The sequence below is a fragment of the Polaromonas sp. genome, from assembly GCF_039932935.1.
Taxonomy (GTDB): Bacteria; Pseudomonadota; Gammaproteobacteria; order Burkholderiales; family Burkholderiaceae_C; genus Polaromonas.
This window is the reverse complement of record NZ_JBDTPB010000049.1, coordinates 56,949-112,854: the sequence shown is the minus strand read 5'-3', so window position 1 is coordinate 112,854 and position 55,906 is coordinate 56,949. Positions and strand designations below refer to the sequence as shown.

Below are 55,906 nucleotides of genomic sequence, written 5' to 3'. Positions count from 1 at the left end.
GTTTTGGCCGCATGCTCGGAGAGCCTGCCGCGCGCGAGGCCTTCGCGGCGTTCATGGAGAAGCGCAAGCCGGACTTCAGCAAAGTCTGAAGCCTGAAGTCTGAGTCCGGAGGACGACCGTGTAATGGGGCGGCGGTTTCGTTAAAGCGCAAGCCCGATTTTTCAGCCATCGGAGCCGCGCGAGACTTGCGATAGAGCGATGTAGCGGTTCCGCAAGGCCATATTTTAAGGAAAACAGGCCTCTGGCCTATATGTAATGTGCGCGAGTCGCTATTAAAAATATGGCGTTCGTGTTTTGGCCTGGATATCGAACTTGATGCCTTGCGCCAACGGCAGGCTGCTGCCGTAGTTGACGGTGTTGGTGGCGCGGCGCATATAGGCCTTCCACGAATCCGAACCCGACTCGCGCCCGCCACCGGTTTCTTTCTCTCCGCCAAAGGCGCCGCCGATTTCCGCACCGCTGGTGCCGATGTTGACGTTGGCAATGCCGCAGTCGGAGCCGCGCGCAGAGGTGAATTGCTCAGCTTCGCGCAGGTCTTGCGTGAAAACGGCCGACGACAAGCCGTGCACCACGGCATTGTTCAGCGCGATGGCTCCGTCAAAGTTGTCGTAAGGCACTACGTACAAAATCGGCGCAAAGGTCTCGTGCAGCATGGGGCCGGCCTGTTCCTTCAATTCCACGATGGCGGGGCGCACATAGTGGGCCGAGTCATCGCCGGCTTGCCGTTCGCCGAAATGCACGGTGGCACCCAGCTTCTTCGCTTCGCTCAGTGCAGATTGCATGACGTCAAACGCGCGACCGTCGATCAACGGGCCGACCAGTGTGCCGTCTTTCAGCGGGTTGCCGATGGGCAGGCGTTCAAAGACAGCCACCAGGCGTTTGACCAGCTCCGGGTAAATCGAGCGGTGCACGATCAGGCGGCGCAGGCTGGTGCAGCGCTGGCCGGCGGTGCCCGCCGCCGCGAAAGCCGCGCCGCGCACCACGAGTTCCAGGTTGGCCGAGGGGCAGACGATGGCCGCGTTGTTGCCGCCTAGTTCCAGCAGCGAGCGTTTGAACAGGCCCGCACAAGCGATCGCCACGTTCTTGCCCATGGCGGTGGAGCCGGTGGCGCTGACCAGCTTCACGTGCGGGTGCTTGACCAGCGCCTCACCGGTGGCACGCTCACCGATCAGCAATTCGCTCAGGCCTTCAGTGACCAGGCCCAGCTCCTTCGCCGTTTGCAGCAGCAAGCCGTTGAGCGCAATGGCCGACAGCGGCGTTTTCTCCGAAGGCTTCCAGGCCAGTGTGTTGCCGCACACAAGCGCCAGTGCCGCGTTCCAGGCGAACACCGCCATCGGAAAGTTGAAAGCCGAGATGATGCCGACCACGCCCACGGGGTGCCAGGTTTCCAGCAGCTTGTGGTCGGGGCGTTCGCTGGCAATCGTCAGGCCGTACAGCTGGCGCGACAGGCCGACGGCGAACTCGCAGATGTCGATGACCTCTTGCACTTCGCCCAGTCCTTCCTGCAGGATCTTGCCGGTCTCCAGCGAAATCAGCTGACCCAGTTCGGCCTTGTGGCGGCGCACGGTTTCGCCGAAGGCACGCACCAGTTCGCCGCGTTTGGGGGCTGGCACATTGCGCCAGTCGAGAAAGCGTTTGTGGGCAGCGTTGAGTGCATTGTCGATGTCGGCGGCGTTTAGCATCGCCACGCGAGCCAGGAGGCTGCCATCGATTGGGGTAATGACTTCAATGGCCGCAGGCGCTTTGCTACCAAGATCGGCGCTGACGCCCAAGACCTTGAAGAGGGATGAAACGTCGTTGGAGTGACTCATGCTGAAGTCCTTTCGGGGGTTGTCTTGGTGTTTGAAGATGTTCTTGAGGCAAGGCCCTGCAGCCCGCGGCCCAATCGTTCGGCGCCTTGCTGCAGCGAGGCCGGTGAGGGGTTGGCAAAGCTCAGGCGCAGCCAGGGCTGCGCGGCATTGCTGATGCTGAAGGCGGCGCCCGGCACTACCAGCACTTTATGTTGAAGGCCGAAATCCACCCAATCTTGTGTGGGTAGCAGGGGCAAGTCGCTGCGCAGCCTGGCCCAGACAAACATGCCGCCTTGCGGCGTATCGAATTTGAGCAATCCATCGGCATGCCTGCGCAAGGCGTCGGCCAGTGTGGCGCTTTTTGCTGCATAGGCCTTGCGCAGCACATCCAGATGCGGCGTGAGGCAGTTGGAGCCCAGCATGGCCGAGAGCTTCAATTGCTCCAATGAACCGCTGTGCACGTCGGCTGCTTGCTTGGCCAGCACCACCGCGCGCTGTATGTCGGCGGGCGCGAGCAACACACCCAGGCGAAGGGCAGGGGCCACAACTTTGGAATAGCTGGTCATGTAGGTGACCTGCGCTGGCGAGTCGGCCCGCTGGTTGAGTTGAACCAGTGGAGGCGGCGGCGCTTCGCCAAACCAAAGCTCGCCGTACGGGTCGTCCTCAATCAACGTCACGTCGTATTGCGCGGCCAGCTCCAGCAAACGCAGGCGCCGCGCCAGCGGCATCACGGCGCCGGTCGGGTTGGCGAAGTTGGGCACCACATACAAAACGCGCGGGCGCTCGGTCAGCAGGATGGGTTCGAGCCTGTCGACATCCATGCCTTGTGCATCGGTCGGAACTTCAATCAGTCGCGCACCTGCGAAACGGAAAGCCTGCAGCGCGGCGGGGTAGTTAAAGGACTCCACCGCGATACCCTCGCCGGGCTCGATCAGCACACGCGCCAGCAAATCGATGGCCTGTTGCGAGCCGGTGGTAATGATCAACTCCGCTGCCGTGGCTGTGAGGCCGCGCTGTGTCAGCAGGGCCGCGCTGGCTTCGCGCAGTTCGGGCTGGCCTTCGGTGGCGCCATATTGCAGGCTGCGGCCCTGGAGTTTGCCGGTTACTTCGAGCAGCGACTCGCGCAGCCATTCGATCGGCAACAAGGCCGGGTCGGGGTGCCCACCAGCGAGCGAAATCATGTCTTCCCGGCCGGCCAGCGCCAGCATGGCGCGTATGGGCGAGCCGCTGGCCTGCGCGTAAAGCGGCCGCACCGCCCCGCGCGCTGTGTTCATGCCCTGGCGGCTGTCATGCCGAAAATGCCGGTGGCATTGCCGGCGTCAAAAGCCAGGTCGAGCTGCGGCGCCTGCACCGGGTCGTTCGCCGCGATGGGTGCCAGTTCGGCGCGTGTGATGAATTCGTAGAACGAGCCTGGCACTGCGCGCGTGACGCGGCCTTGTGCGGTGATGAACTCGCGCTGCACCGTGGCGGCACGAAAGGCAGTTTGACGCACGCGGCCGCTGGCCGACACCTCGACCTTGTCCTTGATGGGGCGGCCCAGCGCGCGCTGGCGCTCGGCCACGGCGTCTACGTCGTCCACGCGGTCGGTCGCATGGTTGAAGGCATTGCCTTCCGTGGCAATCCAGGCCATCTCGGACGATTCGGCCAGCAGAAGCTCGTAGTCGTCCAGAGTGAACACGCCGTGCTGGCGGTCAAAGCATTGCAGGAGCTGCGGCAGCAGGCGCAGCGCCTGCGCCAGGGGCAAGGTGCCGTCGCGCGTGAGTTGCTCCAGATCAGCTACATCCTGCGGGCCCAGCGGGTCACGCGAGGTCGACAGCACGCGCGTGACGGCGGACTGGAAGGGCGCGGAGAACTGCTCGGGATGCAGCTCGGACACGAAGAACTGTGCGATCTCCTGCGGAAAATCGCGATGGCAATAGGCGCGGCCCGTCATCTTCAGGCGCGGCAGCGGGTAGGTGCCCTGCAACTCAAAACCCAAGGGGCGCAGCACGCGGGTAAAGGCCGCCTCGCCGGCTGGCAATGCGCCGCTGGGCCAGCGCACGGTGCGCAATGCGCCATGGTCAAACACCACCTGACGCTTTTGCGCCACCACGTCGCTGGCGATGTAGTCCCGCCCAGCCGGCACGCGCTGAACCAGGCCGTGAAACAACGCCATGTTCAAAGCCTGTGCCAGTTCCGCGCGCGTGACGATGCCTGAGGCGGCTAGCTGCAGCGACGGATGAACGTACATCTGTTCATGGATACTATTCACGGCCTCCGACGGCAGGCAGCAGGCGAGGAGCTTCTGGAGATGAGTCATTTCAAGCGTGTTCTTGGCAGGTGAAAGCCGGATTTTCGGTAGTTTCAACGCCACGCACAAAGGATGTATTTCGATGAATGCATGAGATATATTCATGCGATGCGCCGAAAAATCCCTTCCACCCAGGCCTTGCTCGCCTTTGAGGCGGCTGCTCACCGCGGCAGCTTCACCCTTGCGGCGCAAGACCTGTCGGTAAGCCAGAGCGCAGTCAGCCACCAGATCCTCGGGTTGGAACAAGACCTGGACGTGAGCCTGTTTCGCCGTCTACCGCGCCAGCTGGAATTGACTGACGCCGGCCGCTCACTGCTGGCGCGCGTCAGCCCCGCGCTGGATTCGCTGGAAGCCGCCATGCTGGACCTGGTGTCGTCAAAAGGCGAGGGCGGCACGCTTGAGCTGGGCGTGGTGCCCACCTTTGCCACCAAGTGGCTGATCCCGCGCATGCCGTCTTTCCTGAAAGCACACCCGCATGTGACGTTGAACCTGGCGACGCGCCTGCAGCCGTTTGACTTTTCATTGACGGGGCTGGACGCCGCCATCCACTACGGCCGGCCCGACTGGCCGGGCACCGAATCCGAATACCTGATGGGCGAGGACAGCGTGGTGGTGTGCAGCCCGGCGCTGATGAAAAAGCGCCAGCTGCGCCGCCCGGCCGACGTGCTGAAGTTCACGCTGATTCACCAAAGTACGCGGCCCCACGCCTGGCGCGACTGGTTTCAGCTGGCCGGCATCACCGACGTGCAAAGCGCCGGCACTGGCCCCAAGTACGAGCTTTTTTCCATGATCGCGCAGGCGGTGAAAGCCGGGCTGGGGCTGGCGGTACTGCCGCGCTTTTTAGTGGCCGACGACATTGCCGACGGCACGCTGGCCGTGCCGTTTGACCTCTCGCTGAGCTCGGACTTCGCCTACTACCTGGTCTGGCCTTCGCAGAAAACCAGCTGGCGGCCGCTGGTGCAACTGCGCGAGTGGTTGCGCGAGCAGGCGGTTTCTTTAAAGTGAACAGGCGGTGATCAGGTCGCTGTGTGACCTATCCTGCCCTTAATCGACGCTCTTTCCCGAGGTCCACAGCTGCACAATGCCGAGCGCCAGCAGCAGCGTTCCCAAGGCCATCCATATGCCGACAATTCCGTGGGGACCCATCGCTTCGAAGGCCCAAATCTTTGTCCAGGCCCACTTGCCTGTAAACGGAGGAACTGATGGGGTCATCCATTCCATCCAGGCTACGCAGAAAGACACGCCTGCGATCCCCAGTTTCACAATGGCTCTCTCTTTGGCTGAGAGGCCCGCACGTTGTTTCTTCGCGAGTTCGTTTTCCATGGAAGTCTCTGTTGTTTGAAACGCTGAGGCATTGTCACATTGACGCAGCGTCAATGCCGGCTGGCTATCAGTCATCGGGCTTCGTCAGCAGGCGCCAGGCTTTGCGCGGGCCGGCGCAGCGTGCTGTCAAACGGGTTGATTTGCGCGCTGATGGCCGTGGCTTCGCGTTTGAGCAACTCGACCACCGTGGGCAGGCGGTCCGGGCTCAGGCGAGAGGAAATCGTGCCCACGCTGAGTGCTGCGACCGCGCGGCCTTCGCGGTCCAGCACCGGCACGCCGACGCCGGCCATGCCGTCCAGCAGGTTGGTGTTGCGCCCGGCGTAGCCGAGCTCGCGCACGCGCTCGATCTCGGTGCGCAGGTAGACCTCGTCATACACGCCAAACTCGCGCACGCGCGGCAGGTTGTAGCGGATCACTTCTTCACGCTCTGTCTCAGGCAAAAATGCGAGGATCGCCAGGCCGCCCTGGCCCATGCCGAGCGCCACCCGCCCGCCGATGTCACCAGTAAAGGAGCGGATGGGGAACGGGCCTTCGCTGCGGTCCAGGCAAACCGCATCAAAGCCGCTGCGCACCAGCAAAAAGATGGTGTCACCCAGGCTGGCACACAGCCGCAACATTGAAGGCCGGCAAAGGCTGCGCAAGTCCATGGTGTTGCCGGCCTGCGCGGCCAGCGAAAAAAAATCAATGCTCAGACGGTAGAGCTTGGAGCCGGTTTCCTGTTCCACCACGCGCTCGGCCACCAGGCTTTGCAGGATGCGGTGGGTGGTCGCCTGCGTGAGGCCCGTGGCCTTGGCGATGTGCGTGATGCGCCCGCCTTTGGCCTGCGTGGCGGCCAAAGCGCGAATGATGGAAAAGGCTCGCTGCACGCTGCTGGAGCTGTTCTCGTCGTCTTTCATGGCGTCTCCTTGGGCGGAATCGATGTTTTGATAAGTTTATATAAATTCCATTCAACGGAATAAATCAAATAAATATATCTCTATACGGAATAACCTATTGACGATTTTTTATGGGATGCCATAGCATGAAGTCATCAAGGTGTCATCGTTTTGCATGTTGCGGCGCTGGCCATCCCCCTTGTTGCAGAGGTGCTCCCCATGTCTTTTTTGACCTTGGCGAATGTGAACAAGTCTTACGGCGCCACCCGCGCTGTGGCCGACATGAACCTGTCGGTGGAGAAGGGCGAGTTCGTCTCGTTGCTGGGCCCTTCGGGCTGCGGCAAGACCACCACCCTGCAGATGATTGCGGGCTTTTGCGAGGTGACGTCGGGCCAGGTCACGCTGGACGGCCGTGACATCACCCACGCCAAACCCAATTCGCGCGGCCTCGGCATCGTGTTCCAGAGCTACGCTTTGTTCCCGCACATGAGCGTGTACGACAACGTGAGCTTTGGCCTGGAGATGCGCCGCGTGCCCAAAGAACAGCGGGCCGAGCGCGTGAAGGCTGCGCTGGCCCTGGTGCATCTTGAGGCGCATGCAGGCCGCTATCCGCGAGAACTCTCGGGCGGCCAGCGCCAGCGTGTCGCCCTGGCCCGCGCCTTGGTGATCTCGCCGCCGGTGCTGCTGCTGGACGAGCCGCTTTCCAACCTGGATGCCAAGCTTCGCGAGGAAATGCAGTTTGAGTTGCGGCAGATCCAGCGCAAGGTAGGCACCACCACGGTGATGGTCACGCACGACCAGACCGAAGCCATGTCCATCAGCGACCGCGTGGTGGTGATGGAGGCCGGCCGCGTGACGCAGATCGACGAGCCGCACCGGTTGTATGAGCATCCGCAAACCCGCTTTATCTCGAGTTTTGTCGGAAAGGCCAATTTGCTGGAAGGCCGCGTGACGGCCACAGGTCCGTGGGCTACGGTGAATGTCGGCGGCAATGTGCCGCTGGAGGTGCAGGCGCCCGGCGTGGCGGAAGGCGAGGCCGTGGTACTGAGCTTGCGGCCGGAAAAAATCCGCCTCGTACCCGAAGCCAGCGGCCGGATAGGCGGCACCGTGCACGAACGGTTTTTCCTCGGCAGCCAGTGGCTCTACCAGGTGTCGACCGCCGCAGGCCGACTCGCGGTGGTCTGCCCCAACGATGGCACGGCGCCCGCTGAAGAGGGCTCTAACGTGGGCCTGGACTGGACCGCCCAGCAGGTGCGCCTGCTGCCCGGCGCGCAAGGGGCGCCGGCATGAACAGCGCCGCCGTGGCCACACCGGCCATGCCGCCGGCCCGGGCGAGTGCATCACACACGCCGTGGCTGCTGTCGGCACCGGCCTTCACGCTGTTTGCCTGCCTGCTGCTGGTGCCGCTGGCGCTCACTGCCGTGCTGTCTTTTCAGGTGTTTGACCACGCCACCGGAGTCAAGAACAGCTTCACCCTGGCGCATTACGCCGCCGTGCTGACGGACGACTACTACCACGGCATTTTCTGGCGCACCCTGTGGATCTCGGCGCTCACCACGCTGATCTGCATCGTCGTCGGAGCACCGGAGGCTTATGTGCTCAGCCGCATGCGTAGCCCGTGGCGCTCTATCCTGCTGCTGGTGGTGCTGGCGCCGCTTTTGGTGTCTGTGGTGGTGCGCGCCTTCGGCTGGAGCATGCTGCTGGGCCCCGAGGGTGTGGTCAATCACGCCATGCGGGCTGTGGGCCTGCCGTCCATGCGCATCCTCTACACAGAAGCAGCCGTGGTCATTGCGCTCGTACATGTGATGCTGCCCTTCATGGTGATCCCGGTGTGGACTTCGCTGCAAAAGCTTGACCCTGGCGTGGAAGACGCGGCGCTCTCGCTGCAGGCTTCGCACTTCACCACCTTGCGCCGCATCATCTTTCCACAGGTGCTGCCGGGCATTCTTTCGGGCAGCCTCATCGTGTTCGGCCTCAGCGCCAGCGCATTTGCGATTCCAGGCCTCTTGGGCGGGCGGCGCCTGAAGATGGTGGCGACCGTGGTGTATGACGAATACCTGCATGAGCTTAACTGGCCGCTGGGCGCGGCGATTGCGCTCACGCTGTTGCTGGCCAACCTGGCCATCATGCTGAGCTACAACCGCATCCTTGAGCGTTCTTATAAAAAGTCTTTGGGATAAGGAGCGCGCACCATGTCCAAAAACGGTCCCCTCGCGCTGCTCTTCAACGCGCTCGTCATCACCTTCATGCTGGCGCCGCTGGTCATCGTGTGCGTGGTGGCCTTCACGCCCGGCAACACACTGGCCATTCCGACCACGGAGTTTTCATTGCGATGGTTCCGCGCGGTGTTTGCGCATTCCGACTTTGTGCAGTCCTTCAAGAACAGCCTTTGGCTGGCGTCCATCTCCGCCACGCTCGCGACACTGCTCGCCGTGCCGGCCGGGCTGGCGATTGCGCGCCACAGCTTTCCGGGCCGCAATTTCCTCAACGGCCTGTTTCTCTCGCCGCTCATCATTCCGCACCTGGTGCTGGGCGTGGCGCTGCTGCGCACCTTCTCTTTGATAGGCGCAACCGGCAGTTTTTTCTGGCTGGCGCTGGCGCATGTGGTGATCATCACGCCTTATGTATTGCGGCTGGTGCTGGCTTCGGTAGAAGGCAGCGACCGCAGCGCCGAGCAAGCCGCGCTGTCGCTGGGTGCAAGCCAGGCGACGGTGTTTATTCGCGTCACGCTGCCGATGATTTTGCCCGGTGTCACCGGCGGCTGGCTGCTCGCTTTCATCAACAGCTTTGACGAAGTCACCATGTCGATCTTTGTCACCGCGCCTTCCACGGTGACCTTGCCGGTGCGCATGTACATGTACGCGACTGAATCGATAGACCCGCTGATGGCGGCGGTATCGGCGCTCATGGTGGCGCTCACGGCGGTGGCCATGCTGGTGCTGGACCGCATCTACGGCCTCGACAAGATCCTGGTGGGACATAAATGAAATCAACGGCTGACACCGCTGGCGCAACTGGAAAACCCGGTGCATTGCTGCACCGCGTGGCTGAACGCGGCCGCAAACCTGTGAGCTTTGTGCTCAATGGGCAGGCGCTGACGGCGCTGGCCGGCGACACGGTGCTGACGGCAGTGCTGACGCACAGCGCACAGCTTCGCTTCAGTGAATTCAGCGGAGAGCCCCGTGCCGGGTTCTGCATGATGGGTGCCTGCCAGGATTGCTGGGTCGCCACAGAATCAGGCCAGCGCATGCGCGCCTGCGGCACTTTTGTGGAAGAAGGCATGCGGCTGGTGACCGGCGCGGAGGCGCCTGTATGAGCGTGCAGGCGGTCATTGTGGGTGCGGGGCCGGCTGGCGTGCGCGCCGCGCAAACGCTGGCGGCACACGGTGTGAGCCCGGTGGTGGTCGATGAGGCATCGCGCTGGGGCGGGCAGATTTACCGCCAGCCGCCGCCGGGCTTTAGCCGGTCAAAAAAGGCGCTTTACGGTTTTGAAGCTGGTCGCGCCGACGCGGTACACAGCGCCATGAGCAGCATCCTGGACAAGATCGACTACCGTCCCGACACCCTGGTCTGGAGCGCCGAGGGCGGCCAGCTGGATCTGCTTGGCCAGGGACGCATGAGCACGCTGCCCTACAGCCACCTCATCGTTGCCACCGGCGCGACGGACCGCGTGTTGCCTTTTCCCGGCTGGACCTTACCGGGCGTCTATACCTTGGGTGCTGCACAGGTAGCGCTCAAGTTTCAGGGCTGCGCCATTGGCACGCGTGTGGTTTTCGCGGGCACCGGACCTTTGCTTTACTTGATCGCCTACCAATACGCCAAGGCGGGCGTCAAAGTCGCGGCCGTGCTCGACACCGCCAGTTTTGCGGACAAGGCGGCCGCCGCACCTGCCATGCTGGGTCAGCCGGCGCTTTTTGCCAAAGGCCTGTATTACCTGGGCTGGTTGCGCATGCACGGCGTTGCGGTGCACCAGGGGGTGGAGCTGGTGTGCGCGACCGGCGACGAGCGCGTGCAGGCGATGCACTGGCGCAAGTCAGGCCGCGAGCAGCAAATCGATTGCGACGGTATTGGCTTCGGCTACGCGCTGCGGCCCGAGACACAGCTGGCCGATTTGCTGGGCTGCCGTTTTCGCTACGACAAATTGCAACGCGGCGCGCTGCCCGAGCGGGATGCCGCGGGGCGCTCCAGCGTGGACGGGGTGTACCTGGCGGGTGACGGCGCCGGCATCATGGGCGCCGATGCCGCGGAGTGGGCAGGCGAGCGCGCCGCCCTGGGTTTGCTCACCGACATCGGCCACCGAATCGACTCTGCACGCGTGGTTTGGCTGGAACAGCAACTGGCGCGAACTGCGGCGTTTCGCCGGGGGTTGGAGCGGGCCTTCCCGTTTCCGTCTGGCTGGGCTGCGGCCGCGCCCGATGAGCTGGTGGTCTGCCGGTGTGAAGAAGTCACCGCGGGTGAGTTGCGTCGCTGCGTGACCGAGACCGGCGCGCACGAGATGAACCGCCTCAAGGCGCTGACGCGCGTGGGCATGGGGCGCTGCCAGGGCCGCACCTGCAGTGTGGCGGCGGCTGAAATCCTCGCGCAGGCCTGCGCCGTGCAGCCCGACGCGGTCGGCCGTCTGCGCGGGCAATCGCCCATCAAACCATTGCCCTTCGCGGCCATGCCTGCCGCGACGAAGGAGGCCTCATGATGGAACACGTCAAGGCCGACGTGGCCATCATCGGCGGCGGCATCATGGGTTCGTCGGCAGCGTTGTTCTTGCGCCGCATGGGTTTTTCGGTCGTGCTGCTCGAGCGCGACCTGTGCGGCTCGCGCTCCAGTGGTGTCAACTATGGCGGCGTGCGCCGCCAGGGCCGGCCGCTCAGCCAGCTGCCGCTGTCGCAGCGTGCGCAAGCCCTGTGGGGCCAGCTGCCTGAACTCATCGGCATCGACGGTGAATACATCCGGTCAGGGCACCTGAAAATTGCGCGCAGCGTGGCCGACATGGTTTCGCTCGAAAGCTATCGTGAGCGGACGCTGGACTTTGGCATGGACCTGCAGCTGCTGTCCATGCGCGCCCTGCGTGAGCGCTGCCCCTGGCTGGGTAAGGCCGCTGTTGGTGCATCCTTGTGTCCTGAAGACGGACAGGCCAACCCTCGCCTGGTGTCGCCAGCCTTCGCGCTGGCTGCGCGGCGGCTGGGCGCCGACATCCGTGAACAAACGCGTGTGGATGAGGTCGCGCAGGACGGCACGGGCTTTGTGCTGCGCTCGAGCGATGTGCTGGAAGTGCGCGCAAAGCGCCTGCTCAATTGCGCCGGCGCCTGGGCTGGCGCCATTGCGGACCAGTTCGGCGACACCGTCCCCATGGAGTCGGGCCACCCCGAGATGGCCGTGACGGAGCCGCTGCCGGTGTTCATGAACCTGAGCCTGGGCGTGGAGGGCGGTGGTATCTACGCCCGTCAGGTGGCACGCGGCAACTGCGTCATCGGCGGCGGTCGCGGCTATGCGCTGGACGACCAGCGGGTCCGTGCGCAGCGCAGCGGTATGGCCGGCCTGATGCAGCAAACGGTTGAGTTGCTGCCGGCGCTGAAGCACGCCCACATCATTCGCACCTGGAGCGGAACCGAAGGCTATCTGCCCGACAGGCAGCCGGTGATAGGGCCCAGTGCCACCACACCGGGCCTGATTCATGCATTCGGATTTGCCGGCGGCGGTTTTCAACTCGGCCCCGGTGTCGGCGCCGTGCTGGCCGACCTGGTACGTGATGGCGAGACCGCCACACCCATTGAAGCTTTTGCCGTTTCCCGTTTCTCGGCAAGTCCGCGCGTGGCAACCGCCGGACTTGCCCCCTCTGCTGTTGCCTCGTCTTCCATTGCCTCATCCGATGCATCGCACTCACCCCAGCCCACTCACTGATTCACTAACCGGCTTACGTCACCAGGAGCTTCCCATGAAAACTTCCCTGCGATTCCTTTCCGCCCGCGCCACTGCGGTGTGCCTTGCCGTTGCGGCCGCCAGCCTGGCCGGCGGCAACGCCATGGCCCAGACCAAGACGCTGTACATCGGCATGAACGGCGGCACCATGGAAAAAACCTACACCGAGCACGTTTTCGGCGCCTTCGAGAAAGCGAACAACGTCAAGGTCGTGGTCGTGCCCGGCACCTCGTCCGACATCCTGGCCAAGGCGCAGGCCAACAAGGACAACCCCCAGATGCATGTGATGTTCCTGGACGACGGCATCATGTACCGCGCCATCGGCATGGGCCTGTGCGAGAAGATGCAGGCCACCCCTGCGCTGAACGATTTGTTCCCCACCGCGCGCTTCAAGGGCGACATGGCAGCCGGCGTCAACATCGGCATGACCGGCATCGCCTACAACAAGAAGATGTTCACTGAAAAGGGCTGGGCGCCGCCGACCTCCTGGATGGACATGGCCAACCCCAAGTACAAGGGCAAGGTGGTATTCCAGTCGCTGTCCTCGTCGACCTTTGGCCTGCACGGCTTCCTGCTGTTCAACCGCATCCAGGGCGGCAATGACAAAAATGTGGAGCCCGGCTTCAAGGCCTGGCCCACCACGATTGGCCCCAACGTGCTCGAGTACATCCCGAGCTCCGCCAAGCTGGCCGAGATGGTGCAGACGGGCGAAGCCGCGATGTTCCCGCTCACGCCCACGGCAGTCGGTGTGCTGAAAGACAAAGGCCTGCCCGTGGAATACGTGCAGCCCAAGGAAGGCTCGGCCGTGCTGACAGTCGGTGAATGCGTGATCGCCAAAAACAGCGAACCTGCGCTGGCGCACAAGTTGGCGCAGTACCTGTTGTCGCCTGAAGCGCAAGCCGCGGCATTGGAGTTTGGCGACCAGATTCCGTCCAACCCCAAAACCAAGGCCAGCGGCAAGGCCGGTGCACTCGTGACGCAAATGAACGAGTACATGAAGACCGCCATCGCCGTGGACTGGGATGCGATCAACGAAAACCGCCCGGCCTGGAACGCGCGCTGGAACAAGACGGTCGAGCGCTGAAGCTTGGCTGGAGGCTGGGTCGACGCCTTTATCACCCCCGAAGCCAGCCTGCTGTGGGCCGCTTCGGTGGTTAAAGTTTTTGAAAATTTCAAGCCATTTAGGCCTCTAGCCCAATAAGAATGAGCGCAAGAAGCTACTAAATCAATAGCAAGCTAGTTGCGCTGCCGACGCAGCAGGCGCAAGCCATTGCCCACGACCAGCAGGCTGGCGCCCATGTCGGCAAACACCGCCATCCACATCGTCGCCGTGCCAAAGACGGCCATGACCAGGAAGATGCCCTTGATGCCCAGGGCCAGGCTGATGTTCTGCCACAGGATGGCATGCGTGCGTTTTGATAGCCGTACGGTCTCGGCCACGCGCTCCAGGTTGTCGTTCATGATCACCACGTCGGCCGCTTCCATGGCTGTGTCGGCGCCGGCCCCACCCATCGCAAAACCAATGTCGGCCTGTGCCAGCGCCGGCGCGTCGTTGATGCCGTCGCCCGTCATGCCGGTGACGCCGTAGCGTTGCTGCATCTCCTGGATGGCTTCAAGCTTGGCTTCGGGCAGCAGGTCGCCACGTGCGTCGTCAATGCCGGCTTGCGCAGCGATGGCTTGCGCCGTGGCGGCGTTGTCTCCCGTCAGCATCACGGGCGTGACGCCCAGGCCCTTCAGGTCGGCAATCGCCAGCCGGGATGTTTGCTTGATGGTGTCGGCGACCGCAAAGAGGGCCAGCACGCGCACGTCATCCGCCAGCAAGGTCACGGTGCGGCCTTGCTGCTCATGCCGGGCCAGTTCGGCCTCCAGCTCTGCGCCGCACAAGCCTCGCTCATGAATCAGCCGGTGATTGCCCAGTACCAGCTGCCGGCCCCCGATGGCGCCCTCAACGCCCCGGCCCGGCAAGGCCTTGAAGGCTTGTACGTCGGCGGCTTCGGCAGGCAAACCTGCTGCAATGGCTTTGGACACGGGGTGGTCTGACCGTGATGCCATGTTGGCGGCCAGTTGTGCGGCCAGTGTTGCGTCGGCATCTCCCCAGGCGCGCCAGTCCACGAGTTGAGGTTTGCCTTCCGTGATGGTGCCGGTCTTGTCGAGCGCAACGGCCTTGATCAGGCGCGCCTGCTCAAGATAGGTTCCGCCCTTGATCAGGATGCCGCGGCGCGCTGCAGCCGACAGGCCGCTCACCACCGTGACCGGCGTGGAAATCACCAGTGCGCAGGGGCAGGCAATCACCAGCAGCACCAGCGCCTTGTACAGCGACTCCTGCCAGGTCAGTCCCGCCAGCAGCGGCATCAACACCGCGACCGCCACGGCGATGGCAAACACCGCGGGCGTGTAAACGGCGGCAAAGCGGTCGACAAAGCGCTGCGTGGGTGCGCGGCTGCCTTGCGCCTGTTCGACCGCGTGAATGATGCGTGCCAGGGTGGTGTTGCCGGCAGCCGCCGTGACGCGTACTTCAATCTCGCCGGTTTCGTTTATGGTGCCGGCAAAAACGGCATCGCCGGGTTCCTTGTCGACCGGAATGCTTTCACCGGTGATGGGCGCCTGGTTAAGGGCGCTGTGGCCCAGGGTGACGACCCCGTCCAGCGGTACCCGTTCGCCCGGCCGTATGCGCACCACTGCTCCCAGCGGCACGGCGGCGACAGGCGTTGCGGCCCATGAGCCGTCTGCTCCCTGCATCAGCGCTTCTTCGGGCGTCATGTCCAGCAGGCCCTTGATGGCGTTGCGCGCGCGGTCCACCGCTTTGGCTTCGATCAGCTCGGCAATTGCGTAGAGCGCCATCACCATGGCGGCCTCAGGCCACTGCCCGATCAGGAAGGCACCTGTGACTGCCACGGACATCAGGGCGTTGATGTTGAGCTTGCCGCGCAGCAATGCGGCCATGCCTTTCTTGTAGATGTCCAGACCGGCCAGCGCGATGGCCAAGGCGGCTACCGCCATGCCGGCCAGTTTCCACGCCATCACGTCGGGCGCAAAAAACGACACGGCTTCGGCGCCCACGGCCAGCAACAGCGCCGCCACCAGCCGGGTGGCCCCGCCGCCAAAGCCGTGGCCGTCGCTGTGCTCATGGCTGTGGTCGTGGTCGTGGTCGTGGTCGTGGCCCGCGTGGTCGCCGGCTTGCGCTGCAGTCCCGGCGGCGGGCTGGGGATCAAACCCGGCTTTGCGGATGGCTTGGAGCGCCAGCGGATAAGCGTCTTCGGATGCTTCGATCCGCAGCGTGCGAGCGCCCAGCTGAAAGCCCAACGAACGGATACCGGCAATCGGCTCCAGTGCGCGGCGGATTTCGGATTCCTCGGCGCTGCAGTCCATGGTGGCAATGCGGAAATGCTGCCCACCGGCGCCCAAGGCTACGGGGGGTGTCGCAGTAGGTGGTGTTGTACCGCAGCAGGATGCCGGGTTGGAAACAGGTGTGTTTTCAGTTTTCATGGCTTAATTGGAAACCTTGTAGCGACCTTAGAGTCAAGCCTGTGTGCGGAGTGACCCTAAGGCAGTGTCGGCCAAGGGCGCAAGGCACGTTTTTGATGGAGCCCATGATGAAAATCGGAGAATTGGCCAAGGCCGCCCAGACCCAGACGGAAACCATCCGGTATTACGAGCGTGAAGGCCTGCTGCCCGAGGCGGCACGCACCGACGCCAACTACCGCATGTATGACGAAAGCCATGTGCAGCGCCTGGCCTTTATCCGTCACTGCAGGTCGCTGGACATGACGCTGGGCGAAATCCGCACCCTGCTGGGCTTCAAGGACGCGCCTGATGAAAGCTGTGCCGACATCAATGTGCTGCTCGATGAACACATCGGCCATGTCGCCGGTCGCATCCGTGAACTCAAGGTGCTGGAAAAAGACCTGAAGCTGTTGCGTGAGCAATGCGCCAGCGGCCAGGCCAATGCGTCGTGCGGCATTTTGAGCGGGCTGGAAAAAGCCGCACTCGAACACAGCCGCGCGCCGGCCGGCAAAGGCCACACCGCCCATATCCGCGGTACGCACCCGCAAGTCGGCGCGCCTGCCAAGGGCAGCCCCGCGAAAGTTACCGCAGCGAGAAAGAACGCCGATCGTTGACTGAATTTTCCGGATACGGGTATTTTTACAAAGCACATGCTTGCTAAAAATACTCCGTTTTGATATGGTCTACCTTTATGGACAAACCTGCCGCGCGATCGCGATCACCCTCCGCCACACGCGCCCTTGCACCCGCCAAAACCCGAATAAACCCCGAGCCCGACACCGCTGAAAAACGCCCGCGTGGCCGCCCGCGCAAGACACTGGACGAGCGCGACGACGGCAACCGGCGGGTGGATCTCATCAACGCCGCCGCCCGGTTGTTCCGCCAAAAAGGCTTTGACGCCACCAGCACGCGTGACATCGCGGCCGCGGTGGGCATGCACAGCGGTTCGCCGTTCTACCACTTCGAAAGCAAAGGCGCGCTGCTCAATGCCGTGGTGGAAGAAGGCATGCGTTCGGCCCTGCAGCGCCAAGCCACGGCGTTGCAGGCGACCGGGCTCTCAACTGCTGAAGCTCCGGCAATGCTGCGTGCACTGATACGCAACCACTTTGATGTGCTGTTGGGGCCGGGCGGCGATTTTGTTCCCGTGATGCTCTACGAATCGCGCTCCATCGGTGCCCGGCAGCGCAAGCTGTTGGCCAAACTGCAAAGCGACTATGAAGCGTTGTGGGAGCCGGTGCTGGAGGCGCTGGCCAAAGCGGGTCGGCTCGGAGGGCCTGTGAAGCTGTCGCGGCTGTTGATCTTTGGCGCGCTCAACTGGTCGGTGCAGTGGTTTGACGCCAAAAAAGATGCCTCGCTGGACGATCTGACGGACGCGGCCATGGCGCTGTTTATCGGGAAAGGCCGTGAGGCTTTGGCAAGGTCCACAAGAAAGGTTCGTGCATGAGTTACCAATCTGTTTTTCAGCCCGGCCTCTTTGCCGGCCAGGTCATCGTTGTCACCGGCGGCGGCTCCGGCATTGGCCGCTGCATCGCGCATGAGATGGCGGCGCTGGGCGCCCATGTGGTGCTGATAGGCCGGAACATCGACAAGCTTCACAGCGTGGCGGGCGAAATCGTGGCCCAAGGCGGCCGCGTGAGTTTTCACCCGTGCGACATCCGCCAGGAAGAAGCCGTCAAGACCACCATCACTGCCATCGTGGTGGCGCAGGGGCGTATCGATGGGCTGGTCAACAACGCCGGCGGCCAGTACATCACGCCGCTCGAGTCCATCAGCGCCAAAGGCTGGGAGGCGGTCATCAACACCAACCTGACCGGCGGCTTTTTGATGGCGCGCGAATGCTACCTGCAGGCCATGCAGGACAAGGGCGGCAGTATCGTCAACATCGTGGCCGACATGTGGGGCTCCATGCCCAGCATGGGCCACAGCGGCGCCGCGCGCGCCGGCATGGTGAGCTTCACCGAGACGGCGGCGGCCGAGTGGGCCAAAAGCGGCGTGCGCGTGAACGCGGTAGCACCCGGCTACATCGCCTCCAGCGGTATGGACCACTACCCACCCGAGGCCGGCCCCATGCTGCGTGAGATGCGCAATACCGTACCGCTGGGCCGCTTCGGCACCGAAAGTGAAACCTCCGCCGCAGTTGCCTTCCTGCTCAGCAAGGCCGCCAACTTCATCAGCGGCACGACGCTGCGGGTGGACGGCGCGAGGCCCCAGGTGCGTATGGGTTGGCCCATGGAGCGACCCGATGCCCAGGCGCTTCAACGCGATGCCATTAAACCCTTTGAAGGCTTTCACCTGGCCGAAACACCGAAGGTCTTCCAATCATGACCGCACGCCAATCGGCATGGGCTCCGGAAAGTGCCGCTGCTTGGCACTTGCAGCGCGCGTGAGACAAACTCTTTTGACACCGAACGCCATGACCAAAGTTCCTCCGTCTCCCAGCGTCACCACTGGCCCCGTCACGTTTGAGCCCGAATTCATCGCCGGCCTCAAGGAGCTGTTCGAGGAAAAAATCGTTTTCAACAAATTGCTAGGCTTGAAGATCATCGCGGTGGGGCCGGACCGTGTGACGGCCCGTATCGACATGCGCAACGAACTGATCGGCCACTATGCCCACAACCGAATTCACGGCGGCGTGATCAGCGCCGGACTGGACGCCATGGGCGGGCTCGCCGTGATGGCGGCGATAGGCGCACGCCACATGGACGAAGCCCCACTACAGCGACTGCACCGCTTCGTCAAGCTCGGCACCATCGACCTGCGGGTGGATTACCTGCGGCCTGGCATCGGCGAGCACTTTGAGTTGCGGGCTGAGGTGATGCGGTTGGGGTCGCGTGTGGCGAGTACGCGCATGGAGTTTTTGGGGGCGGATGGGAAGTTGTTTTCGACGGGGGCTGGGGCTTATATCGTCTCTTAGGAGTCGCTTTTGTTCAGGCTATGGGGGCTTTGTTGAGAGTTGCTGGCCGGGGGGTGCCCGGCCAGCAACTCTCAGCAGATCGCGCAGCCCCGAACAAGCCCTCGCTTAGTCAAACAAAAGACCAACTAAGCCGGACCCTCAAAACCCAGCGCATTGAGAAACTCCCTGCGCCACCAGTGCACGTCATGCTCCCGAATGTGCTTGAGCATTTTCTGGTGCCGCGCCTGCCGTTCCTCCAGTGGCATCTGCAGTGCGCGCTGTATGGTGTCAGCGGTGCCGTCAATGTCGTAGGGGTTCACCAGCAGTGCGTCTTCGAGCTGCTCGGCCGCGCCTGCAAAGCGCGACAGCACCAGCACTCCTGGGTCGGCCGGGTCTTGCGCTGCGATGAATTCCTTGGCCACCAGGTTCATGCCGTCGCGCAGCGGCGTGACGAGTGCGGCGCGCGCCACGCGGTACAGGCCTGGCAAGCGCTTGCGTGCCACGTTGCGGTGGATGTAACGGACGGGCATCCAGTCGAGCTCGCCGAAATTTCCGTTGATGGCGCCGCACAGGCTTTCAAGTTCCTGCAACAGATCGGTGTAGGTACCCATGTCTTCACGGCTGGGTGAGGCGATCTGGATCAGGGTGGCGCTGCGGATGTTCTCCGGGTATTTTTTCAGGAGGGTTTCAAATGCCCGCAGCCGTTGCGGCAGGCCTTTGGAGTAGTCGAGGCGTTCCACACCCAGAAGCAGCTTGCGGCGCGAATATTCTTCCTTGATGCGCTGGTACATGTCGCGCGCGTCTTGCGCATGCGTGAGCGCAGCGAACTCGTTCACATCGATGCCAATGGGAAAGGAGCCCGCGCGCACCGTACGGTGGAAAGCCCTGAAGCGGTTGTCTCCCAGCGCTATCGCTCCGGCCTCTGCCTGCACATAGCGTGAAAAATGCAGCAGGTCGTTTTCGCTCTGAAAACCCACCAGGTCGTACGCGAACAGCGCACGCATCAACCATTCATGCTGGGGAATGGCCGCGAGTATTTGCTGCGGTGGCAAGGGAATGTGCAGAAAAAAACCAATGCGGTTCTTGCAGCCCATGGCACGCAACTCCGCAGCGAGCGGAATCAGATGGTAGTCGTGCACCCAGATGATGTCGTCGGGCTGGAGTAGCGTCATCAGCTTGCGTGCGAACAGGCGGTTGACGCGGCGATAGGCCTCAATAAAACCTGCGTCAAAACGCGCCAGATCCAGCCGGTAATGAAACACCGGCCACAACACGCCGTTGCTATAGCCCAGGTAATAGCCGGCATGGTCTTCTGTCGACAAGTCCACCGTCGCCAGCTTGACGTTGCCGGCTTGTTGCACATGCAGCTCACCTTCGCCCGTCGCCCCACCTTCGACCACGGTGCCGCTCCAGCCAAACCACAGTCCGCCGGTGGCATTAAGCGCATCGCCCAGCGCCACGGCCAGGCCACCGGCGGCCGCCTTGCGCGGATCGGCGACTCGATTGGAAACAACAACCAGACGACTCATGGCGGAAACTCTTTGGAGGTGAAAACTCCCTTGCCTTGCCCAGCAGGAGCCGTGGAACCGGCTTCGCCGGGCCGCAGGCGCCAGCCCCCAGCAAGGGGGGAGGGCGCTACACGTAGTGAGCGCCAACGGGGGTGTGCATCACCTTTCATACCTGACTTTCCCAGGATGCAGACAAGCGCACGGCTGCGTTAATGATGCCCACCATGGAATAGGTTTGCGGGAAGTTGCCCCACATCTCGCCGGTGATGGGATGCGTGTCTTCCGACAGCAGGCCCACATGATTGCGCGCCGCCAGCATGGTGTTGAAGATTTCACGGGCCTGCTCTTTGCGGCCTATGCGTGCCAGCGCATCAATGCGCCAGAAGGTGCAAATATTAAAAGCCGTCTCGGGCTTGCCGAAATCGTCGGGCGCCTCGTAGCGCCGCATATAGGGACCGTCACACAAATGGGTTTCCAGCGCGTCGACCGTGGCGATGAAGCGCGGGTCTCTCGGATCGATAAAGCCCACTTCAATCATCAGCAGCACACTGGCGTCCAGGTCGCGTCCACCAAAACTTTCGGCGAAAGCCTGGCGTTCTTCGCTCCAGGCTTCGCGCAGGATGCGTTCCTGCATGATCGCCGCATGGCTTTTCCAATAGGCGGCGCGTTCCGGCAAATCAAGCACAACCGCGACCTTGCCCAGGCGATCACAAGCGGCCCAGCTCATCAGGGCCGACGAGGTATGGATGCGCGCGCGCGTGCGCAGCTCCCACATGCCCGCGTCGGGCTTGTCGTAATTGCGCACGGCCTGTTCGCCGACGTCTTCCAGACGCTTGAATTCGGCGAGGCCCGCGCGGTGCAGCAACCGGTGGTCATGAAACGCCTGGGCCGCGCCCAGCACCACATTGCCATAAACATCGTGCTGAAAGTGTTCCTGCGCCTGGTTGCCTACGCGCACCGGGCCCATGCCGCGGTAGCCGTCCAGGTGCTGCATCATGGATTCGGGGAGCTCGCGCTCCAGGCCGATGCCATACAGCGGCTGGATGTGCCCGCCTTTGGACTGCACCACCACATTGCTGAGCCAGCGCAGGTAGTCTTCCATGGTGCCGACTTCCGACAGGCTGTTGAGCGCGCGCACCACAAAAAATGCGTCACGCAGCCAGCAATAGCGGTAGTCCCAGTTGCGCTGGCTGCCCGGGGCTTCGGGAATGCTGGTGGTCATGGCGGCCACGATGGCGCCCGTGTCTTCAAACAGTGAAAGCTTGAGCGTGATGGCCGCGCGTATCACGGCCTCTTGCCATTCGAGCGGAATGTGCAGGCGCTGGCTCCATTTCTTCCAGTACGACACGGTTTCCTGCTCAAACAGGCGCGCGGTGTCGGCAATGCCTTCGGCCAGCGACTCGTCGGCACCCAGCAGAAAGTTGTGTTCTCGTGTGAGCACGAAGGGCTGGCGGGACAGCAGGTGCGAGATCGGTGCGTCGGTGTTCAGGCGCAGTGTGAGCGCGTCTCCGACAAAACGCAGGTGGTTGCTGCCCTGGGTAATCAACGGTTCGCGCCGGCCCCAGTCAAACCGCACATCCAGCACCACGCGAATCCGCGGCGCACCATGGATGGGCCGCACGCGGCGCACCAGCGTCATGGGCTTGAAGAAACGGGACCGGCTGAAAAAACGCGGAGCGAAGTCGGTGATCTCAATCGCCTGGCCGCGCTTGTCAAACAGCTGGGTCCGCAGCACGGCGGTGTTGGGCTCGTACCATTGCCTGGACTCGGCGAAGTCTTCTATCTCGATCGCGAAGGCGCCTGGTCGAGACTCCGTGGCGTAGCGGCCGTCCGCATCGGGCGTCGTCGGGTCCAGCAGGGCGTTGAAGACCGGGTCACCATCAAAACGCGGCAAGCAGCACCAGACGATGCGGCCGCGAATGTCGACCAGCGCGCTGAAGGCGCAATTGCCAATGACGCCCATCGCCAGAGAGGGCTTGGCCGGTGGGGCGAAGTGAAGTGAGTCATCGGCGACGCTCATGGCCGGCTTTCTTCCGTGGCGGTGTGCGGCAACCTGTCTTTCGTTTCGGCGGCGTCTTCTGCCGGGCCGCCCAGCGCAGCGTGCAGCCATTGCCGCAGCGCGGCGGGTGAATCACACCGGTGCCTTGCCAGCGTAGGGCCTTCGCCCACCTTGATGCCCTCACCGCCCAGCGCTTGCACGGCGGTGAAACCGTCTTCATCGGTGACGTCGTCGCCCGCAAAAAGGGGTTGGCGGCCTGCGAATGGGGGTTCCGTCATGAAAGCCCTGATGGCCGTGCCCTTGCTGACACTGGCGGGTTTGACCTCGAACACATATTTACCGCGCAGCAATTCAACGCCGGGTGTGCCGTCGGCCGCTTGCTGCATGACTTGCAGGCACTCTGCCTCGAGCGCGGGCGCATGGCGATAGTGCAGGGCAACCGCGGCAGACTTGATCTCCACGCGCAGGCCGTCGTGGTGGGCGGCCCATTCGGCGGCGCGGCGGGCGACTTGCTGCACGTCGGGCGTGGCCAGGCTGATGACGCGGCCATCGGCCTGGCGGCGCTGAGCGCCGTGCTCGGCGGCGGCAGGCAAGCGCAACGGCGCCAAAAAGCTGTCCAGATCGCTGAGCCGGCGCCCCGACACGATGGCCAGTGCGCCGCCCAGTTGCTCTGACAGGCGGACCAGGGCCGGAATCACGCCGGAGGCGACCTCGACGGCTTCCGGTTCTGACGCGAGATCGGCCAGTGTGCCGTCAAAGTCCAGAAAGAGGGCGCTGTGCGTGCCTATGTCGGGCAATTGCCCGAATTGCCCGAATTTCCCGGAAGGGGGGGGAAGGCGCGGTCGGTGATGAGGTGGGTGAAACATGCATTGACCTCCACCTTAGCAGAGACTTTTTTTCCAAGCTGTAGGTCAGTTCCGCTTTTTTGCGATTGGAAGGCGGGGTCGACTATGCTGCCGCGCTCGCGAGGAAGCCCTGAACGGCTTTCACGCGGGCCTGGTGAATGATTTCCCCGATTTTTTTGCCGTCTTGCCCGGCGGCTTGTGCGCTTTGCGCGAGTGGCTGCGTTTGTACGGCCTGCGCAGCACCCAAGGCCCCCAGCATCCGCGATCGCTGGGGATAGGGCGAGTCCTGCAGGCCCCGACGGCCCCGGGCATCGCATTCGCACGCCAGCAGCACGTCGGCAAAGCGCTGGGGTTTGCGAAAGGCGTCGCAGCGCTCCAGCAGTCGCACCGTTGCGGCTGCGGCGAGTTCCGCGCTGCGGTGAATGTTGCCGTGCTCGCGCGCCACCACGTCAGCCATTTCTCGGCATTCCACGGGCACTCGCAGGCGCTCGCAAACATCTTTTAACAGCCGGGCACTGCGTTCTTCATGGCCGATGTGCCGCGGCAGGACGTCGGCCGGTGTGGTGCCTTTTCCCAGGTCATGGCACACGCAGGAAAAGCGCACGGCCAGGCCTGCTTGCAGCTGTGCCGACATGTCCAGCACCATCATCAGGTGAACACCGGTGTCGACCTCGGGATGGTGGTCGGCGCGCTGGGGCACGCCCCACAGGCGTGCGACTTCCGGCAGCAGTTTTTGCAAAGCCCCGCTGTCGCGAAGCACTTCGAACATGCGCGAAGGCCGGGCTTCCATCAGGCCGCGCGACAGCTCTTGCCAGACGCGTTCGGGCACCAGTGCATCGACCTCACCAGCCTCGACCATGTCTTGCATCAGGGCCATCGTCTCGGGCGCCACCGAAAAATCCGGAAAGCGCGCGGCAAAGCGGGCCAGGCGAAGGATACGGACCGGGTCCTCACGGAAGGCGTCCGTCACATGGCGCAGCACCTTGCCATGAATGTCCCTTTGCCCGCCGAACGGGTCGATCAAGGCCGAAAAATCAGGATCAAAATGCGTGGAAGCCGTTTGCTGGCGGGCGGGAGCAGCTATTGAATTGATAGTAAGGTCGCGCCGCGCCAGGTCTTGCTCCAGCGTCACGTCGGGCTCGGCGTGTACGACAAAGCCGCGGTATCCACTGGCTGTTTTACGCTCGGTGCGTGCCAGCGCGTATTCCTCACGGGTATCAGGGTGCAAAAAAACCGGAAAGTCCTTGCCGACCGGCAAATAACCCTGCGCCGCCAGCGTCTCCGGGGTGGCGCCCACGACCACCCAGTCGTGGTCTTGCACAGGCAAGCCCAGCAAGGCATCGCGCACCGCGCCACCGACCATGTAAATTTGCATGGAACTCAGTTTAGCGGCTCGGGCCGGCTTCGGGCCAACCCCGGCCATCCCGAGTCAGGAGAAGACCGGCCGGAAGAAACTGCGCTCGTAGCTGATGATGCAGCCCGTGGTTTCGGCGTACTTGAACGCGGCCAGGCAGTCCTGGTCCGCGAAGGAGCGCTGGCGGTAGCTCTCGTATGCGGCCAGGCTGTCAAAGGTGAACAGGGCCAGCGCAATGTTGTTGGCGCCTTCGCTGGGCATGAAGTAGCCATGGTGCTGGCCGCCGAATTTTTCCACCAGCGGAATCCACAGTTTGCCGTAGTGCTCGAACTCCTTGAGCCTGGCGGTGTTGAGGACGTAGCGCAAATAAATGGTGACCATACAACGGGCTCCTTGATTCAGCGTTTGCTGCGGTACGGCTCTTCGAAGTCGAGAAAGTCGTTTTCAGCCAGTGCATCGTCGACCCAGGCCTTGACGCCGGGCAGTGCGATGACGCGCTGTATGTAGGTAGAGATTTCGGCCGGCACCGGCAGGCCATAACGGCTCAGGCGCATGCACACGGGCGCGAAGAAGGCGTCGGCAATGCTGAACTCACCGAACAGCATCGGCCCCTTGTACTGAGCCAGTAATTCGCTCCACATGGCCGACAGGCGCTGCACGTCGGCGCGCACGGCCGATTTGTCGCGCCAGATCAGCTGGCCCATGTCCGAGAGGTCGGCTTCGATGTTCATGGGGCAAGCCGAGCGCAGCGCGCCAAAACCGCTGTGCATTTCGGCGCAAACGCTGCGCGCCCGGGCGCGTGCCTTCACATCCTGTGGCCAGAGCTTTTTGTCGGGAAAACGCTCGGCCATGTATTCGGCAATCGCCAGCGTGTCCCACACCACCAGACCATCGTCGTCCAGCGCAGGCACCCTGCCAGTCGGATTCACACTGCCGATTTTTTTCTTGAAGCTTGAGTCGGCGTCGAACGAGTCAAAGCGCAGCTTGACCTCTTCAAACGGAATGCCGGCCTGCTTGAGCAGCACCCAGGGGCGCATGGACCACGAAGAATAGTTTTTATTGCCGATGTAGAGCTTGAGCATGGTGTCCTGTTCTGCTGACGAAGAAGGCGAAGTGAAACGACTTGCGATGCTACCGCCGCGCCAGCGTGCCATTGATGCAAAAAAACCAAGAGATTGATGCGACCCCCTTCCAGACTCACTTCGTGTAGTCTGTTCCCCCCTTCCAGGGGGCGGCGCCTGCGGTCTGGCGAAGCCAGTCCCGCGGCCCCCACTGGTGAACTACCCCTACTGCATACGCCCTGAATCTTCAACCCAGCATGAGCCGCGGGACTGGCTTTGCCAGACCGCAGGCGGGCGGCCCCCTCGGGGGGCAGGGAGCTACACGAAGTGAGCGACCGTGGGGGCCTAAAACCTCCCGGCAGTTTTCCGTTTGGCCATGAGCCCGCTACGCAGGCCCTGCGCGCCCAGATAAGAAGGGCCGACGGCGTCCAGCGCCGAGGGCGCTATGCCCAGGGCCTGCAGGCCGGGCAGCTTGCCGGTGGCGACGTTGTCGGTGGCCATGGCATCGAGGTTATCGCGGCTCAGCAGCGGCTCCCCGGGTGCGAGCGCCATGAGCCCCGCCTGCAGGCGCCCCAACGCGTCGGGCAGGCCGATTACCGGGCGGCCCTTGCCGCCGTTGATGCCGGCATAACGGCCGGCCAGCGCGACCAACTGGCGCAAGGTGAATACGTCAGGCCCGCAGACTTCGTAGATCTGGCCTGCGGTATCGGCGTCCTGCAGACAATGGATGATGGCATCGGCCACGTCCTCGACCCACACGGGTTGAAAGCGTGCATCGGCGGCTGCCAGCGGAACCACCGGGAAAAGCTGCTGAAGCCGCGCAAAGGTGTTGAGGAATTTGTCTTCGGCACCAAAAATCACGCTGGGCCGCAGCACGGTCACGTCAAGCCCGGTGCTGAGCAGCACGGCTTCGCCGCGCGCCTTGCTTCGCTGGTACATCGAGGCCGACTCAAGCGCCGCACCCAACGCGCTGATGTGGACGATGCGCCGCAGGCCGCTGGCCTCGCAGGCGCGCGCCAGCTCCAGCGGAAGCTGCACGTGCGCCTTGTCAAACGATGCTTGTGTGCCGTGAAGGATGGCAATCAGGTTGACCACGGCCTCGTGGCCGGCCAGCAGCGGCGCCAGCGAAGCCGCGTCATGGGCGTCAGCCTCTACCACGTCGACCAGCGGCAGCATTTGCAGATGTCGGGCGTTGTCACGCCTGCGTGTGACCACGGTCACAGGGCATTGCAGCCGTGCGAGTTTTTCGCAGACATGCCGGCCGACAAAACCAGTGCCGCCAAGAAGGAGTATTTTGTTCATATGCCCTGATTTTGCGCTTTTACCGCGTGACGTGGACCGCCTGCCAGTTGTTCAGCGAATTGGGTCGGTGGCGCCTGCTGGGTAAGCGCGAGCAGCTATAAAACTGATAGCAAAAGAGGCTGAGAGAACCCGCCATCGGCCTACACGCCGCGGACCGCACCATCCCCATAATGGCCAAATGAATATTTTTGAAGCACTGCGAACCAGCCATGAAACCCAGCGCGCCCTGGCGGACAACCTCATCAAAACGCAGGGAGACAGTGAGGAAAGACTCACGCTGTTCAAGGAACTGAAGCTTGAACTTGCGGCGCATGCGGCGGCGGAAGAACGATTTTTCTACGTGCCGCTGATTGCGCACGACATGACGCAAGAGCCCTCGCGCCACGGCATCGCCGAACATCACCAGATGGACAAGCTCGTGGAAACGCTGGAAGCCACTGATTTCAGTTCGCCAAGCTGGCTGTCGACCGCGAAAGAACTGCACCACAAGATTTACCACCACCTCGAAGATGAAGAGCAGGGCGTGTTCCAGCTGGCGGGAAAAGTGCTGAGCGAGGCCGAAAAGCAATCCTTGGCCAAAGGCTATGAAGGTGAGTTTGTCTCGCAGCGTATCAAGGCCTGAACGCCGCCGCGCGGTGTGGCGACACCCCTGACGAGGTCGTCAACGTAAAACGCCAGCAATCGGGATGGTGCTCAATACCAGGGACGTCATGCGGCGTCTTCGGGTGGGGCTTTGCTGGCGGGAGTTTTCTTTGTTTCTTTTTCGACGAGCTGCGTGATTCGCGGCACCAGTGCCAGCACGCCCAAAGCCAGTACCGTGCTCAGGACGGCCGTGGCCTCGCGCCCCATGCCCGCCGCCACGCCGATGGCCGCGGTCAGCCAGATGCCGGCTGCGGTGGTCAGTCCTTTGACTTTTTCTTCGTCGTCGCCCTTGAGGATGGTGCCGGCCCCAAGAAAACCGACGCCAGCAATGATGCCCTGAACCACGCGGCTGATGTCCGCGCTGACCATTCCCGACTGTTGCGGCACCAGCACAAACAGCGCAGCGCCCATGGACACCAGCATGTGGGTGCGCACGCCTGCCGCTTTGCCCTTTTGTTCACGCTCAATGCCGAGCAGGCCGCCCAGCAATGCGGCAAGCAGCAGGCGAAGCAGGAAGCGGGTGGCCTGTTCGGCATCCGGAATGTCAGAAAACTCCGAGGCGATGGTATCGCCCACTTGCTGCCACCAGCTCGTCGCCATACGAACACTCCTGCGAGGTTGTGGATAGGAAAGCCGAATGTACCTTGTCCGGCCAGTGTCGTCATCACCGCCCGCGTTGCTGAAAAGCTTGGGTATCAGGGGTGAATTTTTTTGCCGCGCTTGAGCATGTCCATGAACTGCACCATGCGGCGTTCGCGTGTCTCCGCCTTTTTCGCCGTTTGCAGCCGGAACAGGATCGCGAAGCGGTTGCGGGAGTCCAGGGAGTCAAAGAAGGCTCTGGCCTTGGGGCTCTTGGCCAGCAGCGCCGCGAGGTCTTGCGGCACGACCGACTGGCTCTGCGCTTCGTAGGCAGCGTCCCATCGGCCGTCGGCACGTGCGCGTTCGATTTCCGCCAGGCCCGCGGGTTGCATTTTTCCGTCTTCGATCAGGGCCAGGACCTTGCCCCGGTTGATTCGGGACCAGAGGCTGCGTGCACGGCGCGGGCAGTAACGCTGCAAAAAAAAGTGTTCGTCCAGCGCTTTTCTCTGGCCGTCTATCCATCCGTAGCAAAGTGCCAGTTCCAGCGCCTCGGGGCAGGTGATGGACACCTGATCGGAGTCCTTCTTGGCGACCTTGAGCCAGATTCCGGAACTGCTGGCGTGGTGTTTGGCCAGCCAGCCTTTCCAGCTGCGGGGTGTTTTGAAAAGCAGGGGTTCCTGAATGTCGGCAGTGGCTGGCATCGCGCCATTTTTGCACGGTGCGCGCGGCATGTCATGCAGGCATTGCGGGGAACTCCCCTGAGCCGCTATGAAATCGATAGCTGCTCGCGCGTGAACTAAAAGGTCAGACGGCCAGATGAGTAGCCGCTCTGCCGCCCTCAGTTTTTGGGAATCTTGCGGGGTTTGCCAAAGTCGTCAATGGCCACATAGGTCAGGCTGGCTTCGGTGACCTTGATGTAACGGCCTTGCGCCCGGAAGCGCTCGGCATAGACCTCGACCTGGACCGTGATGGACGTGGTGCCGATGCGGGTCACGCAGGAGAAAAACGACAGGATGTCGCCCACCCGCACAGGCTGCTTGAAGATGAACTGGTTGACAGCCACCGTCGCCATGCGCCCGTCCACGTGGCGCGCCGGTACCACCGAGCCGGCCAGGTCGACCTGCGCCATGACCCAGCCGCCGAAGATGTCGCCGTTGGCGTTGCAGTCGGCCGGCATGGGGATCACCTTGAGCACCAGCTCCTTGTCGGTGGGCAGCTGGACGTTGAGGGCGTCCTCGGCGTGAATGTCCCTGGAGGCGCTTGATTCGGAAGACATAGGCACAATCTGAAAAAGTTATTACAACAACCTTCACGATTGTCCCTCATGCGCTCCCGAGCTTCCGCTGTTGATTCCTCCCTGGCCATGCCACCCGCTGCGTCCGCGCCAGGCGGCGGCCAGCAGCCGGCTTCCGGGCGCTCGGACATGGACACACTGAAGCGGCTGTTTCCCTACCTTTGGGACTACAAATGGCGCGTGCTGGCCGCCCTGAGCTTCATGGTGGGCGCCAAGCTGGCCAACGTGGGCGTCCCGCTGCTGCTGAAAAACCTGGTTGACACCATGAGCTTCAAGCCGGGCGACGTGCAGGTGGTGCTGGTGGTGCCGGCGATGCTGTTGCTGGCCTACGGCTTGCTGCGCCTGTCGACTACGCTGTTCACGGAGCTGCGCGAACTGGTGTTCGCCAAGGCCACCGAGGGCGCGGCGCGGCGGATTTCGCTGGAAGTGTTCAGGCACCTGCATGCGCTCAGCCTGCGCTTTCACCTGGAGCGCCAGACCGGCGGCATGACGCGCGACATCGAGCGCGGCACGCGCGGCGTGCATTCGCTGATTTCGTATTCGCTCTACAGCATCATCCCCACGCTGATCGAGGTGACGCTGGTGCTGTCGCTGCTGGCGGTCAAGTTCGACGTCTGGTTTGCCGGCATCACAGGCATTGCGCTGGTGTTCTACATTTTCTTTACGGTCACCGTGACCGAATGGCGCACGCAGTTTCGCAAGACCATGAACGAGCTCGATTCGTCGGCCCACAGCCGCGCGATCGATTCGTTGCTCAATTACGAGACCGTCAAGTACTTCAACAACGAAGAGTTCGAAGCCGCGCGTTACGACGAAAACCTGCAACGCTACCGCCGTGCCGCCATCAAGAGCCAGAACACCCTGAGCCTGCTCAACACCGGGCAGCAACTCATCATTGCCTTCGGGCTGGTGGCCATGCTCTGGCGTGCGACACAGGGCGTGGTGGATGGGCGCATGACGCTGGGCGACCTGGTTATGGTGAACGCCTTCATGATCCAGCTTTACATTCCGCTCGGTTTCCTGGGCGTGATTTACCGCGAGATCAAACAAAGCCTGACCGACCTGGACAAGATGTTTGTGCTGATGGAGCGCGAACGTGAAATCGCCGACGTGGCGGGCGCCGAGCCCATCGTCATCGACGGCACGCCGGCGGTACGCTTTGAGAATGTCAATTTCGCCTATGACCCTGCACGACCCATTCTGCACAACGTGAGCTTCGAAATCCCGCCCGGCAAGACTGTTGCGGTGGTGGGCTCTTCGGGTGCTGGGAAGTCCACGCTGGCGCGGCTGCTTTACCGCTTTTACGACGTGCAGCAGGGCCGCATCACCATTGCGGGGCAAGACATCAAGCAGGTCACCCAGTCCAGCGTGCGCCAGGCTATCGGCATCGTGCCGCAGGACACCGTGCTGTTCAACGACACGGTGGAATACAACATCGCGTACGGCAAGCCGGGCGCCAGCCATGCCGAGGTGGAAGAAGCCGCGCGCGCGGCTCGCATCCACGGTTTTATTGCCTCGACGCCGCTGGGCTACCAGACCATGGTGGGTGAACGCGGCCTGAAGCTCTCGGGCGGCGAAAAGCAGCGCGTGGCCATTGCCCGCACCTTGCTGAAAAACCCGCCGGTGGTGATTTTTGACGAAGCCACTTCGGCCCTGGATTCGGCCAACGAGCGTGCCATTCAGGCTGAGCTGCGCACCGCCGCACAAAACAAGACCACGCTGGTGATCGCCCATCGGCTGTCCACCGTGGTGGATGCGCACGAAATCCTGGTGATGGACAGCGGCCGCATTGTGGAACGCGGCACGCATGTGCAGCTGCTCGCCCTGGAAGGCGCGTATGCGCGCATGTGGGCCTTGCAGCAGAGTGCGGCAGAGGCCTGATTTAAGGGAAATCGCGGCTTTGGCCAGATCTGGCGAGCGCCAGCAGCTATCAAATAAGTAGCAACCGGGAGTCGACCCACCTGCAAGCTGTTTTCGGTCCCATGCCGGCCATGGGATTCCCCGTAGGCCGAAAGATTGCGTGAGATCGCATAATCGGAAGACCTGGCGGCTACGGTTGACCGCTTGATTGCCCTTTTGGAGTCTGAGGTCTATGGAAACCAAATGGCTGGAAGATTTCGTCAGTCTGGCTGAAACCCGCAGTTTCAGCCGTTCTGCCCAGTTGCGTCATGTCACCCAGCCTGCGTTTTCGCGGCGCATCCAGGCCCTGGAAGCCTGGGCGGGCACCGATCTGGTGGACCGCAGCTCTTATCCCACACGCTTGACCCCCGCCGGCGAAACGCTTTACAGCCAGTCGCTGGAGATGCTGCAGGGCCTGCAGTCCACACGCGCCATGCTGCGCGGCCACACCTCAGCCGGACAGGACGTCATTGAGTTTGCGGTGCCGCACACACTGGCTTTTACCTTTTTCCCCGCCTGGGTCAGCAGCCTGCGTGAGAAGTTCGGCCCCATCAAAAGCCGGCTGATTGCCCTGAACGTGCATGACGCGGTGCTGCGTCTCGTCGAAGGCAGTTGCGACCTGCTGATCGCCTACCACCACGACTCCCAGCCCTTCCAGCTGGACCCGGACCGCTATGAAATGGTGTCGCTGGGCCAGGAAGTGCTGGCGCCTTTTGTGCGCGCCAACTCTGCCGGCGAGCCCGAGTTCGTGCTGCCGGGCCGCGCCGGCCAGCCCTTGCCTTATCTGGGCTATGCGCCGGGTGCTTACCTGGGCCGCATGGTCGACATGATCCTCAAGCAGTCCAGCACGGCCATCCACCTCGACAGGGTCTACGAAACCGACATGGCCGAAGGCCTTAAGGCGATGGCGCTGGAGGGGCACGGTATTGCCTTTTTGCCGCTCAGTGCGGTCAAAAAAGAGTTGCGCGCCAAGAAGCTGGTCAATGCTGGCGGCAACCTGGAAATGACCATGGACGTGCGCGTGTACCGGGAGCGGCCCACCTCCAAAGAGTCCGCCAAAACCCATGCCCAGGCTTTGTGGACATACCTGCAGGCGCAAACCGGCGCCAAGGAAAAAACGGGCGGACGCGCGGCGAGCGCGCCGGCGTCTCGCTAAGGCTTACGCACACGTTTCGCATTGGCAAACAACGCCATCGAAGGCTGGCGTTTGCCCGCGCTGGAAGGCCGGCCATTCCTGGCTATAGTCTGACGACTAGTAGTAACCCTATGTGGTTATAAAAAAAATGCATGGAAGATCGTTGAAACAGCATTGGTGTTTTGGCAACGTCAAATTTACAGTTCGAGACCTTCAAATTTTGGGTGAATGTCTTGGGTGTTGATGTATTTGCTGTCTGTTTCTGGTCTTGGGCCGCGCCTCCGCCCGCTGCGCAAAATCGCGCCGGGCAAGATTGCCGCCCAGCCTCAACGGTAGGCTGGCACAAACACTGCTTACATCTGCCGTATAGTTCCGGACTTTAATGCGTGCACCATTTTGGAAAACCCCCGCAATTGCCATCGATGCTGCGGGTTTGCAAAAACACTAGCCCAAACACCGCCCTTCACGCAGTCCAATTTCCATCGTTTTTAGAGGCCGGGTAAACCTAGGCGTGTCCCGGGAACCAACTCTCTAGAATAGTTCGCTAATCGTTTCATTCATTACAGGAGATTTCATGAAACTCAAGCTAGTCGCTCTGTCTGTCGCATTGCTCGCCACCGGCGGTGCATTTGCCGACACCCTTTCCAAAGTCAAGGCCTCGGGCGTGGTGACCATGGGTGTGCGTGATTCCTCCGGCGCGCTGTCCTATACCCTGGGCGACGGTAAATACACCGGCTACCACGTCGAAATCTGCCAGCGCATCCTGGCCGGCCTCGAAAAGGCCGCCGAGCGCAAGCTGGAAGTCAAGTACCAGCCCGTGACCTCGCAAAACCGCATCCCTCTCGTGCAAAACGGCACGGTCGACATCGAGTGCGGCTCCACCACCAACAACGCCACCCGTCAAAAAGACGTGGCTTTCGTTGACACCACCTTTGTGGAAGAAGTTCGCATTGCCGTGAAAGCCACCTCCGGCATCACGTCGGTCGCCCAGCTCAGCGGCAAGACCGTGGCCACCACCACCGGTACCACCTCGGTGCAGACGCTGCGCAAGAACAAACGCGCCAGCGGCGTTGAGTTCAAGGAAATTTTCGGCAAGGACCACTCCGACAGCTTCCTGCTGCTCGAGTCGGGCCGCGCTGATGCGTTCGTCATGGACGGCTCCATCCTGGCCGGCAACATTGCCACCGCCAAGAAGCCTTCCGACTTCAAGATCGTTGGTGAAGTGCTGAGCGTTGAGCCCATCGCCATCATGATCCGCAAGGACGACCCGCTGCTCAAGCGCCTGGCCGATGACACGGTCAAGAGCATGATCAAGTCCGGCGAAATGAACAAGCTGTGGACGAAGTGGTTCCTGTCGCCGATTCCTCCGAAGAACACCAAGGTCGGCCTCGCACTGAGCGCCAGCACCAAGGCCGCCTGGGACAATCCGAACGACAAGCCCATGGAAGAGTACGCCCAGAAATAATTCGGGTCAGGTAAATTGAAGAACCCCGCCGGACTTTGTGCTCTGGCGGGGTTTCTCGTTTACCGAGGCATGCAAGCACAACACAACAACCCTTTGCTGGAGCCGTGATGACTTGGGATTGGCAGGTATTTTTGAATGATGACGGTAGCGGTCGAACCTATTTGCAATGGATGTTCGACGCTTGGGGCTGGACCCTGTCCGTCGCCGGCGCATCTTGGGTGATCGCCATGCTCTGCGGCGCGTTCATCGGCACGCTGCGCACCTTGCCCAACAGCCCGTGGCTGGTCCGCTTTGCCAATGCCTGGGTCGAGTTGTTTCGCAACGTCCCCTTGCTGGTCCAGATTTTCATCTGGTATTTTGTGATTCCCAAGATTTTTCCGGCGATGAAAGACCTGCCCAGCTTCATCCTGGTGGTGTTTGCGCTCGGGTTCTTTACCTCGGCGCGTATCGCCGAGCAGGTCAGGGCCGGTGTCCAGGCGCTGCCGCGCGGGCAACGCTACGCCGGCATGGCCATGGGCTTTACCACCCTGCAGACTTACCGCTACGTCATCCTGCCGATGGCGTTTCGCATCATCATTCCGCCGTTGACCAGCGAGTCGATGAATCTCTTGAAGAATTCGTCCGTCGCTTTCGCGGTGTCGATCGCCGAGCTCACCATGTTCGCCATGCAGGCGCAGGAAGAAACCTCGCGCGGCATTGAAATTTACCTGGCAGTGACGGCCCTCTATGCTGTCTCGGCCTTCGCGGTCAACCGGGTCATGGCCTTTGTTGAAAAGAAGGTCCAGATCCCCGGCTTCGTTGTAGCCGGCTCAACGGGCGGAGGGCACTGACATGCTTGGACTCGACATGGGCTTCCTGAACTGGGACATGATTTCCCAGTTCGTCGTCAAGGGCTTTATCTTCAGTATCCAGCTGACGGTCATCGCCACCATTGGCGGCATTATTTTTGGCACAGTGCTGGCTCTCATGCGGCTGTCGGGCAAAAAGTTCCTGACTGTTCCCGCGACCATCTATGTCAACGGCATGCGCTCCGTTCCGCTGGTCATGGTGATTTTGTGGTTCTTCCTGCTGGTGCCGGCGTCGTTTTACAGCCTGATCCCCGGCGGCAGCAACTACCGCGCGGAAATCTCCGCCATCATCACCTTCGTGGCCTTTGAGGCGGCCTACTTCAGCGAGATCATGCGCGCGGGCATTCAGTCCATTTCGCGCGGCCAGGTCAACGCAGGGCGCGCTCTGGGCATGACTTACGCGCAGAACATGAAGCTGATCATCCTGCCTCAGGCTTTCCGCAACATGGTGCCCATCCTGCTGACGCAGACCATCATCCTGTTTCAGGATACGTCGCTGGTTTACGCCATTGGTGCATATGACCTGCTCAAAGGCTTCAGCACAGCCGGCAAGATTTATGGCCGCCCTGAAGAGGCCTACCTGTTGGCTGCCGTGGTCTATTTCGTGATGTGTTTTGGGTTGTCCTATCTGGTCAAGCGCCTGAACAACAGAATCGCCATCATTCGCTGAGCTCGCCGTCCTCAAGCCGCGCGAATCTCAAAGAGAACACTGGAGAAGAAGATGATTGAGTTAAAAGAAGTTTCCAAATGGTACGGTGATGTGCAGGTTCTCAACAACTGCACCACCAGCATCAAGAAGGGTGAAGTAGTTGTGGTCTGCGGCCCATCGGGCTCGGGCAAATCAACCCTCATCAAGACCATCAACGCCCTGGAGCCTTTCCAGAAGGGCCAGATTTTTGTCGACGGCAAGGCCGTGCATGACCCCAAGACGGATTTGCCCAAACTGCGTAGCCGCGTCGGCATGGTGTTCCAGAACTTCGAGCTGTTTCCGCACCTGAGCGTGACCGAAAACCTGACTTTGGCGCAGGTCAAGGTGCTGGGTCGCAAGCCTGACGAGGCCAAAAAACACGGCCTCAAATACCTGGACCGCGTGGGCCTGATGGCGCACAAAGACAAGTTCCCCGGCCAGCTCTCGGGCGGCCAGCAGCAACGCGTGGCGATTGCCCGCGCCCTCAGCATGGACCCGATTGCCATGCTGTTTGACGAGCCCACCTCCGCACTCGACCCCGAAATGGTGGGCGAGGTGCTGGACTGCATGATGGGCCTGGCCGTTGAGGGCATGACCATGATGGTGGTGACCCACGAAATGGGCTTTGCCAAAAAAGTGGGCAGCCGCGTCATCTTCATGGACGTGGGCGGCCGCATTCTGGAAGACTGCTCGAAGGACGAGTTTTTCAGTCACCCCGAAAACCGCCAGGCGCGCACCAAGGATTTCCTCAACAAGATCCTGCAGCATTGAAAACCGTGCGCCCCAAAAAAAAGCCCCGGACTCCGGGGCTTTTTTCATGGAGCTTCATGATGGGTTCGCCAGCCGACCAGTGAGACAATTCAGGCCATGACTTCAGCCACCCGCACAACCGCCTCCACCCTGACCATCACCCGCCCTGACGACTGGCACCTGCACGTACGCGACGGCGAAGCGCTGCTCACGGTCGTGCCCCATACGGCCGCGCAATTCGGCCGCGCCATCATCATGCCCAACTTGCGGCCGCCGGTGACCACCGCCGCCCAGGCTGTGGCTTACCGTGGACGCATTCAGGCCGCTGTGCCCGCTGGTGTGCAGTTCGAACCGCTGATGACGCTGTACCTGACGGACAACCTGCCGCCGGATGAAATAAAGCGCGCGAAGGATGCCGGTGTTGTGGCTTTGAAGTTGTACCCCGCCGGCGCCACCACCAACAGCGACGCCGGTGTAACCGACTTGCGCAAGACCTACAAGACGCTGGAGGCGATGCAAAAGGAAGGCCTGCTGTTGCTGGTGCACGGCGAGGTGACTTCGCCTGACATCGACCTGTTCGACCGGGAAGCAGTATTCATCGACAACCAGCTGATTCCACTGCGCCGCGATTTTCCCGAACTCAAAATCGTCTTTGAGCACATCACGACGCGCGAAGCCGCCCATTACGTGCGTGATGCCGGCAAGTTCACGGGCGCCACCGTCACGGCGCATCACCTGCTCTATAACCGCAACGCGATCTTCATCGGCGGCATTCGTCCGCACTACTACTGCCTGCCGGTGCTCAAACGCGAAACGCACCGCCTTGCGCTGGTCGAAGCCTCCACCAGCGGCAATGCCCGCTTTTTCCTCGGCACCGACAGCGCGCCGCACCCGGCTCACCTGAAGGAGCATGCCACCGGCTGCGCGGGCTGCTACACCGCGCATGCCGCCATGGAGCTTTATGCAGAAGCCTTTGATGACGTAGGCGCGCTGGACAAGCTCGAAGCCTTTGCCAGCTTCAACGGTGCCGACTTCTACGGCCTGCCGCGCAACACCGGCAGCATCACGCTGAAGAAAGAAAGCTGGCACCCGCCCGAAAGCTATGCCTTCGGCGAAGCCGAGCTCAAGCCTTTACGCTCAGGTGAAAACCTGCCCTGGAAGCTGGACGCGACTGCGTGAAGGTGATGAGCGCTAAGCCGGCAAAGGCCTGATCGCCATGGCAACCCCCGTGTCGCTACCGCCTATTGATTGGGAGCGCCCCTGGCTGCAAGCCTGGCGCGAACCCGGCCAGCGCGTGGCCTGCGCAGTGGGCGCCGGTGTGGCGCTGCACCAGGCCCTCAACGCCGTGCAGCCCGCGCCAGTGTGCTTCGCACCGCAATGCACCTTGCCTTCTGGCGAGGCCTACGAAAGCTTCATCGCCAGAACCCGGCTGTGCCCGACACGCGAAGGCTCGCACGATTTTTTCAACGGCTTGTGCTGGATGCGTTTTCCGCAGACCAAGCGCAAGCTGAACCAGCTGCAGGCCGCTGAGATTACCGCTGCAGGCATCGCACCGGTGCGCGGGCCGGTGCGTGACGCTCTGACGGTGTTCGACGAAAACGCTGCTTTCCTGTCGGCGCCGCAGCCCCTGTGGGACGCACTGATCGCCCGGGACTGGAACAGCCTTTTCCTCACGCACAGGGCGCTATGGCAGGAGGCGCAACTCGTACTGTTTGGCCACGCCTTGCTCGAAAAGCTGCTTCAACCACGAAAACCCATCACAGCCCACGTGTACCTTGCGCAACCGGCTATGAATTCAATAGCAGAATTGGACGCCTGGGTGGCGGCCGACCTGAGCGCAGCCAAACTTGCCAGCAAGCCTTTTGCACCTTTGCCGGTGCTGGGCGTACCCGGCTGGTGGCCCGAGAACGAGAACTTTTCCTTTTATGATGACTCCCTTGTATTCAGGCCGCAGCGGCTGCCATAAATAACAGATAAAAATCAGCCGCCTGCACACGAGCTCCGCTTGAAGCGGGCCCGAAGGCCCTCATATCCTGCGCAAGGCGGGCTTTTTCACCGACCCCACGGAGAACCCATGAAACGTATTTTTCTGTTTATTTTGACCAACGTCGCCGTTGTGGCGGTGCTGGGCATTGTCGCCAGCCTGCTGGGCGTCAACCGCTACCTCACACCCAACGGATTGAACCTGGGCATGCTGCTCGGGTTTGCGCTCGTGATCGGTTTCGGCGGTGCGATCATCTCGCTGCTGATCAGCAAGCCCGTCGCCAAATGGAGCGCCGGCGTTCGCGTCATCAATGAAGCCCAGAACGCCGACGAAGCCTGGATTGTCGAGACCGTGCGCAAGCTGGCCGACAAGGCGCAGATCGGCATGCCCGAAGTCGGCATCTTTGAAGGCGCGCCCAATGCCTTTGCCACCGGCGCGTTCAAGAATTCGTCGCTGGTAGCTGTGTCCACCGGCCTGCTGCAAGGCATGACCAAGGAAGAAATCGAGGCCGTGCTCGGCCACGAGATTGCCCACATTGCAAACGGCGACATGGTCACCATGACGCTGATCCAGGGTGTCATGAACACCTTTGTGGTTTTCCTCTCGCGTGTGATTGGTTATGCCGTCGACAGCTTTTTGCGCCGCGGCAGCGACAACAATTCCGGCCCCGGCATCGGCTACTACGTCAGCACCATCGTGCTGGACATCGTGCTCGGTTTTGCTGCTGCCATCGTGGTGGCCTGGTTCTCGCGCCAGCGTGAGTTCCGCGCCGATGCAGGCGCCGCACAGCTGATGGGACGCCGCCAGCCCATGATGAATGCGTTGGCCCGCCTGGGCGGCATGCAGCCCGGGGAGTTGCCCAAGGCGGTTGAAGCCATGGGCATCACCGGCAGCATTGGCAAGCTGTTTGCCACGCACCCACCGATTGAAGAGCGTATCGCTGCATTGCAAAACAGCCAGTCTTGAACATCACAAAGCGCCCCGGACAGGGCGCTTTTTTTGCACGGTTTTCACAGGAGCGCAGGCATGAAAAACTGGATCAGACAAAACCGCGGATTTCTGGTGTTGCTGTTGTTGTTCGGCGTGTTCCGCACTGCGGTTGCGGACTGGAATCCGATTCCCTCGGGGTCCATGCGGCCCAATCTGCTCGAAGGCGACGTGGTCTTCGTCAACCGGCTGGCCTACAACGTCAAGGTTCCCCTGACAGACATGGTGCTGGCGCGCACAGCCGACCCGCAGCGCGGTGATGTCGTCACCTTTTCCTCGCCGCTGGACGGCGTGCGCCTGATCAAGCGGCTGGTGGCCGTGCCGGGTGACGTCGTGGAAATGCGGGCCAAGGTGCTCGTCATTAACGGGCAGGCGGCCCACTACGAAGCGCTGGACACGGCACTGGAGCCGGCCGGCCCGGTGGGCGTGCTGGTGGCCACGCATGTGAAAGAGACCACGGCCCAGGAGCGGCACGAAATCCAGTGGTTGGCGGGTGTCACTGCAAAAGACACCTGGGGGCCGATCACCATTCCCCCGGACCAGTTCATGATGCTGGGCGACAACCGTGACAACAGCGCCGATTCGCGCTACATCGGGCTGGTACCGCGCCAGTTGTTGATAGGCCGTGCCGAGCGCATCCTGGTGTCGGCCGACATTCTTGAGAAGTGGCAGCCGCGCTTTGAGCGTTTCGGCCGCTCGCTTTACTAAGGAAGCGCTTCCTAAGTTTTACGGAGCGGGATGGGCCCGCCGCGTGCGCTCCAGGGCGCTGGTGACGTCTGCCGATGCCATGCCGTACATCTCGGCAAATTCCTCCACTGTCTTGCCGCTGGCCTCAAACGCGCGCACCAGCGCTTCGCGTTTGGCGGCTTTGGCGGCCAGTTCGGCGAAAGCCTCTTCCAGCAGGGCATTCGATAGCTCGTCCTGCGTGCGGATGCGTTCGAGATAGTCCTCGCGGCTCAGGCCCGACGCTTCGATGGCCTCGACCAGATGCGCCCGGACGTATGGGCGCAAGTCTTCTTTGGAGCGCGCCTGGCGCCTGCGGAACACTTCCATGATGGCGTGGTGCACATGCTCGGGCGCCACCGGCTCGACGGGCTCGCCCTGGAGGTCGTGGCGTGGGTGGCCGGCGGCCACACATTCGAGGTAGGGCGTCGAGCGCGCGTGCAGCCCGAGAGCGATTTTCAGCTCGTCGCGTTTGAAGGCCTCGGGATGTGCTGCCAGCAAATCCTGAAACGCCCCCAGCTTGAGCGGCAGGAAGTGCGCGCCGAACAGCTTCGGATACAGCTCAAACAGTTTTTGCAGAACCGGATGCACCTCGCGCGTGCGCTGCGGCTGGCCTTGAGGCCGGTTGCGCGGCAGGTTTCGAGGGCGTTTGGCATCAGGTGCGGGTGCGATGGGAGGCGTGGTCGTTTCGGTCATGGAGCGTGAAGTGATGAGAGTTGTCTGGGGTTCAGGCATGAAGCGCGGGTTAATGCGGTTGGTGCGCTTATTGCATTTATTGCGATTTAGCGCGGCCTGAACATGCGAAAGAGATTGTCCGGCGTCACGGTGAAATAGTCAGCCGGGCCGCCACCGCGGAGAATCGGCTCGGCGGCAGCGGTGTCGTAAACGCCGTCCTTGAGTAAATGCCGGGCAATGTACACGCCGACGACTTCCCCGAGTATCAGCCATGTGGGCACCGCAACGCCGTCCGCGCCTTGCAATTGCAGGATTTGCGTCAACCGGCATTCGAACGACACCGGGCTTTCCCTGACGCGAGGCACGGCGATGCGCTGCGAGGCCACAGCCGTAAGGCCCGCCAGCTCGAACTCATTGACCTCCGGCGGCACCATCGCGCAAGAGCGGTTCATCGCCTCGGCCAGCGGCCGGGTCGCCAGGTTCCAGCCGAACTCCCCGGTTTCGCGGATGTTGTGCAGGCTGTCCTTGGCGCCGATGCTGGCAAAGCCGATGATTGGCGGCGTGTAGTTGAAGGCGTTGAAAAAACTGTAGGGCGCCAGGTTGAGTTGCCCCTTGGCGTCTTGCGACGAAATCCAGCCGATGGGCCGCGGCCCCACCATGGCATTGAAGGGGTCGTGCGGCAGGCCGTGGCCTTTGGCCGGCTCGTAGTAGTGGAAATCCTGGTCCATCACGCAGCCATCCGCTGTTGTTCGGCGTTCTGCAGCACGCTGCGCGCCAGCGCCTCGGCCACCTTGATGCCGTCCACCCCGGCCGACAAAATGCCGCCGGCGTAACTGGCGCCTTCGCCGGCAGGGTAGAGGCCGCGCACGTTGATGCTTTGCATGTCGTCGCCACGGCTGATCTTGATGGGTGAAGAAGTGCGCGTTTCCACGCCTGTCAGCACCGCGTCATGCGTGTCAAAACCCTTGATCTTTTTTCCGAACACCGGAAAGGCTTCGCGCATGGCCTCAATGGCGTAGCCGGGCAGCGCGGACGACAGATCGCCGATGGTCACACCGGGCTTGTACGAGGGCTCAATGCTGCCCAGCGCGGTGGAAGGGCGCCCGGCGATAAAGTCGCCCACCAGCTGCGCGGGCGCCTGGTAGTTGCTGCCGCCCAGCACAAAGGCGTGGGACTCCAGCTGGCGCTGCAGTGCAATGCCGGCCAGCGCATCGCCTGCCTCGTAGCCAGGGTAGTCGCGCGGGTCTATGCCCACCACGATGCCGGCGTTTGCATTGCGCTCGTTACGCGAGTACTGGCTCATGCCATTGGTCACCACGCGGCCCAGCTCCGAGGTGGCGGCCACCACCGTGCCGCCCGGGCACATGCAAAAGCTGTAGACCGAGCGGCCGTTGCTGGCGTGGTGCACCAGCTTGTATTCGGCCGCGCCCAGCGAAGGGTGGCCCGCGTGGCGGCCCCAACGTGCGCGGTCGATGATGCCCTGCGGGTGCTCAACCCGAAAGCCGATGGAAAAAGGCTTGGCCTCGATGTGCACGCCGCGCGCGTACAGCATGGCAAATGTGTCGCGCGAGCTGTGGCCCAGCGCCATCACCACCTGGTCGGCGCGCATTTCGTGGCTCTGGCCCGTGGCCTGGTCCAGCACCGTGAGGCCGCGCAGCTGCTTGCCCTCGGCGCCGTCTTCGATCAGCACATCGGTCACGCGCTGCTCGAAGCGGATCTCACCGCCCAGAGCCACTATTTGTTCGCGCATGTTCTCGACCACCTTTACCAGCTTGAAGGTGCCTATGTGCGGATGCGCCTCAAACAGGATGTTGGCCGGTGCGCCGGCTTTCACGAACTCGTTCATCACCTTGCGGCCCAGGTGGCGCGGGTCCTTGATCTGGCTGTAGAGCTTGCCGTCGGAAAAGGTGCCGGCGCCGCCTTCGCCGAATTGCACGTTCGATTCGGGGTTGAGCACGTTCTTGCGCCACAGGCCCCAGGTATCTTTGGTGCGCTCGCGCACGGTTTTTCCGCGCTCCAGCACGATGGGCCTGAAACCCATTTGCGCCAGCACCAGTGCCGCGAAAATGCCGCAAGGGCCAAAGCCAACCACCACTGGGCGCAGCGGCAGGCTGGCGGGTGCCTGGCCTGGCGGGTGGTAGGCCATGTCGGGGCTGGGCTGGATGTGGGGGTTGCCAGAGAACTTTGCCAGCAGCGCGCTTTCCGCATCGGCATTGGCGAGCGTGATATCGACGATGTAGACCTTGAGCAAATCCGCCTTGCGGGCGTCGAAGCTGCGTTTGTGGATGTGGAGGGTTTGCAGGGCGCTGGCATCAAGGCCCAGCGTACGGGCGGCCAGGGCCGGCAGGGCGTCTTCGGCGTGGTTCAGCGGCAGTTTGAGTTCGGTCAGGCGAATCATGGCGAAAGGGGCTCGTGTTGATCAAGCAACCCGCATTTTAAAGGGGCGCCGTTGCCGCACGACGCTGGCGGATAATAGACCCCGTGAAGCCTGCCAGACCGCCGCTGGTGCAATCTGGGAAACCAGGCACTGGAGGAACGTCCGGACTGCACAGGACAGCGTAGGAGGTAACACCTCTCCACCGTGAGGTGAGGATCAGAGCAACAGAGACGAGTCGGCCTTGGGGCAACCCCGGGCCGGGTGAAACGGGCAATCTCTACGCGCAGCAATACCAAGTAGGCCAACGTTGATGTGGTTCCGCAGAGTTGGCGGGTAGGTAGCATTGAGCCGTGGGGGCGACCCCCGGCCCAGATTAATGGCGGTCACGCCGTGTCATCGCAAGGTGGCATGGTGCACAAAATCCGGCTTATCGGCGGGCTTCACACTAATAAAAAAAGCCCCGTTCATCACTGAACGGGGCTTTGTGCTTGCGGGGCCTGTCGCCCTGCTTCAATGCCTTACTTGGCGGGAGACGCGGCCGCGGCCGGTGCAGGGGCGGCGCCAGCGGCGGCGGTTGCACCTGCGGGAGCGCCAAAGTACTTGGTGTAGATCTTGTCGTAGGTGCCGTCAGACTTGATGTCGGCCAGGCCCTTGTTCAGCTTTTGCTGCAGTTCGGTGTTGCCCTTCTTCACGGCCAGGCCGTACTGCTCGGAAACAAAGCTGGCGTCGCTGACGGTCTTGAACTTGGCGTCGCTGTTGTTGTTGACGTAATGCACCACCACGCCGTTGTCGGCCACCACGGCGTCCACGCCGCCGGATTCGAGCTCTTTCAGTGCCAGGGGCGTCGATTCAAAGCGCTTGATGTTGGGGCTGGTCTTGCCCTGCAATTTGGTCACCACTTCATCGCCCGTGGTGCCGTTCTGCACGCCGACCTTGAGTTTTTTCAGGTCGTTGAACTTGGCGATCTTCGAATCCTTCTTCACGGCGATCAACTGCTGCGCATCGAAGTAGGGGCTGGAGAAGTCCATGGTCTGCTTGCGTTCGTCCGTGATGGTGATGGACGAGACCAGCAGGTCACGGTCGCCCTGGGCGAGGGTATTAAAGATGCCTTCCCACGGCGTGTTCAGGAACTTCACTTCGATGCCGGCTTTTTCGGCGACAGCTTTCACGACTTCGATGTCGAAGCCGACGATCTCGCCTTTTTCGTTTTGCGTTTCAAAAGGGGCGTAGGCGGCGTCGGTGCCCACCAGGTACACCTTGGCAGCCGGGGCAGGTGCCGATGCAGCAGGCGCTGGCGTGGCGGCAACCGGCGCTGGAGGCTCGGTCTTGCTGCAGGCGGCCAGGACGATACCGGCGACCAGGGTGCCGGCGGTTTGCAGGAAACGTCGCGTTGTGATGGAGATGGAAGACATGAAGTCCCTCGGAAAATGGTTGAAATGATGGGTGATGCCCGTCAGCCCATGCGGTCAGGCACGGATTCCGGCATACGAACAAAAAGTATAAACCGCGGCCCGATGGTCGGCAGCCCATTTCAGTAGCCTTGGCGACCGTCTTGGGCGTCAAGGCAGGTGAATACCCGTACGTACGGTGTAAGGTTTAGCAACTTTCACACCACAGTAGCGCCAGTACTCGGCCGATCCTGTGATTTTGGTGCGGGTGCGGACATATTTGGGGGCCCGGCGCGGCGGTTTCCCGGCCAGGGCGCTTGTTTTAGAAGTCGCTAATGGACCAGGCCCAGTTCCCGCACGCGGTCGACATGCGCCTGCAACGAACGTTTGGCCAGCGGCCAGATGCGCGGGTCCACCTCGTCATAGGCCAGCTTCACCCAGTCATCCATCGATCCTTCAGGCTGGGCCTGCATCGCGTCGATGACCTTGGCTTCCCGCTTGAGCCGGTGCATTTTGAGCTGCGCGATCGCGGTTTTAGCCTCGCCCAGCACATAGCCATGTGCGGGCAAGATGAATTCCACGCCGTGTGCGTCGCAGGCGGCTGCCAGCGTGTCGAGTGAGTCGAGGTAGGGGGTCATCGCGCCGTCGGGCGGGTTCACCACGGTGGTGCTGCCGTTGAGGATGTGGTCGCCGGAAAACAAAAGGCCGTCTTCCAGCAGCACCAGGCAAAGATGGTTGGCGGCGTGGCCGGGCGTCAAAATCACCATCAAAGTATGCTGCAGCCCGCTACTGGCGAGCGCAAGCAGCTCCTGATTTGATAGCAAGCGGTCTGGTGCGAAGAAAGAGTCGGGGCGCGCCGTGGTGGCTGAGGGCAGGCCCAGGATGGGCGGGCGATGCGCGCACAGTGCCTGCAGCGGCTTGGCGCCGGGTGAATGGTCGGGGTGGGAGTGCGTGCAGACGATGGCTTCGATGCGCCCGCCCGTGGCGTCATACAGGCGCTGCAAGTGCGCGGCATCGTTAGGTCCCGGGTCAATCACGATGTAGCCGCTTTGCGCGTCGCCCACCAGGTAGCTGTTGGTGCCCGGCCCGGTCATCATGCCGGGGTTGGGGGCTGTCAGGCGCATCACGTTTTTGAGCAGCGCCACCGGCTGGGCGGTCTGCCAGTCCAGCGGGTGCACGATCTGCCCGTCGGGGCAGGTCAGCGCCAGTTCGCCGTAGGGCGCTTCATGTTCCATGTAGCGCGCTTCCTTGCCCGCCAGCAGCCCGGCGCGCGGGCAAGAAGTCCACAGCGGGATTTCAGACGCGCAAGCCGCCAGCACCGAATCGACATCGGGGTAGTGTTGCAGCTTTTCCAGCGTGCGTATGGTGGGAAAGATCATGAAGAAGCCGCCCGCTGCATGCCGCGCCAGCGCATCGGCCGGCCGCACCCAGACCGGCTCGAACTGCTCGGCCTCGTCAGCCACCGGGCTTTGGCCGTCTGGCATGCGCGCAGCGAGGAAGGGCACGTCAAAGCGGCGCGGCAGGTCGCGATCGGTGATCCAGTGCGCCAGCACAAACACCTCATCGCCCGCCAGCGTGAGGCCGCGCGCTTTGCACTGCGCGGCAAACGGCGCCTTGCGGTCCAGCGCAGCGATGTCGGCGGTGGTGGCATAGCTGCCGTCCGCGTGGCGCGCCAGCAGCACGCCGAGCTCTTCAAAGCTTTCCCGAATGGCGGCGATGGCTTGTGTGAGGTGCAGGTCGTCCTGGGTGGTCCGCCGCGTCGACTGGCCGTGCGCCAGCGCGTCCGCCGCGTCGATGCCGCCGCCGGGGAAAACATACGCGCCGGGGGCGAAGCTGGCTGTCATCGAGCGGCGCGTCATCAGCACTTCAATGCCCTGCGGTGAGTCGCGCAGCAGGAGGACGGTGGCTGCGGGGCGGACGGGGGCGGGCTCACGCTGGGGGTGGAGGAGTTGTGAGGGGCGGGGCATTTTTGGATTATGGCTTTGGAGGGGCGGGTCTTGCTCCGACCGGCAACTCTCGGCAAGTGGGAACGCAAGCCGAAGCAAGAGCCAGCATCGAACCCGCCTCACCCGACAGATAATCCCCTCATGCGAATCCGATTCACCAAAATGCAGGGTGCGGGCAACGATTTCGTGATGCTCGACGAAACCCGGGGTCTGCTGGGCCTGACCACTGCGCAATACCGTTTCCTTGCCGACCGCCACTTCGGCGTTGGCGCCGACCAGATACTTTCGGTGCGGCCTGCGCCGAAGGAAGGGGGCGAAGGCATCGACTTTGAATACGTGATCCACAACGCCGACGGCGGCGAGGTCGAGCAGTGCGGTAACGGTGCGCGCTGCTTTGTGCGTTTTGTGCGCGAGCAGGGGCTGACAACCAAGGACGTCGTGAGGGTCAAGACCCTGAGCGGCATCATCGAGCCGCGCATGCAGTCCGACGGACGCGTCACCGTTGACATGGGAGCGCCGGTATTTGATCTGGCGCGCATTCCCTTTGACGCCTCGGGCCTTACGCCTGTGGACCAGGGTTTATGGCAAAAATGGCCTCTAGCCCTTGATGGCCGTGCGCAGACAGCTCCTCTTTTTATAGCGGCCCTGTCGATGGGGAACCCGCACGCGGTGCAGCTCGTGGCCGACGTAGACACGGCGCCGGTGCTGGAGACCGGCCCCCTGATTGAGAATCACGTGCGCTTCCCGCGCCGGGTCAATGCTGGCTTCATGCAGGTGGTGTCGCGCAGCCAGATTCGCCTGCGGGTCTTTGAGCGGGGTGCCGGCGAGACACTGGCCTGCGGCACCGGCGCCTGCGCGGCGGTCGTGGCGGGTATACGCTGGGGCCTTCTCGACACGCGGGTAGACGTGATCACCCGCGGCGGCCAGCTCACCATCGAGTGGCCAGATCAGCTTGATGCGCCTGTCATGATGACGGGGCCGGCCACCACGGTGTTCGAGTCCGAGATCGATATCCCGCAGATATAGGGCCACCCCTGTCCAGGCTCACTGCGTGTAGCCTGTTCCCCCTTCCAGGGGGCGGCGCCTGCGGCCCGGCAAAGCCGGTTCCGCGGCCCCAACTGGTGTGAACAGCCAGATGGCCCCACGAAAGGCGATGCGAAGCGAGCCGACCAAGGCCAGCATGAGCCGCGGGACTGGCTTTGCCAGACCGCAGGCGGGCGGCCCTCTCGGGGGGGCAGGGAGTTACACGAAGTGAACGACCGTGGGGGCTCATTTCCCTACAATGCCCGGATGAATCCAACCGAACACCCCATCACCGAAGACGACATCGCCAACTTTCTGGCCAACACGCCCGACTTCTTTGAGCGCCACGCCGAGTTGCTGGCGTCGGTGCAGTTGTCCAGCGGTCACGGTAACCGCGCCGTCAGCCTGCAGGAGCGACAGGCGCTGATGCTGCGCGAGAAGATCAAGGGGCTGGAAACGCGGATGGTGGACATGATCCGCCATGGACAGGAAAACGTGTCCATTGCCGACAAGATGCAGCGCTGGACGCGCAAGCTGCTGCAGGCAACGCAGGCGCGTGACCTGCCGGGCGCCATCGTCGAAGGCATTACGACTGAATTCCTGATTCCGCAGGCGGCGATCAAGGTCTGGGATGTCAACGGCATTTTTTCGGATGAAAGTTTTGCGGCAGATGTCAGCGAAGACGCGAAAACCTTTGCGTCCTCATTGAGCGCGCCTTACTGCGGCGTCAACTCCGGGTTCGAGGCGGTCCACTGGTTGCCCGAGCCCGCAGTGGCTTTGTCGATCGCGTTGATACCGCTGCGCGCCGCGGCAGAGGCGGAGGTCTCGGGCTTGCTGGTGCTCGCTTCACCCGATCCGGAGCGTTTTCACAGCGGCATGGGTACCGACTTCCTGGAACGCCTGGGTGAGCTGGCCGGCGCTGCGCTGACGCGCCTGCGGCCTCAGCCGGTCACCTCCGAATAGGCGCAAACACGGCACACCACCATGACGCCCACGCCGCTTCCCGCGTCTGAATCCGGTGGTGGGCAGGCCGTGTTGCCGCCTTCCGATCCGCTGGTCGAGCGCTACCTGGAGCATGTGCGTGTGGAGAAACGCCTGGCCCAGCGCACTGTGGAGCTTTATGCGCTGGACTTGCAAAAGCTTGAGGCCAATGCGCACCAGGCCAAGGTGGCGCTGACAGCGGTGCAAAACGTCCACATGCGGCGCTGGGTGGCACAAATGCACGGCGCTGGCCGCAGCGGCCGGGGCATTGCCCTCATCCTGTCAGGCTGGCGCGGCTTTTACACGTGGCTGGGCCGCGAGGGCCTGATCAGCGGCAACCCCGTGCAGGACGTGCGGGCGCCCAAAGCCGCCAAGCCCCTGCCCAAAGCCCTGAGCGTGGACGAAGCCGTGCAGCTGGCGGCCTACCAGGCCGATGTCACCGAAGGCGACCCTCTGCTGGAACTGCGCGATCAATGCATGACTGAACTGCTCTATGGCTGCGGGCTGCGTATCGGCGAACTGGTGGGACTGGATGTGAACGCCAGTGCACAGGCGCGCGGCTGGATCGACGCCGATGCGGCCGAAGCTCACGTGCTGGGCAAGGGTTCCAAGCGCCGCAGCGTGCCGGTCGGCCGGGCGGCGCTGCAGTCACTGCAACGCTGGCTCGCCGCGCGCGGCAGCTGGGCGCGCGAAGACCATGCGCTGTTCATCAACCAGCGCGGCACGCGCCTCACGCCGCAGCACATTCGCGTGCGGCTAAAGCAACGCTCCCTGAAAGCGGGGCTGGCCACACCGGTGCACCCGCACATGCTGCGCCATTCCTTTGCCAGCCACGTGCTGCAGTCGAGCGGTGACCTGCGGGCGGTTCAGGAACTGCTGGGCCATGCCAACATCACGACCACGCAGGTCTATACCCGGCTGGATTTCCAGCACCTGGCCAAGGTGTATGACGCGGCGCATCCACGGGCACTGTCGAAAACGCCGGGCCTTGCAGGCACGGTGTCCGCTGGCAAATCCCACGAGCCGGATAAGAAAAAAAACTGAGCCGGCGAGTCCCCGGCGCTGCCGCGCTTGCGGGTTTCAGGCAGGTTTGCGCGGCGTACGCCGGGGCGGCTTGCCGGGCGGTATTTCACCCAGCATGAACACGGCGCGCTTGCTGTCGGAAGGCGCCGCTGCCAGACGCTCTTCAAGCTGTGTCAGCAGGCCTTGGGCGTTGGAGCCCTGATAAGGCACCAGGGCATAGGCCACATGCACCTGCGCCACGCAGTCCACATGCAGGCTCTTGTAGGGCATGAGGCAGCGCGCGACGATGCGCGGCCCGAGCGTGGCGGCGTCTTCCGCATTGAAAGGGCCTTCGACCAGCATGCCGAAACGCCGTTCCGACAGGCGCGCAGCGCTGTCGATCTCGCGCGCGGTGGATAACAGGCGTTCTGCCACGTGCAGCGGCAATTCGTCGGCGGCCTTGCGCCCGAAGTCGCGCTGGATTTGCTCGGAGTTGACCAGGTCGATGATCATCACCGCGCTCTGGTGCCGCAGCCGTTCGGAGCGCGCAATCATGCGAATCAGGCGCTCGGCAAACACATGGCCGTTGATCAGGCCGGTGGCCGGGTCCACCCGGTCCAGGCCCTGGATGCGGCGGATGTTCTCGCGCCGGTGCTGGCTGCGCAGCATCAATACCAGCATCACGATGGGCAGGTGCAGTGCCACGCCCAGCTGCATGCCGTGCTGCGTCAGGAAACCGATGGGCACCAGCTCGGCATTGCGGGCCATGGTCCAGCCGGCGGCGGCCAGCACCGGCACGTAGGCCAGCATCAGCCATGGTGCAAACCGGTCGCCGCGCCGCCAGGCCCAGCCCATGACCAGCATGCTGCTGAACTCCAGCAACAGCACGGTGGGAATGAAGATGTCCATGCGCGATGCGGATGGCACCAGCGCCAGCACCACCGCAGCCAGCACGCCCAGCGCGGCTTGCCCCGCCATGAGCCAATGCAGGCGCAGCGAACGTTCGGGCAGGGACACCGCTGCGGAAATAAACAGCAAGGTGGCCGATACCGCCAGCGTGGGCAGCACCGACGTCGAGATATCACTCCAACCTGGCCAGCCTGGCCACAAATGCAGCCCGGCGATGCCGGTCACCGTGGCCTGCGTGAGGCCCATCAGGGTGACGCACAGGGCGTAATAGCCGTAGGCCGCGTCGCGCAGTGAAATCGCACCCAGCGCGGAAATCAGCGCGGCCAGCCCGGTCAGTCCAAAGAAAATGCCCAGGATCAGGGAAACGCGCTGCTCCGAATAGCTCAGGCGGCCTTCGCTGACGAATTGCAGCGGGGCACTGAAGGCGTGGCCGTTTTCCAGGCGCAGCAGATAGTTGGTGGGCACTTCCGCCGACAGCGCGATGGGCAGCAGGGGATGGCGGTGCGGCACCGGCCATTTGTTCACCGCCACCAGGTCGCCGGCGCGCTGCTCGTTCCACCGCGCGGCGGCGTCCAGGGTGTACAGCGATGCCCGGTCGATGGACGGGTAGGGGACCTCCAGGTACCAACGCTCCGCGTCCGGGGCTGGAGGTACGTTGAAGCGCACCCACATGGCCTGGCCGCTGGTGACCGGGTAGATTGCGTTGCCGCGGGTCGGTTTCCAGGGGATGTCCGGAGTGCTGGCGACCTGCTCGGGGGTGAAGTTGCCGCTGGTGTCGATCCAGTAGTCGCCCCAGTCCTGCAGCGCCACGGTTTCCTCCGGGGTGTCCAGGTCCAGCACCGTACGTGCCCGTGCGTCCAGGCTTGTCAGGGCCAACAGCGAGCCCACAAACAGACTCATCGCCAACCCCAGCTGCAGCGCGCGGATGCCGGCAGGCGTGCGAATGACCGGGCTTGCTGGCGGCCCGTGTTTCATCCATCGCCGCGAAAGGTGGGTCCAAAACATTAACCGGGTATTGTCGCAAAACTTTCACGAAAATTACACGGAACTGTCAAACTGCTGTCGGCCGGGTTCATTTTTCCCGGTTGATGCGTCGCGCTCTGGAGGGGGCAATGCCACCAGCCGCGACAATAGCGGCATGAAAATAATTCGACTGCGGGACGGCAAAGAGCGCTCATTGCTGCGGCGCCATCCCTGGATTTTTGACGGCGCCATCGCCAAGGGAGGCGGTGACGCGGGTGAAACAGTGCGGGTGGAAAGCCATGCCGGCCAGTTCCTGGGATGGGCGGCCTTCAGTCCGGCGTCCAAAATCCGCGCGCGGGTCTGGAGCTTTGACGAGACACAGCGCATCGATGCGTCATTTTTTGCGGCACGCATTGCGCAGGCCCTGAAGGCGCGGGAGCTGTTTGACATCCAGAGCGACGGCCGGCGGCTCATTCATGGCGAATCCGATGGCCTGCCGGGCCTGGTGGTTGATCGCTATGGCGACACGCTGGTCGCCCAGTTCTCCAGTTGCGGCACGGAAAAATGGAAGGACGTGATCGTCGAAGCCTTGTTGGCGCAGACCGGTCTCATGCGCCTGTATGAGCGGTCCGATGCGAGTTCGCGCGCGCTTGAAGGTCTGCCGGAGGTCACAGGCTGGTTGGCCGGCTCGGGCGACACCGGCATCACCATCGCCGAGCACGACTGGAAGCTCAGCCTTGACATCGCCGAAGGCCACAAGACCGGCTTTTACCTGGACCAGCGCGACAGCCGCCACAAGTTTGCTGCTTACACGCGCCGCCTCAAGTTCCAGAGCGTGCTCAATTGTTATTGCTACACCGGCGGCTTTACCGTCGCCGCACTGGCGGGCGGCGCTGGGCATGTGACGTCGATTGATTCCTCCGGCCCGGCCATCGAGCGCGCCAGGGCCAATGTGGCGCTGAACGGCTTTGATGCCAGCCGAACCACCATGCTGGATGCCGACGTGAATGCCTCGCTGCGGCAGTACCAGAAGGAGGGAAGGATGTTCGATGCCATCGTGCTCGACCCACCCAAGTTCGCGCCCACCGTGACGCACGCCGAGCGCGCTGCCCGCGCCTACAAGGACATCAACCGCCTGGCCCTGTCGATTTTGTCGCCCGGTGGCGTGTTATTTAGCTATTCGTGCTCTGGCGGCATCAGCGCTGACCTGTTTCACAAGATTGTCGCGTCCGCCGGTACTGACGCGGGGGTTGACGCTTTCATCTCTGAGCGCATGGGCGGCGCGCCCGACCATCCCATGACGGTGGCCTTCCCCGAGGGCGAATATCTCAAGGGGCTGGTGCTGGTGAAGCGGGTTGGCGGCTAATTTATGAAAATAGTGCCTCCAGGCCAATAAGGGTGAGCGCAAGCAGCTATTAAAAAGATAGCAAATTCGGGGGCAAAAACTGCCTGTCTGTGCAGGCCACGGATGCCCCGCGCTTGACACGACCTGTAAAGTAACTGCTGGCCAAGGTGGTATTCGCCCGGGCTGTGCGTTTCACTTGAACCCGCCGCTAAACTCCCCCACCTGGGTGTGTCTGCGACCCCGGCTTTCGCCACTCACTTCAGCCACTCACTTCCATCTGCAATTCCTGTTTTAGGTCATACCATGAGCTTGATTCCCGTCACCATCCTCACCGGCTTCCTGGGCTCCGGCAAAACCACGCTGCTCAAGCGCGTGCTGACCGAGGCACACGGCCAGAAGATCGCCGTGATCGAGAATGAATTCGGTGAAGAAAACATCGACAACGAAATCCTGGTGAACGACACCGAGGAAAACATCATCCAGATGAACAACGGCTGCATTTGCTGCTCGATTCGCGAGGATTTGCGCGAAACGCTGCAACTGCTGGCCGCCAAAAAACGCAAGGGCCTGCTCGACTTTGAGCGCGTGGTCATCGAGACCACCGGGCTGGCCGACCCGGGGCCGGTGGCGCAGACGTTCTTCATGGATGAAGAAATTGCCGAGCAGTACCTGCTCGACTCCATCTTGACCCTGGTAGACGCAAAACACGCCGCCACCCAGCTCAACGACCGCCAGGAAGCCCGCCGTCAGGTCGGGTTTGCCGACCAGATATTCATCAGCAAAACGGACCTCGTGGCGAAGGACGAGGTGGATGCACTGATGCACCGCCTCAAGCACATGAACCCGCGTGCGCCGCAGAAGGCCGTGCATTTCGGTGAAGTGGCCATCAAGGACGTGTTCGACCTGCGCGGCTTCAACCTCAACGCCAAGCTGGACATCGACCCCGACTTTCTCAAGGAAGACGACCACGAAGGGCATGACCACGATCATGACCATGTGCACGGCGAACATTGCGACCATCCTTCGCACGCCCACGACACCAACGATGGGCATGAAGGCCACGGCCATCATCACCACCATGACGATGACGTCAAGAGCTTTGTCTTCCGATCCGACAAAGCCTTCAGCCCGGCCAAGCTGGAGGATTTTCTGGGAGCGGTGGTCAATATCTACGGTCCGCGGATGCTGCGTTACAAGGGCGTGCTGAACATGGAAGGCACCGACCGCAAGGTGATTTTTCAGGGCGTGCACCAGCTCATGGGCAGCGACCTGGGGCCCGCCTGGGCCGAGGGCGAGAAGAAAAACAGCAAGATGGTCTTTATCGGCATCGATTTGCCTAAAGATATTTTTATGCAGGGCCTGGAGCAGTGCCTGGTTTGAGGTAGGCTGTCCGCCTGTGACCTGTAAAAGGCGGAGGGCTTATGTTTGTCTCGATTCTCCAACGGTTTGCTTCAAGGATGCTATGGCTGGTCGGCCAGCCGCTACAATCGCGCGCCGACCAAAATACCCGGAATACCCAACCGGGACGCCAGCCAGGCACCAAACCAGCTACAAAGCCGGTTGAAAGCCGCCCAGGTGTGGTTTTCGAGGCTGGCAGGCGGCAGACAAACCAGGAAATCTGGCAACAGGTAGGGTTGGACTGCGCTGCAGCAGTTTGGCCAGGAAGCCGCCGCGAGGGCTCTCGAGCCGTTCAGGGGCTGCTTTCCAGAGGAGACACATTGTGAAAGCGCAAGCAAAAAAGACCAAAGCACCTGCCAAACCGGCTACCAAGTCTGTGCCGAAAGCCAAGGCTGCCGCCAAAGCCGTGAAAAAACCTGCCAAACCTGTTGCCAAGGCAAAGCCGGCCCTCAAGCCAGCCGCTAAAAAAGCCGCCAAACCAGCCGTCAAGGCCGCTCCCGCGAAAAAGCCTGCCCCCGCAGCCGTCAAGAAAACCGCTGCCAAGCCTTTGCCCAAAGCCAAGGCCGTCGCCAAACCCGCAAAGCCTGTGCTCAAATCACCCCCCAAAACCGCAGCGAAACCCGTTGCAAAATCTGCTGCCAAGCCTGTCGCGAAGCCCGCTGTAAAACCAGTCGCCAAAGCCGCCGTCGTCGCCAAACCGGTTCAGCCCGTCGTGGTGGCGGCGCCCGCTCCAGCACCTGTCAGGGCCGGGCTGATCGCCCCGCCTCCGTTGAAGCCCGGCCGGCGAAGCTCCGCCCGCGTAGCGACCCAGTCACCCCCTCCCGCACCCATGGTGCCAACCCATGCGCCTGACGCAGCCAAAGCCAGTTACTCCACAATGACCGAACGCGTGATTGCGCCGCCACCTCAGGCGGCGGCCAAAAAAGACCCAAAGCTCGCCAACAACTGGAAAACCAAGTCTGCCGAGCAACTGACGGACGACGAAGTCAAGGCGATGCCTGACTCCGAGTACATGAATGAAAAGCAGCTGGCCTTCTTCCGCCACAAGCTGTCTGTGCTGAAGCAGGACATTCACAACAGCGCCGGTGAAACCACCGAGCATCTGCGGGAAGACACCGTGGTGGTGCCCGATCCGGCCGACCGCGCCACCATTGAAGAAGAACACGCCCTGGAGCTGCGCACGCGCGACCGCGAACGCAAGCTGCTCAAGAAAATCGAGCAATCCATCGCCCGCATCGACTCGGGCGATTACGGTTACTGCGACGAAACCGGTGAACCCATCGGGGTCGGCCGGCTGATCGCCCGTCCTACGGCCAACCTGTCGCTGGAAGCGCAGCAACGCCGCGAGCTCAAACAGAAAATGTTTGGCGATTGATGCTTGCCGTTGGTTGAAGTGATTTAATCGGTCCTGCCATGTCCAAAGAAGATACCGCTTCAGGCTTGCTTTCCAAGATGGTGAAATTCGTCCGTAATCCGGCCACGAACTGGTCAGACCTGGACGGCGCGCAAACGGACCGCGATGAAGCCATGAGCAAGCAACTGCTCAAGGAAATGATTGAGCGCAAGCGCCAAAATGATTTCGTGCGCAAGCGCGAATTCGACATGCTGCGCAAAATGCGCAAGCGTGAAGCCATGGTGGGGGTCGGTCAGGACCCAGGCGGCAGGCCCTCGTTCTTTCAGAGCAGCATGCCCTCCAAGCCTGACGACCGCGCCACCACGCTCAAAAAGATCGACGAGATCGAAGCGCAGATGTCGATGCAGTGGTGGAAGACCAAGAACGGCGGCATGCCGGACAACTCGGTGCATGCACCGCTGCAAGGCGCCCCCACGCAGGCGCCCATGCTGGACAATGCCCTTCCCACCGCGTACCGGGCTACGGCGCCGGCTGGCTTGCAGTCTCCTGCCAAATTGGCTGAACTGCAAGCTGCCAGAGAGGCCGCTCACGACACCTCCCAGACGCAACCCGATTCCCTGTCCGTGGCATTGGCCGCGGCCCGTTCGGCGCCGATGCCGGTGTCTGTGTCGGCGCCAGTCAAGCCGCCTGCGATTGGCGGTCTGGCAGGTATCGGCGGCAGCTACGACAGTGGCAGCGGTGCATCCGGGTTTTCTCCTTCCAAACTCACTGCTGTGGATGTGGAGGAAGTGGTCGCCCACGACGCAGAGTTGGAAGAGGCTGCCATCCGCTTTGCCAATGGCGATGATTCGGGCGCTGAGGCCGGCTTGCTCGAAATCCTCGCTCCCGGCGCATC

The 55,906-nt window shown here is 62.6% G+C and carries 53 protein-coding genes and 1 other RNA gene (2 of these 54 only partly in view); 32 read left to right on the top strand and 22 right to left on the bottom strand.

Annotation, left to right across the window (positions count from 1 at the left end):
* On the top strand, window positions 1-89 hold the end of the coding sequence (locus tag ABI546_RS09385; RefSeq protein WP_348046341.1) for an enoyl-CoA hydratase. Its footprint begins 676 nt before the window's first position; the window shows 89 of its 765 coding nt (coding positions 677-765); its start codon lies off the left edge, out of view; it ends in the stop codon at window positions 87-89.
* A 183-nt stretch (window positions 90-272) separates the two neighbouring features.
* Here ABI546_RS09385 and ABI546_RS09380 read toward each other — a convergent pair whose 3' ends face one another.
* The 3 genes from ABI546_RS09380 to ABI546_RS09370 are packed head-to-tail and all read right to left on the bottom strand — an operon-like array spanning window position 273 to window position 4,020.
* The gene (locus ABI546_RS09380; protein ID WP_348046324.1) at window positions 273-1,811 is read right to left on the bottom strand and encodes an aldehyde dehydrogenase family protein; all 1,539 of its coding nucleotides are present in this window, start codon (window positions 1,809-1,811) and stop codon (window positions 273-275) included.
* Complete coding sequence (locus ABI546_RS09375; RefSeq protein WP_348046323.1) at window positions 1,808-3,064, bottom strand: PLP-dependent aminotransferase family protein; 1,257 nt, start codon at window positions 3,062-3,064, stop codon at window positions 1,808-1,810. Before ABI546_RS09375 ends, ABI546_RS09380 begins: the two co-directional genes overlap by 4 nt.
* The gene (locus tag ABI546_RS09370) at window positions 3,061-4,020 is read right to left on the bottom strand and encodes a DUF1338 domain-containing protein (protein WP_348046340.1); all 960 of its coding nucleotides are present in this window, start codon (window positions 4,018-4,020) and stop codon (window positions 3,061-3,063) included. Before ABI546_RS09370 ends, ABI546_RS09375 begins: the two co-directional genes overlap by 4 nt.
* 168 nt (window positions 4,021-4,188) lie before the next feature.
* Between ABI546_RS09370 and ABI546_RS09365 the strand changes: the two genes are divergently transcribed.
* Window positions 4,189-5,085 carry a LysR family transcriptional regulator gene (locus tag ABI546_RS09365; protein ID WP_348046322.1) on the top strand — a complete coding sequence of 299 codons (897 nt, stop codon included), beginning with the start codon at window positions 4,189-4,191 and terminating at the stop codon, window positions 5,083-5,085.
* A gap of 39 nt (window positions 5,086-5,124) precedes the next feature.
* On the opposite strand, the gene ABI546_RS09360 is transcribed toward ABI546_RS09365, so the two are convergent.
* Window positions 5,125-5,403, bottom strand: coding sequence for a hypothetical protein (locus ABI546_RS09360; protein ID WP_348046321.1), 279 nt, complete (start codon window positions 5,401-5,403; stop codon window positions 5,125-5,127).
* A 71-nt stretch (window positions 5,404-5,474) separates the two neighbouring features.
* Window positions 5,475-6,299 carry an IclR family transcriptional regulator gene (locus tag ABI546_RS09355; protein WP_348046320.1) on the bottom strand — a complete coding sequence of 275 codons (825 nt, stop codon included), beginning with the start codon at window positions 6,297-6,299 and terminating at the stop codon, window positions 5,475-5,477.
* 198 nt (window positions 6,300-6,497) lie between these two features.
* On the opposite strand from ABI546_RS09355, the gene ABI546_RS09350 reads away from it, so the two are divergent.
* From ABI546_RS09350 to ABI546_RS09320, 7 genes are read left to right on the top strand one after another with little or no spacing between them, the layout of a single operon-like run.
* Window positions 6,498-7,568, top strand: coding sequence for an ABC transporter ATP-binding protein (locus ABI546_RS09350; protein ID WP_348046319.1), 1,071 nt, complete (start codon window positions 6,498-6,500; stop codon window positions 7,566-7,568).
* A 26-nt stretch (window positions 7,569-7,594) separates the two neighbouring features.
* Entirely contained in the window at window positions 7,595-8,458 is an 864-nt protein-coding gene (locus ABI546_RS09345) for an ABC transporter permease (RefSeq protein WP_348046339.1), read from the top strand.
* A gap of 12 nt (window positions 8,459-8,470) precedes the next feature.
* Window positions 8,471-9,265 (top strand): ABC transporter permease, encoded by a 795-nt coding sequence (locus tag ABI546_RS09340; RefSeq protein WP_348046318.1) that lies wholly within the window; start codon window positions 8,471-8,473, stop codon window positions 9,263-9,265.
* Window positions 9,262-9,594 (top strand): (2Fe-2S)-binding protein, encoded by a 333-nt coding sequence (locus ABI546_RS09335; RefSeq protein ID WP_348046317.1) that lies wholly within the window; start codon window positions 9,262-9,264, stop codon window positions 9,592-9,594. Before ABI546_RS09340 ends, ABI546_RS09335 begins: the two co-directional genes overlap by 4 nt.
* Window positions 9,591-10,967: an FAD/NAD(P)-binding oxidoreductase gene (locus tag ABI546_RS09330; protein WP_348046316.1), complete on the top strand. Its 1,377-nt coding sequence runs from the start codon at window positions 9,591-9,593 to the stop codon at window positions 10,965-10,967. Before ABI546_RS09335 ends, ABI546_RS09330 begins: the two co-directional genes overlap by 4 nt.
* Window positions 10,964-12,172 (top strand): FAD-binding oxidoreductase, encoded by a 1,209-nt coding sequence (locus tag ABI546_RS09325; RefSeq protein WP_348046315.1) that lies wholly within the window; start codon window positions 10,964-10,966, stop codon window positions 12,170-12,172. The genes ABI546_RS09330 and ABI546_RS09325 overlap by 4 nt, the downstream gene beginning before the upstream one ends.
* A 34-nt stretch (window positions 12,173-12,206) precedes the next feature.
* Entirely contained in the window at window positions 12,207-13,274 is a 1,068-nt protein-coding gene (locus ABI546_RS09320) for an ABC transporter substrate-binding protein (protein ID WP_348046314.1), read from the top strand.
* A gap of 152 nt (window positions 13,275-13,426) precedes the next feature.
* On the opposite strand, the gene ABI546_RS09315 is transcribed toward ABI546_RS09320, so the two are convergent.
* On the bottom strand, window positions 13,427-15,676 hold the full coding sequence (locus ABI546_RS09315) for a heavy metal translocating P-type ATPase (protein ID WP_348046313.1): 2,250 nt from the start codon (window positions 15,674-15,676) through the stop codon (window positions 13,427-13,429).
* A gap of 107 nt (window positions 15,677-15,783) precedes the next feature.
* Between ABI546_RS09315 and cadR the strand changes: the two genes are divergently transcribed.
* From cadR to ABI546_RS09295, 4 genes are all read left to right on the top strand, one after another.
* Window positions 15,784-16,308 (top strand): Cd(II)/Pb(II)-responsive transcriptional regulator, encoded by a 525-nt coding sequence (cadR, locus tag ABI546_RS09310; RefSeq protein ID WP_348046312.1) that lies wholly within the window; start codon window positions 15,784-15,786, stop codon window positions 16,306-16,308.
* A 77-nt stretch (window positions 16,309-16,385) separates the two neighbouring features.
* Entirely contained in the window at window positions 16,386-17,138 is a 753-nt protein-coding gene (locus tag ABI546_RS09305) for a TetR/AcrR family transcriptional regulator (protein WP_348046311.1), read from the top strand.
* Window positions 17,135-18,019, top strand: a complete 885-nt coding sequence (locus ABI546_RS09300; RefSeq protein WP_348046310.1) for an SDR family oxidoreductase — start codon at window positions 17,135-17,137, stop codon at window positions 18,017-18,019. The genes ABI546_RS09305 and ABI546_RS09300 overlap by 4 nt, the downstream gene beginning before the upstream one ends.
* A gap of 88 nt (window positions 18,020-18,107) precedes the next feature.
* The gene (locus tag ABI546_RS09295; protein WP_348046309.1) at window positions 18,108-18,608 is read left to right on the top strand and encodes a thioesterase family protein; all 501 of its coding nucleotides are present in this window, start codon (window positions 18,108-18,110) and stop codon (window positions 18,606-18,608) included.
* A gap of 125 nt (window positions 18,609-18,733) precedes the next feature.
* Here ABI546_RS09295 and otsA read toward each other — a convergent pair whose 3' ends face one another.
* From otsA to ABI546_RS09260, 7 genes are all read right to left on the bottom strand, one after another.
* Window positions 18,734-20,116 (bottom strand): alpha,alpha-trehalose-phosphate synthase (UDP-forming), encoded by a 1,383-nt coding sequence (otsA, locus tag ABI546_RS09290; protein ID WP_348046308.1) that lies wholly within the window; start codon window positions 20,114-20,116, stop codon window positions 18,734-18,736.
* Window positions 20,117-20,261: 145 nt separating this feature from the next.
* Window positions 20,262-22,115, bottom strand: a complete 1,854-nt coding sequence (locus tag ABI546_RS09285) for a glycoside hydrolase family 15 protein (protein WP_348046307.1) — start codon at window positions 22,113-22,115, stop codon at window positions 20,262-20,264.
* Entirely contained in the window at window positions 22,112-22,960 is an 849-nt protein-coding gene (otsB, locus tag ABI546_RS09280) for a trehalose-phosphatase (RefSeq protein WP_348046306.1), read from the bottom strand. Before otsB ends, ABI546_RS09285 begins: the two co-directional genes overlap by 4 nt.
* 82 nt (window positions 22,961-23,042) lie before the next feature.
* Window positions 23,043-24,314 carry a multifunctional CCA addition/repair protein gene (locus tag ABI546_RS09275; protein ID WP_348046305.1) on the bottom strand — a complete coding sequence of 424 codons (1,272 nt, stop codon included), beginning with the start codon at window positions 24,312-24,314 and terminating at the stop codon, window positions 23,043-23,045.
* A 54-nt stretch (window positions 24,315-24,368) separates the two neighbouring features.
* On the bottom strand, window positions 24,369-24,674 hold the full coding sequence (locus tag ABI546_RS09270) for an NIPSNAP family protein (protein ID WP_348046304.1): 306 nt from the start codon (window positions 24,672-24,674) through the stop codon (window positions 24,369-24,371).
* Window positions 24,675-24,691: 17 nt separating this feature from the next.
* The gene (locus ABI546_RS09265; protein WP_348046303.1) at window positions 24,692-25,375 is read right to left on the bottom strand and encodes a glutathione S-transferase family protein; all 684 of its coding nucleotides are present in this window, start codon (window positions 25,373-25,375) and stop codon (window positions 24,692-24,694) included.
* Window positions 25,376-25,699: 324 nt separating this feature from the next.
* Window positions 25,700-26,656, bottom strand: coding sequence for a complex I NDUFA9 subunit family protein (locus ABI546_RS09260; protein WP_348046302.1), 957 nt, complete (start codon window positions 26,654-26,656; stop codon window positions 25,700-25,702).
* A 178-nt stretch (window positions 26,657-26,834) separates the two neighbouring features.
* On the opposite strand from ABI546_RS09260, the gene ABI546_RS09255 reads away from it, so the two are divergent.
* Complete coding sequence (locus ABI546_RS09255; RefSeq protein ID WP_348046301.1) at window positions 26,835-27,278, top strand: hemerythrin domain-containing protein; 444 nt, start codon at window positions 26,835-26,837, stop codon at window positions 27,276-27,278.
* 86 nt (window positions 27,279-27,364) lie between these two features.
* Here ABI546_RS09255 and ABI546_RS09250 read toward each other — a convergent pair whose 3' ends face one another.
* The 3 genes from ABI546_RS09250 to ABI546_RS09240 form a co-directional block, all read right to left on the bottom strand.
* Window positions 27,365-27,898: an MgtC/SapB family protein gene (locus ABI546_RS09250; protein WP_348046300.1), complete on the bottom strand. Its 534-nt coding sequence runs from the start codon at window positions 27,896-27,898 to the stop codon at window positions 27,365-27,367.
* Window positions 27,899-27,993: 95 nt separating this feature from the next.
* Window positions 27,994-28,578 (bottom strand): YdeI/OmpD-associated family protein, encoded by a 585-nt coding sequence (locus tag ABI546_RS09245; RefSeq protein WP_348046299.1) that lies wholly within the window; start codon window positions 28,576-28,578, stop codon window positions 27,994-27,996.
* A gap of 137 nt (window positions 28,579-28,715) precedes the next feature.
* Entirely contained in the window at window positions 28,716-29,153 is a 438-nt protein-coding gene (locus ABI546_RS09240) for an acyl-CoA thioesterase (RefSeq protein ID WP_348046298.1), read from the bottom strand.
* 48 nt (window positions 29,154-29,201) lie between these two features.
* On the opposite strand from ABI546_RS09240, the gene ABI546_RS09235 reads away from it, so the two are divergent.
* The 10 genes from ABI546_RS09235 (at window position 29,202) to lepB (ending at window position 39,635) form a co-directional block, all read left to right on the top strand.
* On the top strand, window positions 29,202-31,052 hold the full coding sequence (locus ABI546_RS09235; protein ID WP_348046297.1) for an ABC transporter ATP-binding protein/permease: 1,851 nt from the start codon (window positions 29,202-29,204) through the stop codon (window positions 31,050-31,052).
* A gap of 211 nt (window positions 31,053-31,263) precedes the next feature.
* A complete protein-coding gene (locus ABI546_RS09230) occupies window positions 31,264-32,226 on the top strand; it encodes a LysR substrate-binding domain-containing protein (protein WP_348046296.1) in 963 nt (320 codons plus the stop codon).
* 553 nt (window positions 32,227-32,779) lie between these two features.
* Window positions 32,780-33,670, top strand: coding sequence for a transporter substrate-binding domain-containing protein (locus tag ABI546_RS09225; protein WP_348046295.1), 891 nt, complete (start codon window positions 32,780-32,782; stop codon window positions 33,668-33,670).
* Between the two features lie 107 nt (window positions 33,671-33,777).
* Window positions 33,778-34,500 (top strand): amino acid ABC transporter permease, encoded by a 723-nt coding sequence (locus ABI546_RS09220; protein WP_348046294.1) that lies wholly within the window; start codon window positions 33,778-33,780, stop codon window positions 34,498-34,500.
* A 1-nt stretch (window position 34,501) separates the two neighbouring features.
* A complete protein-coding gene (locus tag ABI546_RS09215) occupies window positions 34,502-35,188 on the top strand; it encodes an amino acid ABC transporter permease (protein WP_348046293.1) in 687 nt (228 codons plus the stop codon).
* Window positions 35,189-35,239: 51 nt separating this feature from the next.
* Entirely contained in the window at window positions 35,240-35,977 is a 738-nt protein-coding gene (locus ABI546_RS09210) for an amino acid ABC transporter ATP-binding protein (protein ID WP_348046292.1), read from the top strand.
* A gap of 96 nt (window positions 35,978-36,073) precedes the next feature.
* On the top strand, window positions 36,074-37,135 hold the full coding sequence (gene pyrC, locus ABI546_RS09205) for a dihydroorotase (protein ID WP_348046291.1): 1,062 nt from the start codon (window positions 36,074-36,076) through the stop codon (window positions 37,133-37,135).
* 37 nt (window positions 37,136-37,172) lie between these two features.
* Window positions 37,173-37,922 carry a DUF3025 domain-containing protein gene (locus ABI546_RS09200; RefSeq protein WP_348046290.1) on the top strand — a complete coding sequence of 250 codons (750 nt, stop codon included), beginning with the start codon at window positions 37,173-37,175 and terminating at the stop codon, window positions 37,920-37,922.
* 108 nt (window positions 37,923-38,030) lie between these two features.
* Window positions 38,031-38,906 carry a protease HtpX gene (gene htpX / locus ABI546_RS09195; protein ID WP_348046288.1) on the top strand — a complete coding sequence of 292 codons (876 nt, stop codon included), beginning with the start codon at window positions 38,031-38,033 and terminating at the stop codon, window positions 38,904-38,906.
* A gap of 60 nt (window positions 38,907-38,966) precedes the next feature.
* Window positions 38,967-39,635, top strand: a complete 669-nt coding sequence (gene lepB, locus ABI546_RS09190; RefSeq protein WP_348046286.1) for a signal peptidase I — start codon at window positions 38,967-38,969, stop codon at window positions 39,633-39,635.
* Between the two features lie 18 nt (window positions 39,636-39,653).
* Here the strand turns inward: lepB and ABI546_RS09185 are convergent, their stop codons facing one another.
* From ABI546_RS09185 to ABI546_RS09175, 3 genes are all read right to left on the bottom strand, one after another.
* Entirely contained in the window at window positions 39,654-40,346 is a 693-nt protein-coding gene (locus ABI546_RS09185; protein WP_348046284.1) for a ProQ/FINO family protein, read from the bottom strand.
* An 86-nt stretch (window positions 40,347-40,432) separates the two neighbouring features.
* Window positions 40,433-41,053, bottom strand: a complete 621-nt coding sequence (locus ABI546_RS09180) for a flavin reductase family protein (RefSeq protein WP_348046282.1) — start codon at window positions 41,051-41,053, stop codon at window positions 40,433-40,435.
* Window positions 41,053-42,723, bottom strand: a complete 1,671-nt coding sequence (locus tag ABI546_RS09175; protein ID WP_348046280.1) for an NAD(P)/FAD-dependent oxidoreductase — start codon at window positions 42,721-42,723, stop codon at window positions 41,053-41,055. Before ABI546_RS09175 ends, ABI546_RS09180 begins: the two co-directional genes overlap by 1 nt.
* Window positions 42,724-42,808: 85 nt before the next feature.
* Between ABI546_RS09175 and rnpB the strand changes: the two genes are divergently transcribed.
* Window positions 42,809-43,148, top strand: an RNA gene (gene rnpB / locus ABI546_RS09170) — RNase P RNA component class A.
* Window positions 43,149-43,220: 72 nt separating this feature from the next.
* On the opposite strand, the gene ABI546_RS09165 is transcribed toward rnpB, so the two are convergent.
* Both ABI546_RS09165 and ABI546_RS09160 read right to left on the bottom strand, forming a co-directional pair.
* Entirely contained in the window at window positions 43,221-44,114 is an 894-nt protein-coding gene (locus tag ABI546_RS09165) for a basic amino acid ABC transporter substrate-binding protein (RefSeq protein WP_348046279.1), read from the bottom strand.
* Window positions 44,115-44,422: 308 nt separating this feature from the next.
* Window positions 44,423-46,057, bottom strand: coding sequence for an MBL fold metallo-hydrolase (locus ABI546_RS09160; RefSeq protein ID WP_348046277.1), 1,635 nt, complete (start codon window positions 46,055-46,057; stop codon window positions 44,423-44,425).
* A gap of 120 nt (window positions 46,058-46,177) precedes the next feature.
* On the opposite strand from ABI546_RS09160, the gene dapF reads away from it, so the two are divergent.
* The 3 genes from dapF to ABI546_RS09145 all read left to right on the top strand — a co-directional run bounded on the left by dapF (window position 46,178) and on the right by ABI546_RS09145 (window position 49,084).
* Complete coding sequence (dapF, locus tag ABI546_RS09155) at window positions 46,178-47,062, top strand: diaminopimelate epimerase (protein ID WP_348046275.1); 885 nt, start codon at window positions 46,178-46,180, stop codon at window positions 47,060-47,062.
* Between the two features lie 264 nt (window positions 47,063-47,326).
* Window positions 47,327-48,022: a DUF484 family protein gene (locus tag ABI546_RS09150; RefSeq protein ID WP_348046273.1), complete on the top strand. Its 696-nt coding sequence runs from the start codon at window positions 47,327-47,329 to the stop codon at window positions 48,020-48,022.
* Between the two features lie 21 nt (window positions 48,023-48,043).
* Entirely contained in the window at window positions 48,044-49,084 is a 1,041-nt protein-coding gene (locus ABI546_RS09145) for a tyrosine recombinase XerC (RefSeq protein ID WP_348046271.1), read from the top strand.
* A 36-nt stretch (window positions 49,085-49,120) separates the two neighbouring features.
* On the opposite strand, the gene ABI546_RS09140 is transcribed toward ABI546_RS09145, so the two are convergent.
* Window positions 49,121-50,926 (bottom strand): 7TM diverse intracellular signaling domain-containing protein, encoded by a 1,806-nt coding sequence (locus ABI546_RS09140; protein WP_348046269.1) that lies wholly within the window; start codon window positions 50,924-50,926, stop codon window positions 49,121-49,123.
* A 163-nt stretch (window positions 50,927-51,089) separates the two neighbouring features.
* Here ABI546_RS09140 and ABI546_RS09135 point away from each other — a divergent pair, with 163 nt between their 5' ends.
* The 4 genes from ABI546_RS09135 to ABI546_RS09120 all read left to right on the top strand — a co-directional run.
* Window positions 51,090-52,280, top strand: a complete 1,191-nt coding sequence (locus ABI546_RS09135; protein ID WP_348046267.1) for a class I SAM-dependent methyltransferase — start codon at window positions 51,090-51,092, stop codon at window positions 52,278-52,280.
* Between the two features lie 282 nt (window positions 52,281-52,562).
* The gene (locus ABI546_RS09130; RefSeq protein WP_348046265.1) at window positions 52,563-53,639 is read left to right on the top strand and encodes a GTP-binding protein; all 1,077 of its coding nucleotides are present in this window, start codon (window positions 52,563-52,565) and stop codon (window positions 53,637-53,639) included.
* Between the two features lie 340 nt (window positions 53,640-53,979).
* Entirely contained in the window at window positions 53,980-55,032 is a 1,053-nt protein-coding gene (dksA, locus tag ABI546_RS09125) for an RNA polymerase-binding protein DksA (protein ID WP_348046263.1), read from the top strand.
* 38 nt (window positions 55,033-55,070) lie between these two features.
* Window positions 55,071-55,906: the start of an STAS domain-containing protein gene (locus tag ABI546_RS09120; protein WP_348046261.1), read on the top strand. Its footprint extends 1,000 nt past the window's final position; 836 of the gene's 1,836 nt are visible here — the first part of the coding sequence; its start codon is at window positions 55,071-55,073; the stop codon falls past the right edge of the window.

Bases quoted from the DNA above. Each gene is read 5' to 3' on its own strand.
- ABI546_RS09250 (WP_348046300.1), bottom strand. From the start codon at position 27,898: ATGGCGACGAGCTGGTGGCAGCAAGTGGGCGATACCATCGCCTCGGAG.
- ABI546_RS09305 (WP_348046311.1), top strand. From the start codon at position 16,386: ATGGACAAACCTGCCGCGCGATCGCGATCACCCTCCGCCACACGCGCC.
- ABI546_RS09295 (WP_348046309.1), top strand. From the start codon at position 18,108: ATGACCAAAGTTCCTCCGTCTCCCAGCGTCACCACTGGCCCCGTCACG.
- ABI546_RS09215 (WP_348046293.1), top strand. From the start codon at position 34,502: ATGCTTGGACTCGACATGGGCTTCCTGAACTGGGACATGATTTCCCAG.
- ABI546_RS09365 (WP_348046322.1), top strand. From the start codon at position 4,189: ATGCGCCGAAAAATCCCTTCCACCCAGGCCTTGCTCGCCTTTGAGGCG.
- lepB (WP_348046286.1), top strand. From the start codon at position 38,967: ATGAAAAACTGGATCAGACAAAACCGCGGATTTCTGGTGTTGCTGTTG.
- ABI546_RS09260 (WP_348046302.1), bottom strand. From the start codon at position 26,656: ATGAACAAAATACTCCTTCTTGGCGGCACTGGTTTTGTCGGCCGGCAT.
- ABI546_RS09150 (WP_348046273.1), top strand. From the start codon at position 47,327: ATGAATCCAACCGAACACCCCATCACCGAAGACGACATCGCCAACTTT.
- ABI546_RS09160 (WP_348046277.1), bottom strand. From the start codon at position 46,057: ATGCCCCGCCCCTCACAACTCCTCCACCCCCAGCGTGAGCCCGCCCCC.
- ABI546_RS09220 (WP_348046294.1), top strand. From the start codon at position 33,778: ATGACTTGGGATTGGCAGGTATTTTTGAATGATGACGGTAGCGGTCGA.
- ABI546_RS09240 (WP_348046298.1), bottom strand. From the start codon at position 29,153: ATGTCTTCCGAATCAAGCGCCTCCAGGGACATTCACGCCGAGGACGCC.
- ABI546_RS09345 (WP_348046339.1), top strand. From the start codon at position 7,595: ATGCCGCCGGCCCGGGCGAGTGCATCACACACGCCGTGGCTGCTGTCG.
- ABI546_RS09275 (WP_348046305.1), bottom strand. From the start codon at position 24,314: ATGCAAATTTACATGGTCGGTGGCGCGGTGCGCGATGCCTTGCTGGGC.
- ABI546_RS09340 (WP_348046318.1), top strand. From the start codon at position 8,471: ATGTCCAAAAACGGTCCCCTCGCGCTGCTCTTCAACGCGCTCGTCATC.
- ABI546_RS09225 (WP_348046295.1), top strand. From the start codon at position 32,780: ATGAAACTCAAGCTAGTCGCTCTGTCTGTCGCATTGCTCGCCACCGGC.
- ABI546_RS09135 (WP_348046267.1), top strand. From the start codon at position 51,090: ATGAAAATAATTCGACTGCGGGACGGCAAAGAGCGCTCATTGCTGCGG.
- ABI546_RS09140 (WP_348046269.1), bottom strand. From the start codon at position 50,926: ATGAAACACGGGCCGCCAGCAAGCCCGGTCATTCGCACGCCTGCCGGC.
- ABI546_RS09265 (WP_348046303.1), bottom strand. From the start codon at position 25,375: ATGCTCAAGCTCTACATCGGCAATAAAAACTATTCTTCGTGGTCCATG.
- ABI546_RS09335 (WP_348046317.1), top strand. From the start codon at position 9,262: ATGAAATCAACGGCTGACACCGCTGGCGCAACTGGAAAACCCGGTGCA.
- ABI546_RS09185 (WP_348046284.1), bottom strand. From the start codon at position 40,346: ATGACCGAAACGACCACGCCTCCCATCGCACCCGCACCTGATGCCAAA.
- ABI546_RS09350 (WP_348046319.1), top strand. From the start codon at position 6,498: ATGTCTTTTTTGACCTTGGCGAATGTGAACAAGTCTTACGGCGCCACC.
- ABI546_RS09175 (WP_348046280.1), bottom strand. From the start codon at position 42,723: ATGATTCGCCTGACCGAACTCAAACTGCCGCTGAACCACGCCGAAGAC.
- otsA (WP_348046308.1), bottom strand. From the start codon at position 20,116: ATGAGTCGTCTGGTTGTTGTTTCCAATCGAGTCGCCGATCCGCGCAAG.
- ABI546_RS09145 (WP_348046271.1), top strand. From the start codon at position 48,044: ATGACGCCCACGCCGCTTCCCGCGTCTGAATCCGGTGGTGGGCAGGCC.
- ABI546_RS09285 (WP_348046307.1), bottom strand. From the start codon at position 22,115: ATGAGCGTCGCCGATGACTCACTTCACTTCGCCCCACCGGCCAAGCCC.
- ABI546_RS09315 (WP_348046313.1), bottom strand. From the start codon at position 15,676: ATGAAAACTGAAAACACACCTGTTTCCAACCCGGCATCCTGCTGCGGT.
- ABI546_RS09245 (WP_348046299.1), bottom strand. From the start codon at position 28,578: ATGCCAGCCACTGCCGACATTCAGGAACCCCTGCTTTTCAAAACACCC.
- htpX (WP_348046288.1), top strand. From the start codon at position 38,031: ATGAAACGTATTTTTCTGTTTATTTTGACCAACGTCGCCGTTGTGGCG.
- pyrC (WP_348046291.1), top strand. From the start codon at position 36,074: ATGACTTCAGCCACCCGCACAACCGCCTCCACCCTGACCATCACCCGC.
- ABI546_RS09230 (WP_348046296.1), top strand. From the start codon at position 31,264: ATGGAAACCAAATGGCTGGAAGATTTCGTCAGTCTGGCTGAAACCCGC.
- ABI546_RS09235 (WP_348046297.1), top strand. From the start codon at position 29,202: ATGCGCTCCCGAGCTTCCGCTGTTGATTCCTCCCTGGCCATGCCACCC.
- ABI546_RS09325 (WP_348046315.1), top strand. From the start codon at position 10,964: ATGATGGAACACGTCAAGGCCGACGTGGCCATCATCGGCGGCGGCATC.
- ABI546_RS09380 (WP_348046324.1), bottom strand. From the start codon at position 1,811: ATGAGTCACTCCAACGACGTTTCATCCCTCTTCAAGGTCTTGGGCGTC.
- ABI546_RS09355 (WP_348046320.1), bottom strand. From the start codon at position 6,299: ATGAAAGACGACGAGAACAGCTCCAGCAGCGTGCAGCGAGCCTTTTCC.
- ABI546_RS09210 (WP_348046292.1), top strand. From the start codon at position 35,240: ATGATTGAGTTAAAAGAAGTTTCCAAATGGTACGGTGATGTGCAGGTT.
- ABI546_RS09270 (WP_348046304.1), bottom strand. From the start codon at position 24,674: ATGGTCACCATTTATTTGCGCTACGTCCTCAACACCGCCAGGCTCAAG.
- ABI546_RS09320 (WP_348046314.1), top strand. From the start codon at position 12,207: ATGAAAACTTCCCTGCGATTCCTTTCCGCCCGCGCCACTGCGGTGTGC.
- otsB (WP_348046306.1), bottom strand. From the start codon at position 22,960: ATGTTTCACCCACCTCATCACCGACCGCGCCTTCCCCCCCCTTCCGGG.
- dapF (WP_348046275.1), top strand. From the start codon at position 46,178: ATGCGAATCCGATTCACCAAAATGCAGGGTGCGGGCAACGATTTCGTG.
- ABI546_RS09255 (WP_348046301.1), top strand. From the start codon at position 26,835: ATGAATATTTTTGAAGCACTGCGAACCAGCCATGAAACCCAGCGCGCC.
- ABI546_RS09165 (WP_348046279.1), bottom strand. From the start codon at position 44,114: ATGTCTTCCATCTCCATCACAACGCGACGTTTCCTGCAAACCGCCGGC.
- ABI546_RS09360 (WP_348046321.1), bottom strand. From the start codon at position 5,403: ATGGAAAACGAACTCGCGAAGAAACAACGTGCGGGCCTCTCAGCCAAA.
- ABI546_RS09200 (WP_348046290.1), top strand. From the start codon at position 37,173: ATGGCAACCCCCGTGTCGCTACCGCCTATTGATTGGGAGCGCCCCTGG.
- cadR (WP_348046312.1), top strand. From the start codon at position 15,784: ATGAAAATCGGAGAATTGGCCAAGGCCGCCCAGACCCAGACGGAAACC.
- ABI546_RS09300 (WP_348046310.1), top strand. From the start codon at position 17,135: ATGAGTTACCAATCTGTTTTTCAGCCCGGCCTCTTTGCCGGCCAGGTC.
- ABI546_RS09375 (WP_348046323.1), bottom strand. From the start codon at position 3,064: ATGAACACAGCGCGCGGGGCGGTGCGGCCGCTTTACGCGCAGGCCAGC.
- ABI546_RS09130 (WP_348046265.1), top strand. From the start codon at position 52,563: ATGAGCTTGATTCCCGTCACCATCCTCACCGGCTTCCTGGGCTCCGGC.
- ABI546_RS09180 (WP_348046282.1), bottom strand. From the start codon at position 41,053: ATGGACCAGGATTTCCACTACTACGAGCCGGCCAAAGGCCACGGCCTG.
- ABI546_RS09330 (WP_348046316.1), top strand. From the start codon at position 9,591: ATGAGCGTGCAGGCGGTCATTGTGGGTGCGGGGCCGGCTGGCGTGCGC.
- ABI546_RS09370 (WP_348046340.1), bottom strand. From the start codon at position 4,020: ATGTACGTTCATCCGTCGCTGCAGCTAGCCGCCTCAGGCATCGTCACG.